This is a genomic window from Bradyrhizobium zhengyangense (assembly GCF_022012435.1).
In the GTDB taxonomy this organism is placed as follows: domain Bacteria; phylum Pseudomonadota; class Alphaproteobacteria; order Rhizobiales; family Xanthobacteraceae; genus Bradyrhizobium; species Bradyrhizobium zhengyangense.
In genome coordinates this window covers 1-57,449 of sequence record NZ_JAKLUA010000015.1, presented here as the reverse complement: position 1 = coordinate 57,449, position 57,449 = coordinate 1, and the positions used below count along the sequence as shown (strand labels likewise).

The 57,449-nt window shown below is 62.2% G+C and carries 56 protein-coding genes and 2 pseudogenes (1 of these 58 running past the window's edge); 39 read left to right on the top strand and 19 right to left on the bottom strand.

The features are described 5' to 3' along the window. The 7 genes from L6637_RS32225 to L6637_RS32195 form a co-directional block, all read left to right on the top strand. Positions 1–286, top strand: the end of a protein-coding gene (locus L6637_RS32225) for an MFS transporter (RefSeq protein ID WP_237873082.1). Its footprint begins 998 nt before the window's first position; only the last 286 of its 1,284 coding nucleotides appear in the window; its start codon lies beyond the left edge, outside the window; it ends in the stop codon at positions 284–286. Between the two features lie 115 nt (positions 287–401). Continuing rightward, positions 402–1,595 carry a pyridoxal-phosphate-dependent aminotransferase family protein gene (locus tag L6637_RS32220; RefSeq protein ID WP_237873080.1) on the top strand — a complete coding sequence of 398 codons (1,194 nt, stop codon included), beginning with the start codon at positions 402–404 and terminating at the stop codon, positions 1,593–1,595. Between the two features lie 32 nt (positions 1,596–1,627). Beyond that, positions 1,628–2,425: an enoyl-CoA hydratase/isomerase family protein gene (locus tag L6637_RS32215; RefSeq protein WP_237873078.1), complete on the top strand. Its 798-nt coding sequence runs from the start codon at positions 1,628–1,630 to the stop codon at positions 2,423–2,425. 165 nt (positions 2,426–2,590) lie between these two features. Then, positions 2,591–3,547 (top strand): Bug family tripartite tricarboxylate transporter substrate binding protein, encoded by a 957-nt coding sequence (locus L6637_RS32210; RefSeq protein WP_237873077.1) that lies wholly within the window; start codon positions 2,591–2,593, stop codon positions 3,545–3,547. A gap of 181 nt (positions 3,548–3,728) precedes the next feature. Then, positions 3,729–4,271: a tripartite tricarboxylate transporter TctB family protein gene (locus L6637_RS32205; protein ID WP_237873076.1), complete on the top strand. Its 543-nt coding sequence runs from the start codon at positions 3,729–3,731 to the stop codon at positions 4,269–4,271. 11 nt (positions 4,272–4,282) lie between these two features. Next, positions 4,283–5,800, top strand: a complete 1,518-nt coding sequence (locus L6637_RS32200) for a tripartite tricarboxylate transporter permease (protein WP_237873075.1) — start codon at positions 4,283–4,285, stop codon at positions 5,798–5,800. A gap of 618 nt (positions 5,801–6,418) precedes the next feature. Further along, the gene (locus L6637_RS32195; RefSeq protein ID WP_237873074.1) at positions 6,419–6,775 is read left to right on the top strand and encodes an outer membrane protein; all 357 of its coding nucleotides are present in this window, start codon (positions 6,419–6,421) and stop codon (positions 6,773–6,775) included. Between the two features lie 93 nt (positions 6,776–6,868). Here L6637_RS32195 and L6637_RS32190 read toward each other — a convergent pair whose 3' ends face one another. Beyond that, positions 6,869–8,062, bottom strand: a complete 1,194-nt coding sequence (locus L6637_RS32190) for a CaiB/BaiF CoA transferase family protein (protein WP_237873073.1) — start codon at positions 8,060–8,062, stop codon at positions 6,869–6,871. 285 nt (positions 8,063–8,347) lie between these two features. Here L6637_RS32190 and L6637_RS32185 point away from each other — a divergent pair, with 285 nt between their 5' ends. Continuing rightward, a complete protein-coding gene (locus L6637_RS32185; protein WP_237873071.1) occupies positions 8,348–8,806 on the top strand; it encodes a tetratricopeptide repeat protein in 459 nt (152 codons plus the stop codon). Between the two features lie 19 nt (positions 8,807–8,825). Here the strand turns inward: L6637_RS32185 and L6637_RS32180 are convergent, their stop codons facing one another. Continuing rightward, on the bottom strand, positions 8,826–9,422 hold the full coding sequence (locus tag L6637_RS32180; protein WP_237873070.1) for a prepilin peptidase: 597 nt from the start codon (positions 9,420–9,422) through the stop codon (positions 8,826–8,828). A 4-nt stretch (positions 9,423–9,426) separates the two neighbouring features. After that, complete coding sequence (gspD, locus tag L6637_RS32175; RefSeq protein WP_377803192.1) at positions 9,427–11,823, bottom strand: type II secretion system secretin GspD; 2,397 nt, start codon at positions 11,821–11,823, stop codon at positions 9,427–9,429. A gap of 136 nt (positions 11,824–11,959) precedes the next feature. Between gspD and L6637_RS32170 the strand changes: the two genes are divergently transcribed. The 9 genes from L6637_RS32170 to gspM are packed head-to-tail and all read left to right on the top strand — an operon-like array spanning position 11,960 to position 19,486. Further along, on the top strand, positions 11,960–13,645 hold the full coding sequence (locus tag L6637_RS32170; protein WP_249802151.1) for a GspE/PulE family protein: 1,686 nt from the start codon (positions 11,960–11,962) through the stop codon (positions 13,643–13,645). A 20-nt stretch (positions 13,646–13,665) separates the two neighbouring features. Next, positions 13,666–14,877, top strand: coding sequence for a type II secretion system F family protein (locus tag L6637_RS32165; protein ID WP_237873068.1), 1,212 nt, complete (start codon positions 13,666–13,668; stop codon positions 14,875–14,877). 22 nt (positions 14,878–14,899) lie between these two features. Further along, positions 14,900–15,355, top strand: coding sequence for a type II secretion system major pseudopilin GspG (gspG, locus tag L6637_RS32160; RefSeq protein WP_237873067.1), 456 nt, complete (start codon positions 14,900–14,902; stop codon positions 15,353–15,355). Next, positions 15,318–15,827 (top strand): prepilin-type N-terminal cleavage/methylation domain-containing protein, encoded by a 510-nt coding sequence (locus tag L6637_RS32155; RefSeq protein ID WP_237873066.1) that lies wholly within the window; start codon positions 15,318–15,320, stop codon positions 15,825–15,827. The genes gspG and L6637_RS32155 overlap by 38 nt, the downstream gene beginning before the upstream one ends. After that, positions 15,805–16,203 carry a type IV pilus modification PilV family protein gene (locus L6637_RS32150; protein ID WP_237873065.1) on the top strand — a complete coding sequence of 133 codons (399 nt, stop codon included), beginning with the start codon at positions 15,805–15,807 and terminating at the stop codon, positions 16,201–16,203. Before L6637_RS32155 ends, L6637_RS32150 begins: the two co-directional genes overlap by 23 nt. A gap of 29 nt (positions 16,204–16,232) precedes the next feature. Next, the gene (locus L6637_RS32145) at positions 16,233–16,937 is read left to right on the top strand and encodes a general secretion pathway protein GspJ (protein ID WP_237873064.1); all 705 of its coding nucleotides are present in this window, start codon (positions 16,233–16,235) and stop codon (positions 16,935–16,937) included. Continuing rightward, positions 16,934–17,848, top strand: coding sequence for a type II secretion system minor pseudopilin (locus tag L6637_RS32140; RefSeq protein ID WP_237873062.1), 915 nt, complete (start codon positions 16,934–16,936; stop codon positions 17,846–17,848). The genes L6637_RS32145 and L6637_RS32140 overlap by 4 nt, the downstream gene beginning before the upstream one ends. 1 nt (position 17,849) lies before the next feature. After that, entirely contained in the window at positions 17,850–18,887 is a 1,038-nt protein-coding gene (locus tag L6637_RS32135; RefSeq protein ID WP_237873061.1) for a PilN domain-containing protein, read from the top strand. Next, a complete protein-coding gene (gspM, locus tag L6637_RS32130; protein ID WP_237873060.1) occupies positions 18,884–19,486 on the top strand; it encodes a type II secretion system protein GspM in 603 nt (200 codons plus the stop codon). Before L6637_RS32135 ends, gspM begins: the two co-directional genes overlap by 4 nt. Here gspM and L6637_RS32125 read toward each other — a convergent pair. Together L6637_RS32125 and L6637_RS32120 are read right to left on the bottom strand one after the other, a co-directional pair. After that, on the bottom strand, positions 19,381–22,413 hold the full coding sequence (locus tag L6637_RS32125; RefSeq protein ID WP_237873059.1) for an autotransporter outer membrane beta-barrel domain-containing protein: 3,033 nt from the start codon (positions 22,411–22,413) through the stop codon (positions 19,381–19,383). The genes gspM and L6637_RS32125 overlap by 106 nt on opposite strands. Beyond that, entirely contained in the window at positions 22,368–22,805 is a 438-nt protein-coding gene (locus tag L6637_RS32120) for a hypothetical protein (RefSeq protein WP_237873058.1), read from the bottom strand. Before L6637_RS32120 ends, L6637_RS32125 begins: the two co-directional genes overlap by 46 nt. 282 nt (positions 22,806–23,087) lie before the next feature. Here L6637_RS32120 and L6637_RS32115 point away from each other — a divergent pair, with 282 nt between their 5' ends. Then, positions 23,088–23,789: a hypothetical protein gene (locus L6637_RS32115; protein ID WP_237873057.1), complete on the top strand. Its 702-nt coding sequence runs from the start codon at positions 23,088–23,090 to the stop codon at positions 23,787–23,789. A gap of 795 nt (positions 23,790–24,584) precedes the next feature. Beyond that, on the top strand, positions 24,585–27,254 hold the full coding sequence (locus tag L6637_RS32110) for an NF038122 family metalloprotease (RefSeq protein ID WP_237873056.1): 2,670 nt from the start codon (positions 24,585–24,587) through the stop codon (positions 27,252–27,254). Here the strand turns inward: L6637_RS32110 and L6637_RS32105 are convergent. The 5 genes and pseudogenes from L6637_RS32105 to L6637_RS32085 all read right to left on the bottom strand — a co-directional run. Beyond that, on the bottom strand, positions 27,244–27,486 hold the full coding sequence (locus tag L6637_RS32105) for a hypothetical protein (protein ID WP_237873055.1): 243 nt from the start codon (positions 27,484–27,486) through the stop codon (positions 27,244–27,246). The two genes, L6637_RS32110 and L6637_RS32105, sit on opposite strands and share 11 nt — an antisense overlap. A gap of 101 nt (positions 27,487–27,587) precedes the next feature. Then, complete coding sequence (locus tag L6637_RS32100; RefSeq protein ID WP_237873054.1) at positions 27,588–27,998, bottom strand: acyltransferase family protein; 411 nt, start codon at positions 27,996–27,998, stop codon at positions 27,588–27,590. Next, the gene (locus tag L6637_RS32095) at positions 27,995–28,882 is read right to left on the bottom strand and encodes a hypothetical protein (RefSeq protein ID WP_237873053.1); all 888 of its coding nucleotides are present in this window, start codon (positions 28,880–28,882) and stop codon (positions 27,995–27,997) included. Before L6637_RS32095 ends, L6637_RS32100 begins: the two co-directional genes overlap by 4 nt. Positions 28,883–29,251: 369 nt before the next feature. After that, the gene (locus L6637_RS32090) at positions 29,252–30,232 is read right to left on the bottom strand and encodes an MBOAT family O-acyltransferase (protein WP_237873052.1); all 981 of its coding nucleotides are present in this window, start codon (positions 30,230–30,232) and stop codon (positions 29,252–29,254) included. 217 nt (positions 30,233–30,449) lie between these two features. Continuing rightward, positions 30,450–30,572 (bottom strand): annotated as a pseudogene (locus tag L6637_RS32085) (glucose-1-phosphate cytidylyltransferase); the annotation flags it as partial. 10 nt (positions 30,573–30,582) lie between these two features. Between L6637_RS32085 and L6637_RS32080 the strand changes: the two are divergent. The 6 genes from L6637_RS32080 to L6637_RS32055 all read left to right on the top strand — a co-directional run bounded on the left by L6637_RS32080 (position 30,583) and on the right by L6637_RS32055 (position 35,640). Further along, entirely contained in the window at positions 30,583–31,200 is a 618-nt protein-coding gene (locus tag L6637_RS32080; protein WP_237873051.1) for a transketolase family protein, read from the top strand. A 37-nt stretch (positions 31,201–31,237) separates the two neighbouring features. Beyond that, entirely contained in the window at positions 31,238–31,990 is a 753-nt protein-coding gene (locus L6637_RS32075) for an AAC(3) family N-acetyltransferase (protein ID WP_237873050.1), read from the top strand. Between the two features lie 93 nt (positions 31,991–32,083). Next, a complete protein-coding gene (locus tag L6637_RS32070; protein WP_237873049.1) occupies positions 32,084–32,320 on the top strand; it encodes an acyl carrier protein in 237 nt (78 codons plus the stop codon). A gap of 145 nt (positions 32,321–32,465) precedes the next feature. Then, positions 32,466–34,238 (top strand): HAD-IIIC family phosphatase, encoded by a 1,773-nt coding sequence (locus tag L6637_RS32065; protein WP_237873047.1) that lies wholly within the window; start codon positions 32,466–32,468, stop codon positions 34,236–34,238. A gap of 11 nt (positions 34,239–34,249) precedes the next feature. Then, entirely contained in the window at positions 34,250–35,191 is a 942-nt protein-coding gene (locus tag L6637_RS32060; protein WP_237873045.1) for a class I SAM-dependent methyltransferase, read from the top strand. Then, positions 35,191–35,640 (top strand): VOC family protein, encoded by a 450-nt coding sequence (locus L6637_RS32055; RefSeq protein ID WP_237873044.1) that lies wholly within the window; start codon positions 35,191–35,193, stop codon positions 35,638–35,640. The genes L6637_RS32060 and L6637_RS32055 overlap by 1 nt, the downstream gene beginning before the upstream one ends. A gap of 11 nt (positions 35,641–35,651) precedes the next feature. Here the strand turns inward: L6637_RS32055 and L6637_RS32050 are convergent, their stop codons facing one another. Beyond that, positions 35,652–36,983 (bottom strand): hypothetical protein, encoded by a 1,332-nt coding sequence (locus tag L6637_RS32050; RefSeq protein ID WP_237873043.1) that lies wholly within the window; start codon positions 36,981–36,983, stop codon positions 35,652–35,654. A gap of 265 nt (positions 36,984–37,248) precedes the next feature. Here L6637_RS32050 and L6637_RS32045 point away from each other — a divergent pair, with 265 nt between their 5' ends. Then, entirely contained in the window at positions 37,249–38,712 is a 1,464-nt protein-coding gene (locus L6637_RS32045; protein ID WP_237873042.1) for an MATE family efflux transporter, read from the top strand. A 152-nt stretch (positions 38,713–38,864) separates the two neighbouring features. On the opposite strand, the gene L6637_RS32040 is transcribed toward L6637_RS32045, so the two are convergent. Next, a complete protein-coding gene (locus L6637_RS32040) occupies positions 38,865–39,062 on the bottom strand; it encodes a hypothetical protein (RefSeq protein WP_237873041.1) in 198 nt (65 codons plus the stop codon). Between the two features lie 170 nt (positions 39,063–39,232). Here L6637_RS32040 and L6637_RS32035 point away from each other — a divergent pair, with 170 nt between their 5' ends. The 8 genes from L6637_RS32035 (at position 39,233) to L6637_RS32000 (ending at position 46,637) form a co-directional block, all read left to right on the top strand. Then, the gene (locus tag L6637_RS32035) at positions 39,233–39,505 is read left to right on the top strand and encodes a hypothetical protein (RefSeq protein ID WP_237873040.1); all 273 of its coding nucleotides are present in this window, start codon (positions 39,233–39,235) and stop codon (positions 39,503–39,505) included. Between the two features lie 187 nt (positions 39,506–39,692). After that, positions 39,693–40,775, top strand: coding sequence for a glycosyltransferase family protein (locus tag L6637_RS32030; RefSeq protein WP_237873039.1), 1,083 nt, complete (start codon positions 39,693–39,695; stop codon positions 40,773–40,775). Then, positions 40,748–41,920, top strand: coding sequence for a DegT/DnrJ/EryC1/StrS family aminotransferase (locus L6637_RS32025; RefSeq protein ID WP_237873037.1), 1,173 nt, complete (start codon positions 40,748–40,750; stop codon positions 41,918–41,920). The genes L6637_RS32030 and L6637_RS32025 overlap by 28 nt, the downstream gene beginning before the upstream one ends. Continuing rightward, the gene (locus L6637_RS32020) at positions 41,917–42,705 is read left to right on the top strand and encodes a hypothetical protein (RefSeq protein ID WP_237873036.1); all 789 of its coding nucleotides are present in this window, start codon (positions 41,917–41,919) and stop codon (positions 42,703–42,705) included. Before L6637_RS32025 ends, L6637_RS32020 begins: the two co-directional genes overlap by 4 nt. Further along, positions 42,705–43,325: an acyltransferase gene (locus L6637_RS32015; protein WP_237873035.1), complete on the top strand. Its 621-nt coding sequence runs from the start codon at positions 42,705–42,707 to the stop codon at positions 43,323–43,325. Before L6637_RS32020 ends, L6637_RS32015 begins: the two co-directional genes overlap by 1 nt. 27 nt (positions 43,326–43,352) lie before the next feature. Continuing rightward, the gene (locus L6637_RS32010) at positions 43,353–44,204 is read left to right on the top strand and encodes a class I SAM-dependent methyltransferase (protein WP_237873034.1); all 852 of its coding nucleotides are present in this window, start codon (positions 43,353–43,355) and stop codon (positions 44,202–44,204) included. A gap of 10 nt (positions 44,205–44,214) precedes the next feature. After that, positions 44,215–45,501, top strand: coding sequence for a DegT/DnrJ/EryC1/StrS family aminotransferase (locus tag L6637_RS32005; protein WP_237873033.1), 1,287 nt, complete (start codon positions 44,215–44,217; stop codon positions 45,499–45,501). Beyond that, the gene (locus L6637_RS32000) at positions 45,498–46,637 is read left to right on the top strand and encodes a glycosyltransferase family 4 protein (RefSeq protein WP_237873032.1); all 1,140 of its coding nucleotides are present in this window, start codon (positions 45,498–45,500) and stop codon (positions 46,635–46,637) included. Before L6637_RS32005 ends, L6637_RS32000 begins: the two co-directional genes overlap by 4 nt. Before the next feature lie 299 nt (positions 46,638–46,936). Here the strand turns inward: L6637_RS32000 and L6637_RS42860 are convergent. The 5 genes and pseudogenes from L6637_RS42860 to L6637_RS31980 form a co-directional block, all read right to left on the bottom strand. Then, positions 46,937–47,274: pseudogene (locus L6637_RS42860) on the bottom strand (GDP-mannose 4,6-dehydratase). Next, the gene (locus tag L6637_RS31995; protein ID WP_237873030.1) at positions 47,177–47,581 is read right to left on the bottom strand and encodes a GDP-mannose 4,6-dehydratase; all 405 of its coding nucleotides are present in this window, start codon (positions 47,579–47,581) and stop codon (positions 47,177–47,179) included. Before L6637_RS31995 ends, L6637_RS42860 begins: the two are co-directional and overlap by 98 nt. Beyond that, positions 47,566–48,960, bottom strand: coding sequence for a hypothetical protein (locus L6637_RS31990; RefSeq protein WP_237873029.1), 1,395 nt, complete (start codon positions 48,958–48,960; stop codon positions 47,566–47,568). Before L6637_RS31990 ends, L6637_RS31995 begins: the two co-directional genes overlap by 16 nt. Next, on the bottom strand, positions 48,957–50,282 hold the full coding sequence (locus L6637_RS31985; RefSeq protein WP_237873028.1) for a hypothetical protein: 1,326 nt from the start codon (positions 50,280–50,282) through the stop codon (positions 48,957–48,959). The genes L6637_RS31990 and L6637_RS31985 overlap by 4 nt, the downstream gene beginning before the upstream one ends. 52 nt (positions 50,283–50,334) lie before the next feature. Beyond that, complete coding sequence (locus L6637_RS31980) at positions 50,335–51,297, bottom strand: hypothetical protein (RefSeq protein WP_237873027.1); 963 nt, start codon at positions 51,295–51,297, stop codon at positions 50,335–50,337. 315 nt (positions 51,298–51,612) lie between these two features. Here L6637_RS31980 and L6637_RS31975 point away from each other — a divergent pair, with 315 nt between their 5' ends. From L6637_RS31975 to L6637_RS31965, 3 genes are read left to right on the top strand one after another with little or no spacing between them, the layout of a single operon-like run. Beyond that, a complete protein-coding gene (locus L6637_RS31975; protein ID WP_237873026.1) occupies positions 51,613–52,674 on the top strand; it encodes a Gfo/Idh/MocA family protein in 1,062 nt (353 codons plus the stop codon). Then, positions 52,671–53,141, top strand: coding sequence for an acyltransferase (locus L6637_RS31970; protein ID WP_237873025.1), 471 nt, complete (start codon positions 52,671–52,673; stop codon positions 53,139–53,141). The genes L6637_RS31975 and L6637_RS31970 overlap by 4 nt, the downstream gene beginning before the upstream one ends. A 12-nt stretch (positions 53,142–53,153) precedes the next feature. Next, entirely contained in the window at positions 53,154–54,251 is a 1,098-nt protein-coding gene (locus L6637_RS31965) for a DegT/DnrJ/EryC1/StrS family aminotransferase (protein WP_237873023.1), read from the top strand. On the opposite strand, the gene L6637_RS31960 is transcribed toward L6637_RS31965, so the two are convergent. Next, positions 54,248–55,456, bottom strand: coding sequence for a glycosyltransferase family 4 protein (locus L6637_RS31960; protein ID WP_237873021.1), 1,209 nt, complete (start codon positions 55,454–55,456; stop codon positions 54,248–54,250). The genes L6637_RS31965 and L6637_RS31960 overlap by 4 nt on opposite strands. Before the next feature lie 4 nt (positions 55,457–55,460). After that, entirely contained in the window at positions 55,461–56,099 is a 639-nt protein-coding gene (locus tag L6637_RS31955; protein WP_338076879.1) for a D-glycero-alpha-D-manno-heptose-1,7-bisphosphate 7-phosphatase, read from the bottom strand. Positions 56,100–56,252: 153 nt separating this feature from the next. Between L6637_RS31955 and gmd the strand changes: the two genes are divergently transcribed. Together gmd and L6637_RS31945 are read left to right on the top strand one after the other, a co-directional pair. Continuing rightward, complete coding sequence (gene gmd / locus L6637_RS31950) at positions 56,253–57,323, top strand: GDP-mannose 4,6-dehydratase (protein WP_237873020.1); 1,071 nt, start codon at positions 56,253–56,255, stop codon at positions 57,321–57,323. Next, on the top strand, positions 57,304–57,449 hold a 146-nt coding region (locus tag L6637_RS31945; protein WP_237873156.1), incomplete at its 3' end, for an NAD-dependent epimerase/dehydratase family protein. The genes gmd and L6637_RS31945, both read left to right, overlap by 20 nt.

Below are 57,449 nucleotides of genomic sequence, written 5' to 3'. Positions count from 1 at the left end.
CGAACTCGTGATCGGCCCGATGTGGTCGATCCCGATGGACATTGCCCCGAAATACTCCGGCACCGCGTCGGGGCTCATGAACACCGGCTCGGCCTTTGCCGCGATCGTCTCGCCGCTGGTCGCGGGCTTCGTGATCGACGCGACCGGCAATTGGTACCTGCCGTTCCTGATGTCGATGGGGCTGCTGCTGCTCGGCGGCTTTTCCGCCTTCCTGATGCACCCGGAGCGCCCGTTCGCGGATGCGGAAGCCAGGTTGTCCACGGGCCAGGTGGTGGCGGCGGAATAGGAGCGGCGGAGGCCCGCCGCTTATGCATGGGAGGAGCCTTAAGGAGAGGGGACAAGCCGGTCAAATGGTGCTATTCGGCGGCCACCAAAACAAGGCTAGACCGGGAAGGACGCCTATGACCGTGCATACTGGAAGGCATTTTCTCCAGATTCCAGGACCGACCAACGTGCCCGACCGCGTGCTGCGGGCGATGGACATGCCGACGCTGGACCATCGCGGTCCGGAGTTCGCCGAGCTCGGTTTTGCGGTCCTCGCCTCGATGCAGCGGGTGTTCCGCACCAAGCAGCCCGTGATCATCTTCCCCTCGTCCGGAACCGGCGCCTGGGAAGCGGCCATGGTCAACGTGTTCGCCCCCGGCGACAAGGTGCTGATGTGCGAGACCGGCCAGTTCGCCGTGCTGTGGCGCGGCATCGCCGACAAGTTCAAGCTCGACGTCGATTTCATCCCGAGCGACTGGCGCCATGGCGCCGACCTCGCCGAGATCGAGAAGCGCCTTGCCGCCGACAAGCAGCACGCCATCAAGGCGGTCTGCGTCGTCCACAACGAAACCTCGACCGGCTGCGTCACGCCGCCGCTCGAAGTGCGCAAGCTGCTGGATCGCGTCAAGCATCCGGCGCTGCTGATGGTCGACACCATCTCCGGCCTCGGTTCGATGGAATATGAGCATGATGCCTGGGGCATCGACGTCTCGGTCGCGGGCTCGCAGAAGGGCCTGATGCTGCCGCCCGGCCTCGGCTTCAACGCCGTTTCGGAGAAGGCGCTTGATGTCGCCAAGGCCAATACCGGCATGCGCTCCTATTGGGATTGGCAGGAAGTCATCAGCTTCAACAAGCTCGGCACCTTCCCCTATACGCCGGCGACCAATCTGCTCTACGGCCTGCGCGAAGCGGTCAAGATGATCGAGGAGGAGGGCCTCGAGAATGTCTGGTCCCGCCACAAGCGCCACAGCGCGGCGACGCGCGCCGCGGCCAAGGTCTGGGGCCTGGAGACGCAGTGCGTCGATCCCGCAGCGCATTCGTCGGCGCTGACCGGCGTGCGCGTGCCCGACGGACACGACGCCGACGCCTTCCGCAAGGTGGTGCTCGAAAACTTCGACATGTCGCTCGGCACCGGCCTGAACAAGGTCAAGGGCAAGGTGTTCCGCATCGGCCATATCGGCCATTTCAACGACCTGATGCTGATGGGCACGCTCGCGGGCGTCGAGATGGGCCTGGATCTTGCAAAGATTCCGCACCGGAGTGGCGGCGTGCTGGCGGCCATGGACGTCCTGAAGGGACGTGACGCGGTGCCGATGACGCAGGTGGCCTGAACTATCTAACTGGAAGAAGAAGTGAGCGCGCGATGAACCTACCTGCGACCGCCAACGAAGACCTGCTCTACTCCGTCACGGACGGCATCGCGCGGATCACCTTCAACCGCCCCCAGGCGCGCAACGCCATGACTTTCGCCATGTATGACCGCATGGCGGAGATCTGCCTGGAAATCAACGCCGATCGTTCGATCAAGGCGCTGATCCTCACCGGCGCCGGCGACAAGGCATTTGCGTCCGGCACCGACATTTCCCAGTTCCGCGCCTTCAAGACGGCGCAGGATGCGCTCGACTACGAGGCGCGGATCGACCGCGTGCTCGGCACGCTCGAACAGTGCCGCGTGCCCGTGATCGCGGCCATTGCGGGCGCCTGCACCGGCGGCGGCGCCGGCATCGCCGCCTGCTGCGATCTTCGCATCGGCACCGAAACGACGCGCATGGGCTTTCCGATCGCACGCACGCTCGGCAACTGCCTGTCGATGTCGAACATCAGCCGTGTCGTCTCGCTGGTCGGTCCCGCCCGCACCAAGGACCTGATCTTCCGGGCGCGCCTGGTCGAGGCGCAGGAGGCATTGTCGCTCGGCCTGCTCACCGAAATCGTGCCTGATGTCGAGACGCTGCAGCGCCGCGCGGATGAGACCGCAAAGCTGGTCGCGAGCCATGCGCCGCTGACGCTGGAGACGACCAAGGAAGCGGTGCGCCGCATCCGACCCACGCTGTCGCGCGAACAGGGCGAGGACCTGATCCTCAAGGCCTATATGAGCGAAGATTTCCGCGAGGGCATGGACGCCTTCCTCAACAAGCGCACGCCGGTCTGGAAGGGCAAGTAGTGCGCACTTCGTCAGCCGAAAGTCATATGCGGCGGAATGTCCGCCTGCTTGAACTCGCGCTCCTTAGTCCGCACAATGCCTCGATAGATTTCCCGGCGCCACAAAGCCAATAAGAACCAGGGGACGAAACCCGTGCGAATTCCAGTGAAAGCCGTCGGAGTTGCGATGGCGGCCTTGTTGTTGAGCGCGCCAGCCGTTGCCGGCTGGGAACCCACCAAGCCGGTTGAGATCGTGGTGGCGGCAGGCGCGGGCGGCGCCTCCGACCAGATGGCACGGATGATGCAGGCCGCGATCCAGAAGAACAATCTGATGAAGCAGCCCATGGTGGTCTCGCTCAAGGGCGGTGCATCGGGCGCCGAAGCGCTGATGTACATGAAGTCCAGCGAGGGCGACCCGAACAAGGTGCTGATCGCCTATTCGCTGATCTACATGCTGCCGCTCTCGGCCAAGATCCCGTTCAACTGGCGTGAGCTGACCCCGGTCTCGGTGATCGCGCTCGACCAGTTCGTGCTGTGGGACAACAGCGCCGGCCCCAAGAAGGTGAAGGAGTTCGTCGAGGCCGCAAAGGCCGCGAGCTCGCCATTCAAGATGGGCGGCACCGGCTCCAAGCGCGAGGATCACGTGCTGACCGTCTTCCTCGAGCAGAAGACCGGCGCGAAGTTTTCCTATCTGCCCTACAAGTCCGGCGGTGAGGCCGCGACCCAGCTCGTCGGCAATCACACCGAGTCCAACGTCAACAATCCATCCGAAAATCTCGAAGTCTGGCGCGCCGGTCAGGTGCGGCCGCTCTGCGTGTTCGACAAGGAGCGCATCTCCTACACAGCCAAGGTGACGGACACGCAGTCCTGGGCCGATATCCCGACCTGCAAGGAGGAGGGCGTCGACATCCAGTACCTGATGCTGCGCGCGATGTTCCTGCCCGGCAAGGTCACGCCGGAGCAGCAGGCCTTCTATGTCGAGCTGTTCCACAAGGTGACACAGACCGCCGAATACAGGGAATACATGGAAAAGCAGGCGTTGAAGCCGATCTTCCTCACGGGCAAAGACATGGTGCAGTTCCTTGAAGAGGACGACGCCACCAACAAGGCGCTGATGACGGAAGCAGGTTTCGTCGCGAAGTAGCGGGTCTTCACCTCGCCCGCTTGCGGCGAGAGGTCGCTTCGCAGAAGCTCAGAAGCGATGCGGGTGAGGGCGACTCTCCCCGAGTCCCGCTGTCACCGTCCCCGTGGAGACTCCCCCTCACCCGAACCCTCTCCCCGTGAGCCGGTAGAGGGGAATTGGTCAGAGCGTTTGTTGAAATCCAATGTCCCGAACCGATCATGAAATCGTCGTCGACGATCCGACCGCACCTGAAGACGATTCGCCTTCGGTCGTCTCGTCCGACACGGTCGAAATTGTCGTGTGCCTGCTGCTGCTCGCGCTGGCCGCCATCCTCGGTTACGACAATTGGCGAACCGGCGCGTCCTGGGATTCGACCGGGCCCGAGCCCGGTTATTTCCCGTTCTATCTCTCAGTCATCCTGGGCGGCGGCAGCCTCTACGGCCTGATTGCCGCGCTCCTCGTGCGCCGCGCGGCCTCCGAAACTTTCGTCACGCGCGCGCAGGCACGCCGCGTGCTGGCGGTGTTCGTGCCGACGCTGCTGTTCTGCCTGGTGACGCAATTCCTCGGCCTCTATGTCGCGAGCTTCCTGCTGATCGCGGGCTTCATGCGGCTGATCGGCAAGATCGCGCTGTGGAAGTCGCTGCTCACCGCTTTCCTGTTCACGGCGATCATGTTCGTCACCTTCGACGTCGCCTTCGACGTCATCATGCCGAAAGGGCCGCTCGAAGCGGCCTTCGGCTACTAGGCGGCCCCCCGATGGAAGCTTTCGGTCTCCTGCTTCATGGCTTTGCCGTCCTGCTGACGTGGAAAACGCTCGTGCTGATGGTGGTCGGGCTCGTGCTCGGCATCTTCGTCGGCGTGTTGCCGGGCCTCGGCGGTCCCAACGGCGTTGCCATCCTGTTGCCGCTCACCTTCACGATGGATCCGACCTCGGCGATCGTGATGCTGTCCTGCATCTATTGGGGTGCCCTGTTCGGCGGTGCGATCACCTCGATCCTGTTCAACATCCCGGGCGAGGCCTGGTCGGTCGCGACCACTTTCGACGGCTATCCGATGGCGCAGCAGGGCAGGGCGGCCGAGGCACTGACGGCGGCGTTTACGTCGTCCTTCATCGGGTCGCTGGTCGCGGTGCTGCTAATTACCTTCCTCGCGCCGATGATCTCGTCCTTTGCGCTGAAGTTCGGCCCGCCTGAGTTCTTCGCGGTGTATCTGCTGACTTTCTGCTCCTTCGTGGGCCTCGGGCGCGAGGCCAAGCACAAGACCGTCATCTCGATGTCGCTCGGCCTGCTGCTGGCCGGCGTCGGCATGGACACGGTCTCGGGCCAACTGCGCATGACCTTCGGCTCGGCGGAGCTCTTGCGCGGCATCAACTTCCTGGTCGCCGTCATCGGCCTGTTCGGCATCAGCGAGATCCTGCTGACGATGGAGGAGCGTCTGGCGCTGCGCGGCCACGCGGCGAGCATCTCGCTGCGCGTGGTGCTGAGCGTGTGGAAGGACCTGCCGAAATACTGGGTGACGCTGCTGCGCTCGTCCTTCATCGGCTGCTGGCTAGGCATCACGCCGGGCGGCGCGATCGCGGCGTCCTTCATGGGCTACAATCTGGCAAAACGCTTCGCCAAGGATCCGGCGAGCTTTGGCAAAGGCCGTATCGAAGGCGTGTTCGCGCCGGAGACGGCAGCACACGCCTCCGGCACCTCGGCGCTGTTGCCGATGCTCGCGCTCGGCATTCCCGGCTCCGGTACAGCCGCGATCCTGCTCGGCGGGTTGATGGTATGGGGACTCAATCCGGGCCCCTTGCTGTTCGTCGAGCACAAGGACTTCGTCTGGGGCCTGATCGCCTCGATGTATCTCGGCAATGTCGTCGGCCTCGTGCTGGTGCTGACGACAGTGCCGATCTTCGCCTCGATCCTGCGCGTGCCGTTTGCGGCGGTGGCGCCGATGATCGTGGTGTCCTGCGCCATCGGAGCTTATGCGATCCAGAATGCGATGTTCGACATCTGGCTGATGCTCGGCTTCGGTGTCGTCGGCTACGTCTTCAAGAAGATCGGTATTCCCTTGGCGCCGTTCACGCTGGCGCTCGTCCTCGGCAACCGCGCCGAAGACGCCTTCCGTCTCTCGATGATCGGCTCAGGCGGCGACCTCAAGGTGTTCTGGTCGAACGGCCTGGTCGGTTCGATCACGACGCTGGCGATTCTGCTGCTGTTCTGGCCCGTCATCGACGGGCTGCTCGCCCGCGTCGGCTGGACGAGGCGGACCAGCGCGACATCACGCTGACGCGGCAAAACAATCTTCTTTGGAATCAAGGGTTTGGTGCTCCGGTGGGGAGGCCCTTTTGGCTCGATTGTTCCCGATTGTTGCAGGCGCGGCACAGTCATCAGGCGCTTGTGATAGGAATGGCGGCGGCGATGTCGCTGTTTGCAACCGGCGCAATGGCGGCCGACCTGGCGGCGAGGCCCTACGTCAAGGCGCCCCCGATGGTCGATCCCGCTTTCAATTGGAGCGGCTTCTATGTTGGCGGCAATGTCGGCTACAGCTGGGGCCGCGAGCGTGACGATGGCACGCTGACGGGTACGCAAAGTGTGCAGGTGTTCCGCACCGCTGGCCCCACTCCTGTCGGCGGCCCAGTCGTGACACCGCTGGCGGAGCAGACGATCTGGGGACGCTCTAACGTCAACGGCGTGCTCGGCGGCGGCCAGTTCGGTTACAACTGGCAGCAGAGCAATTGGTCGTGGGGTCTTGAAGCCGACTTCCAGGGCAGCGACGAGAAATCGACGAACAATATCTGCTCGGCGATCGGATGCCCCGCGGGCTCGGTGCTGTTTCCCGGCCAACTACAACCTCGATTGGTTCGGCACTCTGCGTGGTCGCGTCGGTTGGGTCGCAACTCCGCGCGTGCTTCTCTACGCGACCGGCGGTCTCGCCTACGGACATCTCGGCGCGAGCGCGCCTGCCATGGGTCTCAGCTGGGGCGGCACCAAGGCCGGCTGGACGGTCGGCGCTGGCGGCGAGTTCGCGATCGATCGCAATTGGTCCGTGAAGGTCGAGTATCTCTACATGGATCTCGGCTCGTTCAACGGGGCGTCGACGGCGACGACGACCGTAGCGAACGCGCTCAACACGCCGACACCCGGTTTCAATACCGTCACCACGACCACGACGACGGGCAGTTTCGGCACGCGCTTCACCGACAACATCGTCCGCGTAGGCGTGAACTACCGGTTCTCGGGGCCGGTTGTCGCCAAGTACTGACGCCAAGTACTGAGGGTCTTCGACAGACCATTTGGAGGCCCGGCGTCTGCGCCGGGCCGCTTTGCTTTCGGGCTCGGCGGACGACCTTGATCTCTAGACCACCTTGGCGGCCCTGAGCGCGGCGATCTCGTCGGCGCCGAAGCCGAATTCCTTGAGCACCTCGTCGGTCTGCTCGCCGAACTCCGGCGGGCGCGCCACCATCCTGCTCGGCGTGCGCGACAGCGTGACGGGCTGGCCGACCAGGCGGATGTGACGACCATCGTCGTTGGGCACGTCCTGCGCGATGCCGAGATGCTTGACCTGCGCGTCCTCGAACATCTGGTCGATGGCGTAGATCGGTCCGCAGGGCACTCCGGCTTCGTTGAGCTCGCGGACCCAGGTCTCGGTCGATTTCGTCACGGTGCGCCGCTCGATCGCAGCGTTGAGCGCGTCGCGGTTCTTCGAGCGTGCCGGCGCGGTGGCGTAGTCGGGATTGGAAACGAGCTCCGGGGCGCCGATCGCCAGCGCGCAGCGCTCCCAGATCCGTCCGCCTGTCGTGGCGATGTTGATGTAGCCGTCGGAGGTTTTGAATACGCCGGTCGGAATGCTGGTCGGATGATTGTTGCCGGCTTGCTTGGCGACTTCCTTTTCCATTAGCCAGCGGGCGGCCTGGAAGTCGAGCATGAAGATCTGGGCCTGGAGCAGCGAGGTCTGCACCCATTGCCCTTCGCCCGATACTTCTCGCTCGAGCAGCGCGGTGAGGATGCCCATGGCGCAGAACAGGCCGGCGGTGAGGTCGGCAACGGGGATGCCGACCCGCATCGGGCCTTCGCCCGGCGCACCCGTGATCGACATCAGCCCGCCCATGCCTTGCGCGATCTGATCGAAGCCTGGCCGCTTGTGATAGGGGCCGTCCTGGCCGAAGCCGGAGATGCTGCCATAGACGATGCGCGGGTTGCTGCTGGCGAGGCTCTCATAGTCGATGCCGAGCCTCTTCTTCACGTCGGGCCGGAAATTCTCGACCACCACGTCGGCCTTGGCGGCGAGGCGCTTGAACACGGCGAGCCCGCGCTCGTCCTTCAGGTTCAGCGTCATGGCGCGCTTGTTGCGGTGCAAATTCTGGAAGTCGGAGCCCCGCCGCGGCCCGCCCGGCTGCTCGCCGCCGGCATCTTCCGTGAGCGCGTCGATCTTGATCACGGTCGCGCCCCAATCGGCGAGCTGGCGCACGCAAGTCGGGCCGGAGCGGACGCGGGTCAGATCTAGCACGGTGAAGCGCGAGAGGGCTTCGGAAGCGTGAGGGAAGGGCATCTAGGGTGGCTCCGGCAACAAACTGCGGCCCCACCATAGGGCCGAAAGATCATGCGGCAAGTGTCGGCTGGCGCAGCCAGCCATGCGCCGACTTTGGGAATAGTGGAACGGACATCTGCGCGCGCCGCGCTGCTCCTCGATGACCAGCCGCTCTGGATTCCGTCACATCGCCGGACTAGTGTTGTCCGCATGTGGAAGGAACGCACGATATTTGTCAGCGGGTGCGATCGCGCGTCCCGGCGCCGCGACGGACTGCTGCGGTGGGCCGGATGCATTGCCGCGGTATTGCTGCTTCTGCCCGCGATCGCAGTCCAAGGCCAGTCGCTCGGCCAAGGCCTATCGGCCTACCAGCGCCAGGACTATGTGACGGCCTCCCGCATCTTCATCCCGCTTGCCGAGCGCGGCAACGCCGCTGCGCAGACCTATCTCGGCTTCCTGTTCGAGACCGGCCGCGGCGTGCCGCAGAACTACACGGAAGCGGCGATGTGGTATCGGCGGGCCGCGGAGCAGGGCGACAGCCGCGCCCAATATTCGCTCGGCCTGCTCTATGACCGCGGCTTTGGCGTGCCGCGGGACATCGTCGAAGCCTCCAAATGGCTGAACCTTTCGACCGCGGCATCGCCGCCGCGGGTGCGCGAGTCCCGGGCCCGGATCCGCGACGCCGTCACCACCAAGATGACGCGTGGACAGATCGCCCAGGCCCGCCTGCGGGCGCTGGAATGGGCGCCAAGCCGCGAGCACTGATGCCTGCGTGCCTCGGGCGTTAGCCGGGCCAGCCGCCGAGCCAGTTCAGATACCAGCTCTCGCACAACCAGCCGATCCAGATCGAGGGCGCGAGGAACAGCCCGAACGGCAGGAAGGCTGTCCCGCGCAGCGGTTTTCCTTGCAGCGCGGCATTGACGACATAGGCGCCGATCGCGAGCAGGGCGGCGAACTCGATCACTGCGGCTACCGTTGCAAGATCCAGCCAGGCGCCGCAGACGGCCGCGAGCTTGACGTCGCCGAGCCCGAGCCCGTCGCGGCCGCGCCAGCGCCGATAGGCCAGCATCAGGAGCAGGAGCGAAAGCGCCACGGCGAGGGCGCGCGCGACCGGCCAAAGCAGCGCCACGGCGCCCGCATCGGGCACCGCAGCGGCGCCGCGGAGCAATGCGAGCGCGAAGGCGGCTCCGCTCAGCTCGTTCGGGATCAGAAAGTGGCGGGCATCATGGGCGGCGATGGCGAGCATCAAGGCGGCGAGGAACGCACCATAGATGCCCTCCGCGGCGGGTGCCGTCACCAGGCTGGCCAACACGCCGACGAGCAGTGCGCAGCTGAGGACCAGCCGGGCGCGGATCCCGTCCTGCGCGTCGTCCGCGGCCACGCCGTCAGCGCGCCGCCCTGGGCGGGCTCACGGTGACGACGGGATTGCTGGTCCCGACCAGGTGGCCGTTCATCTTGCTGCGCATCTCCTCGGCGATGACATGCGCGTCGACGCCGTCCTTGATGACGGTCGGGCGGATGAACAGGATCAGCTCGGTACGGGCGCGCGCCTTGGTTTGATGCGAGAAGGCATCGCCGACGCCGGGAATGGAATCCAGGACGGGAATGCCCTGGCGCTGCTTGTTCTCGGTCTCGCTGATCAGGCCGGCGAGCAGCACCGTCTGCCCGCTGGTCACCGCGATCGAGCTCTTGACGCGACGCTGCGAAATCGTCGGCGTCAGCGAGTTGGCGCTGCCGGCGGCCACGCTCGAGATCTCCTGCTCGATGTCGAGCACGACATTGCCATTGGCGTTGGCGCGCGGCAGCACGCGCAGGATGATGCCAGTGTTCTTGTAGTCGATGGTGTTGACCACGGTGTTGTTGGCGGTCAGCACGGTCGCGGTGCCCGTGGAGAACGGCACCTGGTCGCCGACCTGCAACGTCGCGGCCTGGTTATCCAACACCACCAATGACGGGTTCGACAGCACCTTGACGTCGGTGACGCCGTGCAACGCGTCGAGAATGACGCGCGGCGAGTTCTCGGAGCCGACCAGGAAGTTGAAGCCCGGCAGGACACGTCCGAGCAGCGCGCCGCCCGCGGCGTTGACGGCGTTGGACGCCGCTTCGACCGCACCGCTGCCGACTGACGCGGCATTGCTGACACCGGAGATGGTGTTGGAGATCGAGCCCTTCTGGCTCGCCAGGAAGAACTGCACGCCGTAGTTCAACTGGTCGTTCAGCGTCACCTCGGCAATCGTCGCCTCGATCGCGATCTGGCGCTGCGGCCGGTCGATCTGGCGGATGGTCTGCTCGACGATGCGCTGCGCGTCCTGGTTGGCATAGACGAGGACGGCATTGTTGGTGACGTCGGCGGTGATCCGGACGTTCTGGAGGATGGTGGTGATGCCGGACTTCGAACTGCTTCCGCCCAGTCCACCGAGGCTGTTGTCCTGCGCCTGCGCAGGCGTTGCCGATGCAGCCGGAGCGGGGCGGGCCCCGAGCGCGGATCCCGCAGGTCCGGTCACCGGCGTCGCCGCACCGGATGCGGCCGTCGGCATTGCACTCAGCGAGGCGATCGGATTGCCGGAACTGGAGGACGACGTGGCGAGGCCCGCGCCGGGCGCGACCTGGCTCGATGCGCTGTCGAGCGAGGTGTTGCTCGCCGCGCTCTGGTTGAACAGCATGTCGTTCAGCATCGACACGACCAGCTTGGAATTGCCGTAGCGCAGCGGATAGGATTTCAGATTCACGCCGTCGGTATCGGAACGGTCGAGCCGCGCGATCCAGGTCTGGGCGCGCTTCAGATATTCAGGCTTCTGGCTCACCACGAGGATCGAATTGAGCCGCGCGATCGCCTGCATCTTGATGACGTTCTGGCCCATCCCGCCTTCGCCGGAATCCATGATCTTCTCGATCTCGGAGATCACGGGCTCGGGCGCGGAATTGCGAACGGGGAAGATGCCGACGGATTGTCCGCGCATCCAGTCGGCGTCGAATGACAGGATCGTGTCAACCGCCGTCGCGCGATCGGTCCCGCTGCCGCTGACGATCAGCGTATTGCGCGCATTGTCGGCGCGCATGGTCGACGCCTTCACGCCGAAGGCATCGAGCAGCTTGAAGATATTTTGCGCCGAGGTGTAGCGCAGCGGCACGACGGTGATGCCCTGGCCGGCTTCGGTGCTCGCCGAGCGGTCGATGCCGCCGGGGCCGGCCTCCGGCGCCGGCAGCAGCCGATAGCCGGTACGGTCGCGCACCAGCGCGACGCCGGACATGCGTAGCGCATTCTCCAGCACATAGACCGCGTCCGCCTTGGGGACCGGCCGCACCGAGGCGAGCGTCACGGTCCCCTGTACGCGGGGATCGATGGTGTAGCCGGCGTTGAGAACGTCACCAAGAATGACCTTTGCGACGGTCGCCACGGGTGCGTTTTCGAAATTGAGATCGTAGCCGCTGCCGCCGCCATCGTCGCGTTCGGCCAGCGCACCGCCTTGTGGCGTTGCACCATCACTCAGATAAATCGCGGGCTTGGACGATTTCGGCTGGGAGATGCCGCTGCTTGCCGTATCCGAAGGTTGGCGCGGCTGCAGATCGATGCCGCGGATCTTGTCGACAAGATCCTGGGCGCGCGGATCCTTAGGGTCGGCTTCGACCGACTGATCGGCGGTGACGATGCAGCCCGTGAGCAGGACCGCCGTCGACAGCAGCACGATCGTTCCAGTCAACGCTGCGCGGCGGCGCAAAAGCGGTTGGACCACTTCAAACAAGATACGCCTGCCAACTCTGGAAGTGACTGGAAACAGCATCCGATCCCCTCGGTTCGGACGCGCAATAATTTGCGCCACGATTATGTTTTTGCTAAGAAATAAGTCAAGGGCAAAGGACCGTCCGTGCCCCTAGAAGCTGTTGCATTCAAGTAACAAGGTCAACGTTGTGAATGCGATGCGAGACCGTTCCGCCGAAAGCTTCCGGCAGCTCCTTCTGGAAAAATACTCACTGCCGCCGCGCGCGCATGTCCGTGTGGAAAAGACGGCCAATCCGGCGCTGATACGTCCGTTACGCGAGTTTTGGGAGGCCACCGATCTGTCGGCGGCCGAATTCGCCGACGAGGTGTCGGATTATTTTGCCCTGCCGCGGCTAAGTCTTCCGCAACTGCTGACGACGACGCCTCGCCTCGAAGGTTTTTCGCGCCGATTCCTGCGAGAATCCACCATCTTCCCGTTTGGCGCACCGGATGGCGGATTTCGCCTGGCCGTCGCCGATCCCTCCGATACGGCCGCTATCAGGGCTGCGGAAATCGTGTTCGGAACGCCGGTCGATGTCGTCGTGGCGTCATATGAGGACATTACCACGGTCCTCGATCAGCGAGCCGATGCCGACGATGCGAATGCAGACCAGGGCACCGGCCGTGCGGTGCAGTCCGACGACGACATCGAGAGCCTGCGCGACCTCGCCAGCGGCGCGCCGGTGGTTCGCGCCCTCAACGATCTCCTGGAGCGCGCGGTCGACCTGCGTGCCAGCGACATTCACGTCGAGCCGTTCCGTGCCGGGCTGGTAGTGCGCATGCGCGTCGACGGTCTCCTGCGTGCGCTGCCATCGCCGCATGGCATTCCGCCACAGGCGCTGATCTCGCGCATCAAGATTCTGGCCAGCCTCAACATCGCAGAACGGCGCCTGCCGCAGGACGGCGCGGCGCGCGTGCGCGTCGGCCGCAGCGAACTCGACGTCCGCGTCGCCACCATGCCGACGCAGCATGGTGAGAGCGCGGTCATCCGCCTGTTGCCGCGCGACCGCGGACTGCTGGAGATGAGCAAGCTCGGGCTCGGCGCGCGCGACGAGAGTGTGATGACGCGGCTGCTCGCCATGCCGCACGGCATGATCGTGATCACCGGTCCGACCGGCAGCGGCAAGACCACGACGCTTGCCACCATGCTGTCGATCCTCAACGAGCCGACGCGGAAGATCCTCACCATCGAGGACCCGGTCGAGTACGAGATTCCCGGCATCAACCAGTCCCAGGTCAAGCCGTCGATCGGCCTGACCTTCGCCTCCGCCATGCGCGCCTTCGTGCGCCAGGACCCCGACGTCATCATGGTCGGCGAGGTCCGCGACGCCGAGACGGCGCATATCGCGATCCATGCCGCGCTCACCGGCCATCTCGTTCTGACGACGCTTCATACCGAGACGGCGGCTGCGGCCGTGCCGCGCCTGATCGATCTCGGCATCGAAGGGTTCCTGCTCAAATCGACGCTGCGCGCCGTCGTGGCGCAGCGGCTGGTGCGCATGCTGTGCGACCGTTGCAAGGTGCCGCACGCGCTGACCGAGGCCGATCTCGCCAGGGACCCGCGCTTTGCCGTGATCGGCTTCAAGTGCGGCGAGGTGGTGCACGAGGCCGGCGGCTGCGAACGCTGCGGCGGCACCGGTTATCGCGGCCGCAACGGCGTATTCGAGATCCTCGAAATGTCCGACGATGTGCGTGCACTGATCGGGCCACAGACCGACTCGCACTCCATCGACGCCGCCGCGATGCGCGGCGGCATGACGACGATGCTGGAGGATGCGGTCGCCAAATGCCGGGCCGGACTGACGACGGTGCCCGAAGTCTTCCGCGTCACGACGGTGCGCTAGGCCCAGGAGCGCTAGACATAATGCCGAACTATCGCTACCGCGCCCTCAATGCCAACGGCGAACTGGTCTCCGGAGCCATCGCCGCGCCGGCGCCGGGTGACGTGGCATCGCGGATCGAGCGGCTCGGCCTGGTGCTGGTCGACAATGTCACCCCCGAGGAGGGCGGCGCGGCGGGCAGCGTGCTCAGGCTCTTCAACAGGCCGAAGCCGGAAGACGTCACCATTCTCACGCGCGACCTCGCGTTGCTGCTGCGCGCGGGCGCCCGCATCAACGACGCGCTCGAGCTGCTCGCGGCCGATCCGGACTTCGGACGGTTGCTGCCTGTCGTCGCCGACATCCGTGCGCGTGTCGTCTCCGGCGAGAGCTTTGCAGAAGCGTTGGCACGGCATGAGGGATTGTTTCCGCCGATGTATATTGCGCTGGTGCGGGTCGGCGAGGCGTCGGGTTCGCTGGACCAGGTGCTGGAGGTGTTGTCAGGCGAACGCGCGCGCGCCGAAGCGCTGAGGCGGCGCCTGACCGATGCGATCCGTTATCCGCTCTTCGTGCTCGGCGCGGCCGGCTGCGTGCTGCTGTTCTTCCTGACATTCGTGCTGCCGCAATTTGCCAGCGTCCTGCAGGATTTCGGCGCCAAGGTCGATCCTGTTGTCGGCCTATTCCTCAACATCTCGACCTTCCTGCGCGGCAATTCGGAAATGGTGCTGGCCGGCCTTACGGTGATTATCGCAACGCTGTGGCTCGTGCTGAGGCAGGAGCGTGTCCGCCGCGGTTTGACCAATGCGTTTGTGCGGCTGCCGGCCATCCGCAACGTGATGGGCGCGTATCGTACAGCGCTGTTCTGCCGCAACCTCGGCCTGCTGCTCGGGAGCGGCGTCAATCTTACCACGACGCTGCGCATTCTCATCGACATGATGGCGACAACAGGGGCGTCCACGGTCTGGAGCGATGCCGCCGATCGCGTCCGCCACGGCTCGAAACTCTCCGATGCGCTTGCGGAGACGGAGGCGTTGCCGCCCATGGCTGTCCGCATGCTGCGATTGGGTGACGAAACCGGGCAGTTGCCGATGCTGTCAGGCCGTGTCGCCGAATTCTACGAATCGAAACTGCAACGCACGCTCGACCGCGCGGTCGGCATTGCCGGGCCCGCGGCGATCATTGCGATCTCGCTCGTCGTCGGCGGTCTGATCACATCGGTGATGACCGCACTGATGTCGGTGAGCCAGATCGTCGGTTAGAGAAGGGAATGGGAGGCATGAAGTGACCAGACATCCACCGTCGAGGCGTCGTCCGCGGCACGAGGCCCGCGGCGAGGCCGGCTTCACCCTGGTCGAGATGCTCGTCGTCATCACCATCATCGGCATGATCATGGCGCTGGTCGGCCCGCGCGTGCTGAACTATCTCAGCGAGTCCAAGGCCAAGGCCGCGAAGATCCAGATCGAAAGCTTCTCCAGTGCGCTCGATCTCTACTACCTCGATCTCGGCCGCTATCCGACCTCGAATGAAGGCCTCGCCGGGCTGACGCGGAGCAACAACCAGGCCGGCTGGAACGGGCCCTACCTGCGCGGTGGCGTGGTGCCCAACGATCCCTGGGGCCACGGCTACGTCTATCGGTCACCGGGCGCGAGCGCCCCCTACGACATTATCTCGCTCGGATCAGACGGGCAGGAAGGCGGCAGTGGAACAGCAGCCGACATCGTCAGCGGCGCGCGCTGAACCTGATGGTGATGTGCAAGGCTGCGATCAGCGGGGCTTCGCGCTGATCGAGATCCTGTGTGTGCTCGCGATCATCGGCCTGCTCGCAGCGATCATCCTGCCGGCGATCCCGCGCGCGACCACCCGCGCCAAGCTCGAAAGCTATGCGGTCGAGACCGCGGCGCTGCTCAAATCCGATCGCAACTCCGCGCTGCGTCGCCAGGTCAGGGTTGCAACTCTGGTCGATGCGGAGGCGCGCGCGATCCGCTCAGGCGTCACCGGACAGACCATCCGCCTGCCGCGCGACGTCGTCGTGCAGGCGACGCTGGCCTCGCGCTGCGCCGATCGCGCGACCGGGCGGTCGATCGACTTCTTTCCGTCGGGCATGTCGTGCGGCGGGACGATCGCGCTGGCGCGACCCGGCATGGGCTATGAGGTGCGGGTCAACTGGCTGACCGGAGGTGTCGAGATTGTCCCGCAGAAGCTGCTCTAGCGGCGCCGCCGGCTTCACGTTGATCGAGACGCTGGTCGCGCTCGCGATCATCGCCATCGTGCTCGGAACCATCGGCTCGGTGATCTCGGTCACGGTCAGGGGCACGCGCTCGATCGACCAGCGTCTGGCCCTGTCAGGCACAGCGGAGACATTGCTTGCAGACTTGCCCGCGCGCGGACTTCTCAAGCCCGGCCGTCTGAACGGCCGGCTGGCCGGGAGCCGCTGGCGCGTCGACATCACGCCGATGAACGTCGCCGGAGGCAATCCCGCCACCGACCGTTTCGTGCCGCTTGCGGTCAATCTGCGCCTCCAGGGCGCCGACGGCAGTGCGATGCAGGTGACGACGGTGAAGCTGGTGCCAAGGTCGACGCAATGACCCACGCAATGACCTGCGCAACGAAACGGATGACGCAACGTCTGCGCCGCGTGGTCGCCTCCGAGGCGGGTTTCACGCTGCTCGAAGTCCTGCTGGCGACATTGCTGATGACCGTGATCCTGGCCGCGCTCGCGACAGTCACGGCGCAGTGGCTGCCGAACTGGAATCGTGGCATCGCGCGGGTGCAGCGCGCGGAGCGTCTCGCCACAGGGCTCGACCGCATCGTTGCAGACGTCTCCGTTGCCGAGCAGATGACCATCAATGGCGACGCCAAGGTGCCGCTGTTCGATGGAGCCGAATTGTCGGTGACGTTTCTGCGTACCTCGCTCGGCCCGAGCGCCCGCCCGGGCCTGGAATTCATCCGCTTCATCGAGAAGGCCGACGCACAGGGGTTAGCGCTGGTCCGCGAGCGCGCGCCGTTCCAGCCGATGCCCAGCGACGGCCAGATCCGCTTCATCGACCAGGTGGTGCTGATCCGCGCGCCGTTCCGGGTCAGCTTCGGCTATGCCGGCCCTGATAGGACCTGGCAGCCGACTTGGCGCGGCCAGTCGCAATTGCCTGAACGCATCCGCATCACGGTGCGGGACGGCGCCTCCGGCCAGGTGCTGGCGGTGTCGGCGGCGACGGTGCCGCACATCAATGCGCCCGCCGAATGCGCGCGGGCCAAGAATCCGACGACCTGCGTGACGGGCCCAAGGCCGCAGCAGGCACAGAAGCAGGAGCCGCAGCTGTGAGCGGCAGGGCTCAGGATCGAGCTGCAATTGGCGACGATCGCGGCTTCATCGTCGTCGTGGTGCTCTGGATGCTGGCCGCGCTCGCCACGCTCGCGCTGATCTACCTGACCTATGTCACCAACACGGCGGTGACGGTGGCCGTGAACACCGACCGACTGCAGGCCGACGCGCTGATGAACGCGGGGCTCGAGCTTACGGCCTATCGGCTTACCGCGCAGAGCGAGGCGACGCGCTCGACCAGCGGCACCTTCAACGCCCGCGTCGGGGCAGGCCTGATAGCCGTGACGTTCCGCTCGGAGGCTGCGCGCATCGATCTCAACGCGGCGCCGAAAGCAATCTTCATTGGCCTGATGACCGGGCTCGGCGTGTCGGCGGCGGATGCGCCTGATTATGCCGACCGGATCCTGGCGTGGCGGACCTCGACGGAGCCCGGCCAGGACAATCCGGAGGACTCCTACTACCGCACGCTCGGCGCGTCTTATTTGCCGCGCCATGCACCGTTTCAGCACAGTGACGAGCTGTGGCTGGTGCGCGGCATTCCCCCCAACGTGATCGACCGCATGCTGCCCTTCGTCACGGTGTTCAGCAACATGCGCACCGTGAACGTGCTCGACGCCGCGCCGCAGGTGTTGGCGGCGTTGCCCGGCATGACCCCGGAGACCCTGCAACAGCTGCTGCGCGACCGCGCCGATCCCAGGGTCGACCCGCAATTGCTGGTCGGGCTCGCCGGCAGCGCGAGCGCGACGATCGAGGGCGCGAAGACCTACCGTGTGACTGTTACAGCTGAAGCGCCGTCGCACCGGCGGAGTTCGGCCGAGATCGTCATCCTGCTTCTCGAAAGCGGCGATGAGCCCTATCGTGTATTGTCGTGGCACAACGCCTTTGATGGTTCCGCCGGAAAGCCTCTGTGAGATGAGTTCGCTCAGTTCCCTTCGCAACATTTTCGATGCCTGGACCGGCACGGTGGCGGGTGCCGCGGTCTCCGGACTGGAGGGGATGGTGTCGCCGCGCCTGATACGGCTGGTCGAGAGCGAGAGCGGCGCGTTCGCGCTGGAGACCTCGAAGCCGGAGAATGCGCCCAAGGAGGTCGCGTTCGAGGACGGCAAGTTCACCGGCGCCAATCTCGCGCCAATTGTCCGCGGCTGCCGCGTCGAGATCGTGCTGCGGCCGGCCCGCTTCCTGTTCCGCCCGCTGGAGCTGCCGGCGCGCGCGGCCGATTTCCTCGACGGCATCGTGCGGGCGCAGATCGACCGGCTGACGCCGTGGAGCGCCGCGGAGGCGGTGTTCGGTTGCGGCGCGCCGGTGGCGCAGGGCAGCGAGAGCATCACCACGATGATTGCGGCGGCGCCGCGCCTGATGGCGATGGGCTATGTCGAGGCGCTGTCCGGCTTTCATCCGTCCGCGATCGCGGTCCTGACCGAGGCGGCTGAAGGCGGCCGCATCAAAGTGTTCGAGCAGAAATCGCGCGGCGCGATCGATCCGGTGCGGCTCGGCCGGACCCTGCAAGTGGTGCTGGCCGTCGCCGCGGTCACCGCCGTGCTCGGCTCGGTCGTCGCAGGCTATCTGGCCGACAGTCTGAGTGCGCAGGAGAGCGAGCTCGAGCAGCAGATCACCCAGCGCCGCGCCGCGATCCGTGGCGCCGACGGCGGCGAGCGCTCGCCGCTGGCGTTGCTGGAGCGGCGCAAATACGAGACACCGGCGAGCGTGGTCGTGCTGGAATCGCTGAGCCGGTTGTTGCCTGACCACACCTACGTCACCGAGATGCATCTGGCCGGTAACAAGCTCCAGATCGCCGGTATCACCCGCGATGCGCCCTCGCTGATCCCGCTGATCGAGCAGTCCCAGCACTTCACCCGCGCGACCTTCTACGCTCCGACGACGCGCAGCCCCTCCGATCCCGGCGAGCGTTTCCACATCGAAGCGCAGGTCGAGGCGAGGAACGCGCCATGACCAGCGCAACGAAGAGCGGCGTGAGCAGCAGCGGGATCGCTAGCGGAAACGCGCTGGTGCGGTGGCTGAGCTCGCCGCTGATCGCGGTCACGCTCTATCTCGCGGTGACGGGCGCGCTGCTCTTGATGGCTGGGCTGTCGATCGCCGACGTGATCGCCCATCGCCAGGCCCTGGCGCAGACCTCCGACCTGCTCGACCAACTGCGCGGTCGCAACGGCGCCGCCAAGAATGCCGCAGCCGCCCTGGCCGAGCATCCCGGCACGCCATTCCTGGAAGGGCCGACGGTGACGGTGGCGGGCGCCAATCTGTTGCAGCGGGTTGCGGCCGCCGTGGGCGATCAGGGCGGCTCGGTACAGTCCTCGCAGGTGGACGTGTCGGGCGCGCAGACCAAGGACGGCTTCGTCGGCCTTGTCGTCAGCTGCGAGCTCGAGCAACCCGCGCTGCAGAACGTGCTCTACGACCTCGAAGCCGGGATGCCGTTCCTGTTCGTCGATCAGCTCGATGTCCAGGTGCCGCAGACCACGGCGTTGAGCGATGCCCCGAGCGGCCGCGTCAGGGTGATTTTGGGTGTTTCCGGCCAGTGGCAGGCGGTGAAGTAGGAAGGCAGCTCACCACAAGTACTTGAACACGCCCTTGCCGGAGTAGCTAGTGACGTTGCCGGAGAACTCGCCGTCGAAGTGCCGGCGATCGAGAAGCCGTTCAGCCATTTCATCTCGGCGCTGGCGCTCACCAGCGCGGAATCGGCGTCGACCCTGGCGCCGTTGACGACGAAGCTGGTGCCGGGCAGCGTCTGGAACAGCGCGGTGACGGCGCGGCTCCGATTGTAGTCGTGCGCCCAGGCGGCGCGGCCGCGCAAGGTCAGCACACCGTTCTGCATCGCATAGGATTTGTCGGTGCGCAGTCCGAGCTCGGAGCGGGTATTGGTCAGCGATTGCGAGGCGTAGTTCAGCGCAAACAAGCCGCCGCCATTGAGGCTGACTTCGGAATAGTTGGGCAGGTTGAAGTTCGTGACCTGTGCGGCCGCGTAGGGCGTGAGGCCGAACAGCGGCGTGGTGAAGCGATAGCCGCCCTCGAAGCGCGCGGAGAACGTGTCGGCCTTGAATCGGGCCTGGAGCTGTTCCGCGCCGATCACGGTGCGGTTGGTGGTGACGTCGTGCCAGCCATAGGCGAGGGCGGCCGAGATATAAGCGGGTCCGAAATTGTGTCGGCCGTAGGCGCCAGCCTGGGACAGGTCGGCCGAGCCCGTACCCATCGCGTTGGCAAGCGAGTAGTTCAGCCCGCCGCCGCCGAGCGCAAAGCCGACCAGCGTGTCCATCGAAATCCTGTAGTCGGCGCCGGCCGCGCCGCCCCAGACCCGTGCCGTCAGATCCTGTGAGCCGACCGCGGCATTGCCGCCGACCTGCGCCGAGCCGCCATAGCCGGCCGTCCAGACGCTCCAGCGATTGATCGGCTGCGGCGACCACAACGGCGCCTTGGTCGCCATCGCAAAGGCCTCGCGCTCGCGCGCGGTGGCCGGGCGCATCGAGGCATATGCGGATTCGTCATCGCTCTCAGCGAATTGCGCGACGCTGCCCGCCTTGGTGAAGCCGCTCGAGCGACCCGCGATGGTCGGATCGAGCATCAGGTTGAGGAACTGGCCGTCGGCATTGATCGCGGACTGGATGATGCCGGTGCCGAGCTCGCCCGAGGCGGTGGTCAGCCCGGACGGCGTCAGCGCGACGAAGGCCGCCGGGATGCTGCCGGTGGAATTGAAGAAGCTCGCAAGCGCGTTCGCGACGTTTTGCTGATTGACGCTGAGGCTGCCGCCGCTCGGCGTGAAATCGACGCCGATGTTGAGGAAGACGTTGTTGCCGACGTAGCTCAGCGTCGCGTTGATCGTCGGCATGTTGGAGACGACGGCCGGATTGAAGGTGCTGCCGCCGAGGCCGCCGGCGGCGGTCAGGATCGTGTATTGCTTCTTGACGCTGCTGGAGCCGAAGATCGCGCTCACCGTCGCGCCGCCGAGCGTGGCCGCGCCTGTGACGTTGGTGAGGCTGGCAGTGCTGGAGGAAACCTGCACCAGATAGCTCGAGGCGGCGGTGAAGCTGAGGGATCCGTTGACCGCCAGCGTGCCGATCGCGCCGGCATGGCCCGGCGCGAGCGTGCCGCCCGTGACCGCGACGTTGCCGACGGTGCCGGTGCCTGCGAGTGTTCCGCCGGCATTGACGGTGCTGGCGCTGACGATCGAGCCGTCAACCTGCAGCCTGCCGCCGTTCACAATGGTCGCGCCGGTATAGGTGCTGGCGCCGGTCAGGGTTTCCGTGCCGCCGGCCATGGTGAGGCCGCCGCCGGTACCGCCGCCCGCGCCGCCGTCGGCGATGATGCCGGCGAAGGTGCTGTTGCCGCCCGTGATGGTCAGCGTGTTGGCGCCGAGATTGACGTTGCCCGAGCCCGACAGCGATTTGATTGAGGTGCCTGCGGCCAGGCTCGAGATGTCGAAGATGCCGTTGGCGATGACATTGCTCGAGGTCGCAATGCTGCCATCGCTGCCGCCATTGGTGAGATCGAGCTCGCCGCCCGCGGCGATGGTCGTGGTGCCGGTGTAGGTGTTGATGCCGGAGAGCTGCTGCAAGGCGCCGTTCGCGATGACGAGGTTGCCGCCGATGCCGCCCGCGATGCCGCCATCCTGGATCACGCCACCGTACAGGCTGCCGGTGGCGATCGTCAGCGTCTTCGATCCCAGCCAGACGAAGCTGCCGCCGGTGGCGGAGACCAGCGCGTTCGCGGTCGCGCCGGAAGTCGTCTGCGAAATGTCGAATGTTGCGCCTGCGCCGGGCGTGAACGTGACGCTCGCCGAGCTCGCGATCGATCCGCTGCCTTTCAAGGCCAGCGTCGCGCCCGCGTCGATCTGCGTGGTGTTGGTGTAGGTGTTCACGCCGGACAGCGTCTGCGTTCCGCCGAAGACCTCGAATCCGCCCGCGCCCTGGATCACGCCGGCGAACTCGGTCGAGCCGTTGGTGATGGTCAGGTTCGTGTTGCCCATGTTGACGACGCCGCTCGAATTGCCGGCGAGCGTGGTGATGATGGCGGGAATTCCCGGATTCATCCCGGAAATATCGAAAGTCGCGTTCACCGTCACGACGCTCGATGACGAGATGCTGCCGAAGCCCGACAGCGCCAGCGTCCCCGCCGAGACCGTCGTTGCGCCGGTGTAGCTGTTGCCGCCGGTCAGCGTCAGCGAGCCGGTGCCGACCTTGGTCAGGCTGCCGCCGGTGCCTGATATCACACCGTTGACCTGGGTCGAGGTGTTGAGGCTGCCGGTGGTCAGCGTGTTGGCGCCGAGCACGTAGTTGCCCGCGCCTTCGATCGAGCCTGCCGTCATGCCGCCATTGGTCAGGCCGGAAATGTCGACCGTGCCGCCGGCATTGGTGATGAAGCGCGCGTTGCCGCCGCTGCTCGTGCCGGTGAAGTTGGTGGTGCCGCCGCCGTTGGTGGTGATCGTCACTGCGCCGGTGCCGCCGCTCGCAGTGCTGCTTTGCTGAAACACCAGATTGTTGCCGGAGGTGACTGCGAAATTCTGGGTATTGCCTGAGTTGTTGATGATGCCTGTTCCGTTGACGATGAACGGCTTACCGACGGTGACCGAATAGGCCTGAGCGGCGCCGTTGAACAGGATCGTGCCGATGGTGACGGTGCCGTTGTTGTGTCGACGGCGGCGCTTCCGGTGTTGCTGAAGGTTGCGGTGCCGTCCGGCACGGTGAGGATCGACCAGTTGGTCGGAGCGGTCCAGTCGGTGGTGGCGCCGGTCCAGGTGCCATCGACCGCATGGGCTGCGACGACGCCGAGCGCCGTGGTCGCCAGCAGGGTCGCGAGCGAATGCTTGATGACGGCGCGCAGCCGGCCATCCATCCTTCCAGGCGCCATGATCGAGAAAGCCATCGGCTCTTCACAAATCGCTAAAGCAAAATCGGGAGCGACCGAGCCCCGGCGCGATGATCCCACGCCGTCGCGACGGGCTGCAATGAACCGGCATCCATTTGCCTGACGTTGCCGCCCATTTCCTTTGTAATTTCAGCCATCGTGGCCGTTGGGCAACAATCTGTTGCATCGCAACGCAGCGCGGGATTGAACCGGGCGGAACGGGTTGATGGCGGCGCCCATCAGAACTAGGTTGCTGCTTCAGAGGTTGCCGCGGCCGGTCGTGGCTGCAAGGGACTTTCGATGTCGGGATGGCTGAGATCGACCGGGATCGCCGCGCTGTGCGCGGGGCTCGGCGTTGCCGGGGCCATCGCTGCGACCTCCTCGCGCATGGACATCCTGCCCGACGATGCCGCCGGCAGCCCCGCCGAGAGCGTTGAGGTCGGCGCGGTCAGGCCGATCGCCCGGCCGGCGCCCAATGCGAGCAAGCCGGCCCCTCGCGGCAACCCGCTGTGGTCGGTTCCGCTGTCGGTGCTGTCAGTCACCCAGGAGCGGCCGATCTTCTCGGCCACGCGGCGGCCACCGTCGCGCGCGGTCGCAGCCGCTCCGGTCGACGAGGTTCGCGCGCCGCCGCCGCCAAAGCCGGTCGAGGCGCCGCCGCCGCTGGCGCTGGTCGGGGCCGTGGTGGGCGAGGGCGATGCCATCGCGATCCTGGTTAATCGCACCGACCAGAAGGTTGTCCGCCTGCGGCAAGGCGAATCGGTTGGTGGCTGGTCATTGACCTCGGTTCAGCCGCGCGAGGTGACGTTCAAGCAGGGCGATCGCAGCGAGGTGCTGGTGCTGCAGCGCCCGGATGGGACGACGGGCCCCGCGGGATCGCCCGCAACGGTGGCGACGCCTGCCGATGGTGGCGGCAAGCTGACGATGCCGACCACGGCCAGCACGTCGTTCGCACCCTTCCTTCCGCGCTCAACGCCGAAGAACGGCGAATCGGACGGGCTCTGAGTGCTGCATCGGCGGCGATGGCTTCGCGCACCGCGCACCGGCTGTTATGACGCATTCTTTCCGTTCACGACAGCGGGCGCTCAAGCCAAGACGGGAGCGAGTCAGCCAGCATCCGCTTGAGCGCCTCCAGCGAGTGCTCGTTGTCATAAGCCGCAAAACCAAAACTGTCCTTCGGCAGATCCGCCAGCCGGCAAAGCTGCTCCAGGATGTCCGCCGCGTCCCCTTCAGTCCAACCGCGCCGATGTTGGCGCGCTGCACGCGGTCTCCCTTCAGTGTGTTTCCGGACACCAGGATCGGGAGGCGAAGTCCGGCCGCCTTCCTCCAGGTGTTCCAGCCGAGGGAAACGGCAACCGGCCGATGTCCGGGTGCAAACAATGCGCCAGTGGGGTCTTCAGCAAGCGGCGCGATTGCGCGCTCGATCCGGTGGATGTGTTGTCGGATCGGAGGCGTGAGGAAAAGGCATTTCGAGGCTTCGGTGAACATAGGGAGGTAGTTGCTTGGATCGGTTAATTTTCGGGGTAATTCAATGCTTAGAGCAGGGCACAGGGTTCCCGCAGACGCCGAATTCGTGAGCTTTGCCCGTATGTTACCTTATTCTGAGCGGTAGTTGACCGGGTTGAATCGACACGGGCTTTGTGAAAATGGCTCTGTCAACGCTCGCATTTTCGGTTCCATGAAACCGCAAATTAATGGAGGGGGCGGAATCCTGACATCGAGCCCGGTCAGGGGCCCCCAACACGACCTTCTCAAGGCTGCAGGCGAACACGCGACTGAGGCTCACTTCGAGACGATAAGATGAGAACATCGACCGATGAACTGCTCTCCGACGATCCGTTCTACACGGTTGTCGGCAATAGCATTCAGGGAAGCTATTTCCCGGACACCGCCGGAAGCACTCCTACTGCGACCACCACGACCGGCTCGGTCATGTCGGTGAATGCGGGTGGCATCACCATCAACCTGATCCTCGATGCCGCGGCGCAGGCTGCGCCGGTCGGCTTCAAGAACGGACTGCAGCAGGCGGTTGCGATCTTGGCGGCCAACATAACCGACAAGATCACCGTTAATATCAATATCGACTACAGTGGCACAGGGGGCGGTGCAGCGGCCGGCCCCGACAGCGGACTTTACGAGAATTATTCATGGGTTCGCTCGGAGTTGGTGAACAACGCCCGTTCTGGCGACACGACGTTCAACAGCCTCCCGAGCGGGATAGCGATCCAGGGACAGTCGAACGTCGCTGTCTGGAACGCGCAACTGAAGCTTTGGGGTGTGATTGGCGCCAACGACACGACGACCGACGACGCCAGCGCGTATTTCTCGACTGATATCAATCCAAATCTACTGGTTGGTGTCGCGCTCCACGAGTTGACTCATGCGATGGGCCGCGTGCCCTATGGCTCAGCGCCGGATGTCTTCGATTTCTATCGGTTCACGAGTCCGGGCGCGCACCTGTTTTCCGGCGCTCAGACCGCGCCGGCCGCCTATTTCTCGCTCGACGGGGGCAACACCAAGCTGGCGGACTACGGCCAGTCTTCCGATCCGAGCGACTTTCTGAACAGCGGTGTGCAGGGGCCCGACGATCCCTTCAATGAGTATTATAGCGGCGGCACAATCCAGGGGCTGACGGCGATCGACCTGAAGCAGCTCGACGCGCTCGGGTTCCATGTTGCGGTCAGCGCGCCGACGACGATCGAGGCTTATGGCACGACCAGTCTCCTGCAGTTCGGCAACAGCTTCTTCATGAACCCTGTGAGCGGCGATACAGGACCTGAGCTGAAATATGGCGGCTCGCCGGTGACACTGGGTGAGTTCGGGGCCTGGACCCCGATTGGCGCCGAACAGACTTCAAGCGGGTACGAGATCGCCTGGCAGACGCCCGGCACCAGTCAGTTCATCATTTGGTACACCGACAGCAGCGGCAACTATCAAAGCAACAGCGGTGCGGTGTCCGGCACCAGCGGGACGCTGGAGCAGGCGGAAACCATCTTCCACCAGGACCTCAATGGCGATGGGATTATCGGCGTCCCCAAAGCCTCGCCAACGATCGAGGCTTATGGCTCGACCGGTCTCGTGCAGTCAGGCAGCAACTTCTACATGAATCCCGTGGCCGGGGGAACCGGACCGGAGCTGAAATATGGAGGCTCCCCCGTAACGGCCGGTCAGTTCGGCGCCTGGACGCCTGTCGGCGCCGAACATATTACGTCAGGCTATGAGGTTGCCTGGCAGATTTTCGGTACTGACCAATTCACCGTCTGGACAACCGACAGCAACGGCAACTTTACCAGCAACACGGGCGCGGTTTCCGGCACCAGCACGACGCTGGAGCAAGCCGAGACTGTTCTTCAACAGGATCTCAACGGCGACGGAACGATCGGCGTGCCGGTCAAGACGATCGAGGTCGCCGGTTCGACCAGCCTGGTTCAGAACGGCAGCAATTTCTACATGAACCCCATCGGAGGTGGCTCCGGTGTGGAGCTGAAATACGGCGGATCGCTAGTGGTGGCGGGACAGTTCGGAGCCTGGACTCCTGTTGGCTCGGAACACATCTCATCGGGCTATGAAGTTGCCTGGCAGACTCCGGGTACGGACCAGTTCACCGTCTGGACGACCGACAGCAATGGCAACTTTGCCAGCAACACGGGGGCGGTTTCCGGCACCGGCACGACGCTGGAGCAGGCCGAGACCGTTCTTCAACAGGATCTCAACGGCGACGGAACGATCGGCGTGCCGGTCAAGACGATCGAGGTCGCCGGTTCGACCAGCCTGGTTCAGAACGGCAGCAATTTCTACATGAACCCCATCGGAGGTGGCTCCGGTGTGGAGCTGAAATACGGCGGATCGCTAGTGGTGGCGGGACAGTTCGGAGCCTGGACTCCTGTTGGCTCGGAACACATCTCATCGGGCTATGAAGTTGCCTGGCAGACTCCGGGTACGGACCAGTTCACCGTCTGGACGACCGACAGCAATGGCAACTTTGCCAGCAACACGGGGGCGGTTTCCGGCACCGGCACGACGCTGGAGCAGGCCGAGACCGTTCTTCAACAGGATCTCAACGGCGACGGAACGATCGGCGTCTCGATGAAGACGATTGAGGCCGCCGGTTCGACCAGCCTGGTCGAACGCAGCAGCAACTTTTACTTTAACCCGGTCGCAGGCGGGACGGGACCCGAGCTGAAATATGGTGGATCGCCAGTTGTTGCGGGACAGTTCGGAGCGTGGGCTCCCGTCGGCGTGGAGCAGATCTCATCTGGCTACGAAGTTGCCTGGCAGATTCCGGGTACGGACCAGTTCACCGTCTGGACGACCGACAGCAATGGCAACTTCACCAGCAACACCGGAGCGGTCTCCGGCAACAGTGCGACGGTGCAGCAGGCCGAGATCGTTCTTCACCAGGATCTGAACGGCGACGGATTAGTCGGCGTTCATGCTGCGTCCGTGCCGAGCCACTTCATCATAGGTTGAGCGTCGGGGCTTCTCTCGCGGATTGGACTGAGAACTTTTGCTCGCGTCCGAATGTGAATCTGCGATGCGCACACTGGATCAGCGGCTTTTCCAGGAACCGATAGCTGATGGCGCAGAGCGTGAACGTTATCACGAACGCCAGCGCGGTCGCGGCGGTTCCCGACAGGGTCGTCATGGTTTTTGTCACGGCAAGTCCTGAGAAGACCAGATAAACGACCCAGTGATGGATCATCTAGGACGCGTAAGACCAACGCGCCGGTCTCGCTGCGCAGGGGTGCCAGATAGGGGTGCCTTGATTTTCGAGAACCATGAAGACGGCCGCGCCGAAGAAGATCAGAAGATCGCCGCGAGCGTGTGCTGCCAGGCCGCGGCATGGAACGTCGAGGTCCCGGAGATCATGATCAAGGGAACGAGGCAGGACGCTCCCAGAAGAGCGAGCCTGACCCGCCTTGTTACGACGGCGCTCCGCGACCCGCTCAGCCGATAGCAAGCGATCAGTGCTCCGATCGCGATAACGTCTGCTCTGAATTGCGGCAACACATAGTAGCCAAACTGGTCAAAGGTGAAGCTGTCGATGAAGCGACCGATCGGGCAGATGCAGATGACGACGATGAGCACCCTGGGAAGGATCGAGAGCGGAATCAGTCGCACCACAAGGGGAAAGATCAAATAGAATTGCTCTTCGATCGCGAGCGACCATGTGCCGCTCAGCCAGTAGACGCCGTAGGTTTGAAGTTTGGTCATCCAGAAGTTCTGGATCCCGAACAGGTACGTCCATCCGGGAATCTCACCATCGAAGAGCTCGGGGTTTGCGAGGCCCTAGGGGGCTCCACAACGGTCGCGTCGCAGGTTTGTCCCTCAGACTCATTGGCGATGATCTTCGCGAGAATTCGGCCGACAGCATTCGACAGGATTTGACGGCCCCGTCCGTCAAGGTGAACGTCGTCTATGAAATCCTTATCAGCCACCAACTTCGAGCAGTCGATCTGCGGCACATTGCTCTCTGACAGCACGCGTTGATAACTTGAACTTCCTCTTGCGTCGAATTCGCGAAGCGAACTCTTGGTGGGCATCGTCACGACGACGACCAAACTCGCTTCAGTGTGGAATAACGCGAGAGCTCGCTTGAGGCTGATCTCAGGCGCCGTGGAGTTGAAAGTGAATGTTTCATATCGCATACGGGTCGTTGCTGCCACGTCATCGGGAGAGCTGTGCGTGCCGTCGTAGTGGGCGTTTGCTCCGGGCGTAAACTCTTTGGCAAAATATTCGTAGGAAGTCCGTGGAAGCGGCTTGGTGCGGAACTGGTTCTGGGCTTCGAAAATCCAGATGCGGAGCAGCTTATTCAGTCGATCCGCGTGAGTCTTCAAAGGCAAGACGACCATTTGCAGAATTGGATTGGTCTCTTGCCAGACGGCTCGCTGGTCGCTTAGCGAAAGCACGTCCGAAATTCTCACATGTGGGAGATATCCGCTCTTGGCCAGGGGCGGAGGTGCCTGCTCCATCATCAGGAATGGATGGACACCCAGAATGATGCATTTGGAACGCACCCCGTAGCGATGCAGGATCTGAGCCTGTATTTCGGCGACCTCGATATTCCCGCCTGTTGTGGAGGCGTTGAAAAACGCCAAACCCGGCGCGAATTTCGCGAGCGTATCAGGATCGAATCCCTCTCTTGCGGTCGATGCGCCGACGACGAGGCAATTGTCCGGATGATCGACTGCCGGGAGGATGTGCTCGGCGAACCAAGAGCCCGGTTCGAACGCAACCTCCCTCTGTGGTAGAGGCGCAGGAAACTGATCTCGCCTAAACTCAGCGAGACCAGCACAAAGAGCAGAATGGCGCAGCCGGCGATCGAGGCTGCCTTTAGGACGCGCTTATGTGCAGGCATCAGAATCCGCCGTAGACGAATTTTTCGGAAGCTTGAGTCGCCATGATCACGATGGCGCTGATCTTGATCATGATGAACAGCAGTCTGACCAGCGTTCTTGCAGAAGAACTCATCTCGGCTGTCCCATCAATTCGGGAATGGCGACCCAAAGCGTTCCTACGATGACCACAAAGACGTAGATCGGCCCCAGGATGGCCAAGATCAGCCGCACTGTGCGCGTTGTGGAAAGCTGGGTGGTGATCCAGCGGTCGCGAACGACCTTTTCGAACGCGACGATGACCCCGACCGCCAACCCCCAGGCGGCAAACGTCAATGTAAAGCGATGCCAGAGCCCGACGAACACGAAGCAGGTGACGACTGCAACCATGTTCGTCGCGTAAGACCAGCGTCGGCCGAACCGGCGTACCATGGAGACCTGGAGCGGAATGAACAGATCACGACGGACGAAGTCGCCGAGCGAGATATGCCAGCGCGTCCAGAACTCCGTGACAGAACCGGACAGATACGGCGCCTTGAAGTTGACCGGAGTCGGAATCCCGAGAAGCCTGCCCGTTCCGAGCGCCACGAGTGAGTATCCGGAAAAGTCAAAATAGACGCAGACGAAAATGACCATGGCGTCAAAAAAGCTCGCTGTCGGCCATGAGGGTTGGACCCCGATGAACCAGAGCCTCCAGATCTCGGCGACGACGAACTTCAGGAACAAGCCGGTCGTGATCGTATCGGCGCACCCAACAACGCCCTCCCAGCTCGGAGGCGGGACTTCCTGGAGGTCCATCTTCGCATGGTCGGCATATACGTTCACTGGGCCGGCCGGCATCATGAAGAATGGAACCAGGTAGCCACTCAAAGCGATGGGATTGAGCAACTTGGATCCTGCTACAATGGAACGAATGGCGTCCAGGGTCCTGAGATAGAAATAAGAGAACGCCACGGTCTCGAGGAGATCGCCAACACTGTACGCAATTCTGAGCGGGGTGGATTCGCCGCCTGCGCCGATGGCGATCCAGTCAGGAAGTAGCTTGTGGAAGAGGAAAGCGAGCGTAACACTCAGCTGGTCGTGGATGGGCTCGCGCGGAAGCGCAAAGGCCATATTCTTTTATCCTGGCATGGATCGCTGACGGAAATTTGGGTCTCGGACGTTGCCCGGCTGGCCCTATAACACCCTTCTCCGCGGGGGGAAATCCGAGCAAGCTAGGGCCGGATATGGACTGGGTTTCCCCGTGCCCTAGTGTCGCTTGATCGACATCGGTGTGCTTCTAGTCTTGGCCGGTTCCGCTGGAGTAGCGCTGATCCTCCTGACGAGCAGGCGCGACGCCGTCACCATAAGTCAGCGCGAAGAAGGGCTCATTTGCGACGTAAGGAAGCACCCGCTTCAGCCGGCCACCGGTCTGCGTCTCCTCACCGGTGTCGACCAGCGTGACTCGCCAAGGAGGTCGGCGCATGAGAACGACGTTCATCGAGACCCTGTCGCAGGCGGCGAGCGAGAATCCCGATATCTGGCTGCTCTGCGGCGATCTCGGTTATTCCGCGCTGGAGCCGTTCGCAGCGAAGTTTCCCGAGCGGTATCTCGGCGTCGCCGAGCAGAACCTGGCCGGCATTGCCGCGGGCATCGCGCTGTCGGGCAAGACGGTGTTCATCTACTCGATCGGCAACTTCCCGACGCTGCGTTGTCTCGAGCAGCTCCGCTACGACGTCTGCTACCACGGCGCCGACGTCAAGGTCGTCGCGGTCGGCGCCGGCTATGCCTATGGCAGCCAAGGCTACACCCACCGCGCGCTGGAGGGTGCGGGGATCATGTCGATGCTGCCGGGCACCGAGGTGTTCGTGCCCTGCGATGTGGGTGAGACAAGCTTGCCGCCGATTATGGCAATCCGAAATTCAGGATATTGTCGACATAGCGGGGGCGGCCTGATAGCTGACGACCTGCACCAACGCCTCCAAGTTGCTACCGCCAGAGATGTCAGTCTCAGTTCGCCAATTCGTCATTTCCACCCTGCGGCGCGCTTTGGGCCGACAGGATCTGCGGTCTTACGTCCGGCTTCGCAGGCTTGCCCTTGAAAAGAGGTTCTTCAAGGACCCGATCTCGGTTCCCGAATTGCGGTCGGCCTTCGAGAGGCTGGGCATCAAGCCCGGCGCCACCGTGTGGGTGCAGTCGTCCTGGAATGAATTCTACAATTTCTCCGGCAAACCGTCGTCAGTGATCGATCTGCTTCTCGAACTGATCGGTCCAGAAGGAACGCTGGTGATGTCCGCAATTCCGCTCAAAATCGACGACCAAAAAATTCTGGAAATCCATAGAGAACCTGTGTCCACTGGCCTGATCGCTGAAACGTTCAGGCGGTACAGAGGAGTCAAGCGCAGCATTCACAATTCGTCCTCGGTTATCGCATTGGGGCCGCGCGCAGAGTTCCTCGTCAAGGATCATCAAATCACGGAGACCCCGTGGGATCCCGAATCTCCCTATCAAAAGCTGATGGAGGTCGACGCTCTCTGTGTCGGGCTGGGAGTAGGGAGGTTTCTGGCATCATTGACACCGCTGCACGCCGTCGAAAGCATCCTTCGCCACGAGAATCCGGACTTTGCAGCGATTTTTCATGGCTCAACCACATATCGGTGGCGTACGCGCGACGGGGATGAGGGAACGCATACCTATCTCAACCGTAACGGTGCGTTCGACGCAGCGTGGCTCGGCCGACATTATCCCGCCGATCAGTACATCGAATTCCGCCTATCGAACCTGTGGATGTGGTCGATTCCGGCGCGCGACGCGATCATGACGGGTGTTTCCCTCGGTCGGCGTGGTATCAGCATGTACCGCATGCCTTGGCACAGGCGCTTTCTGGCTTGATGCTATACTCTTGAAATCAAAAGAGAAAACTCCGGTTGAAGCGCCGCTCGCCGGAGTATATGAAGGCGTTTCTCAACTCGAAGGGCTTGATCAGTGGATAAGCAGGCAGATATCGTTGTCCGATTGCAGACCATTTTCCGGGAGGAACTTGATCTCCCGAATTTGCAGATTTCGTCGCACTCCACCCCCGACGACGTGGACGGATGGGATAGTCTCGCGACCATTCGCATCGTCGCTGCGGTCGAACGAGAATTTGATCGCGAGTTCGAGGCTGCGCAGATCGAGAGCATTCGCTCAGTGGGCGATTTGATCTCGATGATTGCCGTGTGACGCTGGCCCTACGAGCGAGTCTGCCGTGATCAAGCCGATGATGAGGTGGTTGCCACAGCCCACGGCAAGTGACATCGAGCGAACCCGCAATCTCGGCGGAGGCAATGTCGCAGATATAATTCGGCTGGCTCAATATGAATGGGATGTGAGTGGCCTGAGGCGACTCGCAATGGGCCTCTCCGGCATTCAGGACTCGACGGGACAGGCCGGCCTTCAGGCCGTCCGCGTGCTGTTGCTGTCGAATTCGACCGCGCGGCATCTGAAAGAGACGCTGATCGGCACCGGGCTCCGGCATGGTTTGCGCCTCGACGTCATGATCTCCGAATACGAAGATCCCGAGGTCTTGCTGGAGCGCGATCGTGACGGCATCGCTACGTTCGGTCCCGATATCGTCGTAGTTGCGATGGATGTGCATGCCTTCGGCCTGCGGCCTGCGCCCGGGAAGCCCGAGGGCGCTGCCGCGATCGCAGACCGGGCGCTCGAACGCCTGCGTGCCATCCGCGGGAGCATCGGTTCATCGCTCAAGAAGCCCGTCGTCTTTCACACTTTGACGCCGGATCCCGCGCACGTCAGGCTGCATGTCGATCGGTTGATACCGGGCTCGCACGTTGACCTCGTCGGCCGGGTCAACGCGGGTTTGTCTGAGTTCGCAAGATCCAGCGGCGACTTGTTGCTGGACGTTGCGATGCTGTCCGAGAGGATCGGCCAAGACAATTGGTACTCCGCACGACACTGGGCCCTGGCCAAATATCCGTTCGCGCCCGAAAATGCGCCGCTCTATGCGGAGCATCTGGTCAGGCTGGTCGCGCTAAAGTTCGGCAAGTCGCGCCGGGTTCTCGTGCTCGATCTCGACAACACCATGTGGGGTGGGATCGTGGGCGACGACGGCAAGGAGAACCTGCTGCTCGGCCCTGGAAGTCCGGTTGGGGAAGCGCACTGCGCCCTCCAGGCCATGGCTAAGGAGTTGCGCAACCGTGGCATCGTGCTCTGCGTCTCCTCAAAGAACGAGGAGAGTGTTGCCCTGGATGCGTTCCGCACCCATCCGGAGATGGTGCTGGTCGAGGAGGACATCGCCGTCTTCCAGATCAACTGGACCGACAAGGCAGCAAATCTGCAGGCACTGTCCGAGATTCTCAGCCTTGGTCTCGATAGCTTTGTCTTCCTGGACGACAATCCGGCGGAACGCGCCCAAATCCGCTTTGCGCTGCCTCAGGTCGCGGTGCCCGAAGTCCCCAAGGATGTTACGGAGTGGATCCCAGTCTTCCAGTCTGCCTGCTACTTCGAGGCCACTGGATTCACGGCAGAGGATCGTGACCGGGTCGCCTACTATCGGGCTGATGCCCGGCGCACGGCGCAACTGAAGTCGTTCGCGCGGCAGGAGGACTATCTCCAGTCGCTCGACATGGAGTTGCAGGTCAATCCGTTCGATGCGATCGGGCGCAAGCGGATCGCGCAATTGATCTCGAAGTCCAACCAGTTCAACCTGACGACCAAACGCTATTCGGAGGCTGACGTGGCGTCGGCCGAGGCCGACCCGCGCCGCATCACCATGCAGATGCGCCTCAGCGACACATTTGGCGACAATGGCATGATTGGCGTCGTCATCGCGGATATCGGCACGGATGCGATCGATATCGACACGTGGCTGATGTCGTGCCGCGTGCTTGGACGCGGCGTTCCCGAGGCGACATTGGATTTGCTCGTTGCTCGTGCGCGGGATCTTGGCAAGGAATTCGTGCGCGGCGTCTACGTTCCGACCAAGAAGAATATGATGGTCGCGGATCACTACCGCAATCTGGGATTCGAATTGATCGGTGAACGTCCCGGCGGCGAGACCGCCTGGGAGCTTTCCGTGAACGCCTATCAGGACAAGAAGCCGCCCATTCGCATCCGTGATGCCGTTGGCGCGCGCATTTAGGGAGACAGACTTTGAGCACGGCATCAAGCCTGATCGATGAACAGCGTTTTCCGCAGCTCGCTTCGTTGATGCGGACCCAGTATGAACGGACGCCAGCGCATCGTAACTATCTCGAGACGCGGTTTTCGCACGCCTCGGCTGAAGACTTCACGACGCTCGAGGAGCTCGCAAGCCAAATTCGCCAGATCGCGGGTCCGCGTCTCGGCGAAATCTGCGACGGCTACGATTTCATCTGCAAGATCGTGCGCGAGGAAGAGATCTTTTTCCGACGGAAAGGGCGATACAGGCTCCAGACTTTCGAGGAGGCCAATCGTCTGGTCTACAGCGATACCGAATATATGGGCCGGTACATGGACGGCCTGCTCCTGACCCAGATCTACTGGTCGAACCACACGGCTTGCTACCAGTTCTATCGCAACGTGTTCCTGAAGCAGGCGCCCGCCAGTTACGACTATCTGGAAATCGGTCCGGGGCACGGATTGCTGATCTATCAGGCTCTCAAGGATGAGAGATCGGGGAGCGTGAAGGGCTGGGACGTAAGCAAGGCGAGCATCGGCCAGACCTGGGATGCGCTGACGGTCATGGGCATGTCGGGCAAGAAGCCCGAGCTCGTTCTGCAGGATTTGTATGCCGTCCCGGACGACAGCGCGAAGTTCGATTGCCTTACCTTCTCGGAGGTTCTCGAGCATCTGGAGGATCCGAAGGGGGCGCTGGTCAAGCTGCGGTCGCTGCTCAAGCCGGCCGGCCGGCTGTTCGTTAACGTTCCGATCAACAGCCCTGCGCCGGATCATCTCTATCTGCTGCGCTCGCCGGAAGAAGCGGTCGACGCGGTGCGCGCGGCCGGCTTCGAGATTGAACGCGCGGAATTCTTCCCGATGACAAATCACACGATGGAGCAGGCGCGGAAGCACAAGCTGACGATTTCCGCCTGCATCATTGCAAGACCCAACTGATGTCGTCCCCAGCCCGCCCCGAGCTGATCTTCGACCATGTCGGCCTGGTCGTGCAGGACCTGACGTCCGGATTCGCCAATGTCTGCTCGCTGCTGCCGATCGTTGCGGCCACGCGGGTCTATGACGATCAGGTGCTGGGCGTCTCGGTGCAGTTTCTGCGCGATGCCGGCGGTGTGATGTTCGAACTGATCGCGCCGCTCGGGGACAATTCTCCGGTTGCGAAGATCGCCGCGTCTGGCAGGGGCGTGCTCAATCAGATTGCCTATCGGGTCGGGAATCTGGCAGCCGCCGCGGACTATTTCCGCGCGCGCGGTGCCACTCCGACGGGCGCGGCAAAGCCTGCCATCGCCTTCGACGGCGCTCCGGTGCAGTTTTTTCTGACCAAGGAGTTCGTCGTCGTCGAGCTCATCGAGAGCGAAGGCGCTTCGCGCGAATTTGTCCCTGTCTAAGGGCGCATCCGTCAGCCGGCGCGGCGAAGGCTGGTGCGGGCTGCTTCGAATGCGCGCTGCACGCAGGACAACACCGCGGGGCCGATCTGGCCGGCATCGAAATGGCCGGCAAATCCAAACAGGGATTGAAAGCCTTCGACCTCATATCCGCCTTCGGGGACCTGAGCCGTCGTCGGAAGGTATCCGCAAAGCGATCCCAGATAGCCTGCGTGGAGACGGATGCATCCCGGCGGCTTGGGCAGGGCATTCCCGATTTCAGCCTCCCATTCGACCGACGGTTCTGCCGAGATGGCGACAATCTCGAGCGCGTCATCGAAGCCGAGAACCTGCACGCAGAGAGGCTTTGCCGGCGCTTTGCCGTGAAAGAAGGTGCTCAGCGGCACGCTTGCCGAGCCGATCCTCAACTGCTGCGGATTGAACGTTCTTGCCGCGGGCTGCTGCGCGATCTCGTCCAGTTCGCTCGCGAGACTTTCGCTCCAGCGGCGCCAGTCGTCCGCCGACGGGGATGGAAACAGATTTCCGAAGAACGCAATTCGCGCCAATTGCTGCAATCGCTCGCGAAGAGGAATCGCGCGCGGTGCCGGCACGATATTTGGTCTGATATTGCCGCAAAATCCGGTCAGGAACAGGCACGGAATGGGGCCGAGCCGCTCGCGAAGCCGCTCGCGAACCTTGCCGGGAAAGTCGGCACTGATCGCATTGGTCGGGATCACGGCGGTCGGGTGGCAGGTGTAGTGCCAGAGCAGTGCGATCGGCTGATCGTCGCGGAGGTCTCGCATGAGAACGACAGTCGCCAACTCGTTCTTCGGTCCCTTCGGGTTCGGCGAGAAGGCGATGCTGGTCAGGTTGAATCCGTGCATCCTGCCGATCGTCGGGAACGGCCAGTAGCGTCGGCGGTTGATCGAATGCCGCAGCGGGCCTTCAATAATCTCGAAGGCGACCTGCGTGGGCTCTTGCCCCAGGATTTGTCGGACCAGGTCGTCGACGACATCGCCAAGCTCCGCCACATATTGCTCATCCGGAATGCCGAGCGGTGCGCAAGCCTTATCGGTCGCCGGAGCGCTGTGTGTGTGGGTTGCCTGCAATACGATCTCGTCGCGGCCAAATCCCCGCTTCGTGAGCTTGCCGATGATGAGATCCTGAAGCTCCGTGCCGACCTGCAGCAGATCGAAGGACAGAAGAAGGACTCGGCGGCCAGGCCCCTCGAACAAGATCGCTCCGACTTCGATGGCGTCGAGAATGTCGGCGATGGGGGCGGTCCTGGACGGATGGCCCGCAAGCCGGACGGGACGGTCGCGCGGTGTGATGTCCCGACGGCCTACTCGCGCAACGATCTTCGACAAAGTTCGGCCTCCGCCATGATGGTACGGATGTCACTACCCAATTCCGTACGTTTGTCCAAGCCGGAACCGGCATCTCATCGCTTGTCTGCGAACGAGCGGAATACTAAGGCTTACCGGCGATGGAACAGCGGCGTATTCGGAGCGGGACAGTGATCGGACAGATCTGCCATTTCCAGCAGATCGAACTGCCACGCTCGTGCACAACGTGATCGAGTCGGGCCCAAGCCGCTTTCGCCGCATCCTGGGTGGATGGTCGGCGAATTCGATGATCGTTCTGCTTGCGCTGACGCAGCAGATTGTTCTTATTCCGTTCTTCTTGCGGCATCTGGGGCACGAAACGCTCTCCGCGTGGCTCACGATCTTCGCCGCAGGAAGCCTGGTGCAGGCTGCCGATCCCGGTCTTCACGCGTGGAGCCTGAATCGCTTTCTTTCGTTAAAGTCGCGAGCCGACGCGGATCGCCGTACGCGCCGCTACTTCGCCGGCGTCCTCTTGCTTTTCATTGGTGTCGCCGCGGGCCTGATTGCCATCATCGGCATCCTGCTAATGCTGGTGAATCCCGCAAACGTTCTCGGGTTTCGCAATGAACCGGAGTTCGATCTGGCTTTCGCAGTGGTGACCCTCGGCCTTGCGACAACGCTGCCGGTGAACCTCGCGAGTGCGCTCTATCGCGCCCGCGGTTTGTACGGTCGTGTCGTCGCCGTGCAGGCATGGGGGACGGCAATTGGCCAGGTCGCGCAGGTGATCGCGGTGCTTCTGACGGGCGACCTGCTGATGGTCGCCTTGGCGTTTGTTGCCGGACAAGTCGGCGTCTCCGCGTTCATACTGCTATCGGATTTGAAGCGGCACTTTCCATTCCTGCGCGGCCTTCCGCAGCGCGTCTCGGGCGGATGGGTGAGGGCTCAATTCGCCGGCGCATTTCCGTTTGGCGTCATGAACTTTGCCGAAGTCGGAATGGCGTATCTCTCGGTTCTTCTCGTCGGCGCCTTGGTGTCCGATCGGGCCGCGATCGCCCAGTGGGTGCTTACCAGGACCGTTGCGAATTTCCTCCGCGGCCTGTGCTATCAATTCTCACTGCCGATTGCAGCGGAACTCGGGCACGATCATGCTTTGGGTGCGCGCGACAGCCTGCGGGCCCTGTATGCCAAAGGCCTGTTCGTGGTGACGTTCACGGTGAGCCTGATTGCGGGTGGCCTGTTGTCGTTTTGGCGTGAGTTCTTCGAGCTTTGGACCGCCGGGGCAATCCCATATGACGCAAAGCTGGCCTTGGTGCTCATTGGCGGCACGTGCCTCGTCACGCCGGCGACGTTCGCCATGAGCTACGCAAGCTACAGCAACAGGGGCACTCTGCTGCTTTGGACCAAGTCGTTGCAGATTATGATTTTCTTCAGCCTTTCCGCGTTCCTCATTCCGGCGCTTGGTCCGCTGGGGGCGGCAATCAGCCTGACGGCGGGAGATGTGCTGGCTCAGCTCGGTGTCCTGTTCTCAGTCTTGCTCGTCCAAACTGCGAAGAATCCCGTGCGGCTCACGGTTCTTCTCTTCGGAATGATGGTGGCAGTCGTCGCTTCCGGATCGATCATGGGAGAAGTAGCTCGGTACGTGATACCGGGAACGGGATTCATCGCCTTCACCCTGCAATGCATCTTCTGGCTCGCGGGCATGGCGCTGATCGGCGCGCCGTTGGCAAGAAGCCATGTGCGAAATCAACTCATCCAATGGATCCCACATTGAACGAGCGCAAACGCGGCCTGTTTGAGCCGATCCATCCACCGCATGAGGAGCTTGCAAAGGCGCTGTTTGCGGAACTATCTCGGTCAGCGCACCCGTGAAGCGGATCATTTTTGATCGATCGCGATGACCGATAGGTGCTAGCGGAGACCGGCCTAGCGGATGAGGTATTTGCCGTAGGCCGTATTCTTCAGCGGCTCGGCGAGCTTCGCGAGCTGTTCAGCGCCGATGAAGCTCTCGATGAAGGCGACTTCCTCCGGACAGGCGATCTTCAGTCCTTGCCGTTTCTCCGCGATGTAAATAAACTCGGAGGCTTTCAGCAGCGATTGCTCGCTGGAAAGAAAAATCGTCAATCTTTTCAATATGTTATATTGCGGGATCTGCTGGCATTGCTAGGCCTCAACCTGTGGGCTAGGAATGGAGCGGGGACGTCTCCGACACCACACTTCCAGGCGCTGCGCTCTTTCCGGCTGACCGACAAAGGCATCTTGACGAAGCGCGTCCTCATCGTTCGCAGGCCTCGATGTTTTTCGTGCTGGAGGGAGAGCAGGACGGGGAATGGGTGACTTATCTCAACGGCGATCTTTATTCCCAAGCATCGCCCGCGCCGGTCTATCAGGAGCTCGAAGGTTCGTTGGTCCCGATCGTTTCCCACCGATATGCCGCGGCGATCGAGCGGCTGAAGAGATTCCACACTTGCGATGTCTGGATTTGGCGTCTGCAACGGGCTGGACGTTCGTGCAGTCATCGAGCGGTGACGGATCAGGTGCGTCGGGTTGGTGCTATGACTACGTAGACAACGGGCGCTTTGTGGACCATGCCTATCTGGATGCGTTTCCCGGTCAATCGCCGCAGCGCGAAAAAACAACGTCGCAACAACATAGATCAAATCTTTCCTGATCCCGACAGGACTGTCGCGGCCGACCCCTTGCACGGTCGGCCCAGTTGCATTCCGGTCCGGACGACGTAGTACGAGCTTGAGAATGAGGGTCTTTCAGAATTCAGGCTACTATCCGTCGTACGCATCGCGCCTGCGACGGCTTGCCGCGAATGCTTTGACCTTCAAGCAGCAAATCCAGGTATTCCTCGATGATCGCTATGGGGCCTGTCACATGCTGCTTCCGATCAGCTGCGGCGATAGTGATGCATTCTTCACGAATTGGGACGACCAATCTTTACAGCGCGGATGGGCCCGAGAAGCGGGCCTTCCCAAGACGCTTCCGCTGGAAGATATCTTGCTCGCGCAAATTGAAGCGCACCGCACCGAGATATTCTACAACCTCGATCCGGTTCGCCTTGCCAATGGATTTCTTCGGCGGCTGCCGGGTTGCGTCAAAAAAAGCATCGCTTGGCGTAGCGCTCCGTCCGGGCCGGTTGATTTCTCGGATTATGATCTTGTCGTGGGAAATTTCCCCGGCATTCTCGCCGAGATGAGCAGTCGCGGTTACCGGACTGCTTATTTCGCGCCTAGCCACGATCCGGTTATGGATCGCTTTGCGGATAACAGGGATCGCCCGGTCGATGTGGTTTTCGTCGGTGGATATTCACGCCATCACACGCGGCGAGCCGAAGTCCTGAATGCTGTCGCTGGCCTGGCTGATCAATCACGTGTCGTGTTCCATTTGGATCCTTCGCGGCTCTCTCGCCTTGCCGATTCGCCTCTCGGAGTCTTACCGCCGTTGAACAGAAGCCGGCGTCCGTCAAAAGTGCGGTCGGTTTCGCAAGGACCCGTCTTCGGTCTGGAGCTCTACGATGTCTTGTCCAAGGCCAAGATCGTTCTGAACGGAGCCATCGACATGGCGGGAGAGGAGCGCGGGAATATGCGCTGCTTCGAGGGCATGGGCTGCGGAGCCCTTCTGTTGTCCGATGCGGGAAAATACCCAGTCGGAATGACCCCCGGAAGTACCCTCGTCACCTACACGACTGGGGTTGACGCTGTAGCGCAGATACGCCGTCTGTTGGCGGATGACGGGCATCGTGAGGCTATTGCGCGCGAAGGTCACAAAATGATATCCACGACTTATTCGAAGAGAGACCAATGGCAGGCGTTTCAGAAGCTGCTTTGACGGTCCAGAGCAGGATGTCGAGCGACCCCATGGTGAACAAATTCATTCCCATTTCACAGCCTTCCATCGGGATGCGAGAAAAGGAACTCGTGCTCGCCGCCGTGGAGTCCGGCTGGGTATCGTCCATCGGAAAATTCATCGACGAGTTTGAAAATTGTTTCGCCCGGTATTGCGGAACCGAGTTTGCAATCGCGGTGAGCAACGGGACGACCGGCCTTCATCTTGCTCTGGCCGCATTCGGAATCGGGCCCGGCGATGAGGTGATCATTCCGGATTTGACATTCGTCGCCACTGCGAATGCGGTAGCCTACACTGGTGCGACACCCGTTCTTGCTGACATCGATCCGGAGACGCTTTGCATTGATCCCGGTTCTGTCGAGGCTCTGATCACGCCGCGTACAAAGGCTGTGATGCCCGTCCATCTTTACGGTCATCCCGCGGACATGGATGCGATTGCTTCGATCGCGAAGTCCCGCGGCATCATCGTCATTGAAGATGCGGCTGAGGCGCACGGCGCCGAATACAAGGGACGGCGCGTTGGCGGACTCGCCGATTGCGGCGTCTTCAGCTTCTATGGAAACAAGATCGTGACCACCGGCGAAGGTGGCATGCTGACGACGAACGATCCCACATTCTACAACAGAGCGAAGCGACTTCGTGATCACGCGATGAGCTCAGACCGTCGCTATTTCCACGATGAGCGAGGGTTCAACTATCGTATGACCAATCTTCAGGCGGCCCTCGGGGTCGCGCAGATGGAGCGAATAGATGAATTTCTTGCTCGCCGCGCGGAAATCATGGCGTGGTATCGGTCCGTCGTTCGTACGAGTGATGTGGTCCGGCTCAATCGCGTGCAGAACTGGGCTCACAGCGCATTCTGGATGGTTTGCCTGGAGGTTGACCGCTTTGACGCCGGCACTCGCGCCGCGTTCATCCAATCACTGAAGCAGCGCGGCATTGATTCTCGACCGTATTTCTATCCTCTGTCGACGATGCCGATGTACCAGCAGGAGTCGTTGCCGGTGGCGGCACGCAAGTCCCGAGTCGGACTCAATCTGCCCTCGTTCTTTGATCTGACCAAGTCTGACGTTGAGCGAATTGGCCACGTCGTGAATGAGTTGATCGAGGATGCGTCTCTTCGATGAAGGATGCGCCGCCCCCATTGGCAAACAGGATTGCGAGGAAGGTAAGATCGCTGTTCATGCGGTCGGAACTTCAGGCCTACCTTTCGTCGATTTCGGCGGACAATCCGTTGCGCGGCTTGCCTGCGAAGATCGTTGGCGACGCATCTGCTGATCCCACCGAATTATTCAACCACTATGACGCGTTTGGCTTTTGGGTCGCCGCCAGGCTGGCGCGCGAAACACGTCCGCGCCGGATCCTCGATATCGGAAGCCCCAAAGCGCAAAATGCCATTCTTTCCGCCTATCACGACGTAACGGCTGTTGTACTCGCCGATTGTCATGATCGCTTTAGTGCCATTCGATACGTCCAGCACGATGTCACGCTACCTCTTCCTTTTCCTGCGGGCGCGTTCGACTGCTTTACCTCCACGGTAGCTTTGCCGTTGATCGGGCTTGGAAGGTACGGTGACCGGCTTGACGGCAATAGCCTTCCAAACCTCGTGTCCGAGCTCGGGCGGGTGATGTCCGATGACGCAATCCTTCTTATCAGTATGACCGTTGGCCCGAACCTGCTCGCGTTTAATAATGGATGGTACCTTGATCTAGCAACCATCCGCAGCTTGTTTGCCGGTTGGCGCCTTGTGGAGGTGGTTGTCGATAACTGGTCCTCGCCGAAAGGCCTTGATCGAGGGGACGTATCTCAGCGCTTCGCGAATGTGGAGCAACTACCGGTCATAGCCAGAGGCGACTATCGTGTGGCTTTCTGCGCGTTGGTCCGTCAAACCGAACCGGCAGATGGCTCATAATGAAAGCTCTCGCCCATAAGGTTTTGAATGCATGGCAACATCGGAAGATGCGGGCCTTTGGCTCGCGGGTTCTGATGCCACGTTCGGTGCGAATGCTGCGTGGATTTTCCGTGCGGTTTCTCGCAAGTGTCGATGAGAGAGCGTATCTGCGTGTCGGCGAAAATTGTCTGTTGAACGGGCCTATCGTCTTTGAGGCGCGTACTGGACAGGTCGACATCGGTGATCGCTGCTACATCGGTGCCAACAGCACAATTCTCAGTCGAAATCGGGTCACGATCGGGAACGACGTCACGATCGCTTGGGACGTCACCATCTATGACCACGATTCTCATTCAATGAACTGGCGTGATCGGGCGCTCGCAGTGAAGCTGTTCTACGAGCGATACGGCTATCCGGACTGCTTTGATCAGCTTGACTGGACTAACGTTGGATCGGCGCCTATCGTCATCGGGGACCGCGTCTGGATGGGTTTTGGTGTCACGGTTCTCAAGGGCGTGACGGTTGGAGAGGGGGCGATCATAGCGTCTCGAAGTGTTGTGACGCGGAGCGTCGAGCCCTATACGGTCGTTGCCGGGAACCCGGCGCAAATGGTTCGGAAGCTTGACCCAGTTCATACTTAATCATCGAAAGAGCGTATCGGTATTGTGATGCCCGAGCCGGACGGAAAGTTTTACCACACCTGGGAACAAGCGATCTCGATCCTCCGGTCTGACCCGCTTCATCAGACGCTGGTCTACGACGCTTATTTGACCGCCGATCTGACGGGGAACTGTCGCCGCTTCGCAGAAAGCCGAGAATTCGCCGAGGTGATCAGGTTGATCGAAGTATATCGCCCAGGAAGCCGGGATGTATTGGATGTCCCCGCAGGCAACGGTATCGCGACATTTGCTTTTGCGAAACTTGGGTTGAATGTTGTCGGCGTTGAGCCTGATCCTTCTTCGTCAGTCGGTCGCGGTGCGATCGCGACCGTTCTCAATTCGGAGGGGCTGAAGGCGCGCATTGTGGATGCCTTTGGCGAGAAGCTGCCATTCGAGGAGAACAGCTTCGACGTGGTGTACGTCCGGCAAGGTCTCCACCACGCTCAGGACCTCAAGGCGATGCTGTCGGAATATGCTCGCGTGCTTCGTCCGGGCGGGCTGCTCTTGGCATGCCGTGAACATGTCGTCGACGATTATGGACCCAGCCTCCAGGCGTTTCTGGATTCGCAAGTCGACCATCAATTGTACGGAGGGGAGAATGCCTTCACCCTGGCCGACTACCGTGAGGCTCTCTCCAGCGCCGGTTTGACGATCTTAGCTCAGTTCGGGCCGTACGATTCCATGATAAATCTGCACCCGAACACGGAGGAGAGCCTATTGGATAAGGTTCGGGACTCCCGTCCAGGCAGACTTCTTGGGCTCATCTTGCCGAGGTCGGTCGTAAACCGGATCGGGATGTGGTACCTGCGGCGCTCGAATCGACCAGGTCGCCTCTACTCCTTTGTCGCAGTGGCACCATAGAAGCGCCCACATGCTTCAACGTTTTCTTCCCCTCGCGGTAAAGATTCGCAAAAGGCATCCCGGAGTCTTTTATTTCCTGGCGCGCATCGCGAAGCGTTTCTTCGGCCAAACGCTAGGAGTTTTCCCGCGCATATTGGGCAACGAGGTTGAGGCGGTCACCGAGATATTGCGTAGCTCGCAATGGAACATGGCCTACGGGCGGGGTCTCGTGCATGAGCGCCTTGAGGCCGAATTTTCGGAGTTTGTAGGTACGAAGCATGCCGTCGCCGTAGGCAGCGGGGGCATGGCATTGCAAATGTCTTTGCGAGCGCTGGGCCTGAAGCCCGGCGACGAAGCGATCCATCAGGTCGACACCTGTTCGGCCACCGCGATGGCCGTCATGAACGCCGGTGTTACCCCGATATTTGCCGATATTTCCGAGCAGACTTTCATGTTGGATTGTGCCGATGTTCAAAGGAGGATCGGAGGCCAAACCAAGGCGCTCATCGCAACCCACATGTGGGGAAATCCGGAAGATGTGTCGAAGCTCCGGCAAATAGCGCACGATAATGGCCTCAGGTTTGTGGAAGATACCTGTCTCGCGCTAGGTGCCATAGCAGCGGGAAAGCCGGCCGGCTGTTGGGGTGACGTTGGAGTCTTTTCGTTCGGATGCTTAAAGCCGATTCAAACCGGTGAAGGAGGAATGATCGTCACCAATGATGAAGCGCTGGCAAAGGAACTGAGATCCCTGAGACATTGGGGCGATCGAACGATCGAGTTTGGCGTGCGGGACGTCACACAGCTGGCCTGGAACGGGCGGATGTCGGAGATCCTCGCCGGAATCGCCCGAGAACAATTGCGAGGCTATCCGGGTCATCTTGAGGAATTGCGCGCCAGAGTGGCCGACTTCCGGAGTGCTTACGCCGACTGTCCCGGATTTTCGATGGTGCTTGGTGCAACGGACTCCGTGCCGTCCTCTGCGTTTACCCAAGTGGTCCTGCGGCTCGAAGAGAGCGCATTCGGCCTTAGCAAGAGGGAGCTGATGGATTTCCTCGGCCAAAGCGGAGTTCCTCATTGGCACGCCAATTTTGAGCTGATCAACACCTTGTCGTTCTTCCGGGGTGATGCGTGGCGTGACTGGATCTTGCGAGGTGACATTGATCGTGTCGCGGCCAACAACTCCGGTTCGTTCCCGGCGGCCGAGCGCGTCTACGCCCAATCTGGATTGGGCCTCTCGAAGTCAAACTTCCTGTCGGATGGCAACAGAAGGCATCTGGACACCGTCATTCAATCGCTGAGCAGGAAGAGCGGGTCTTGATCAAGCTTGGTGTGATCCTATTGTCGAGGCCCGAATTTGGCGGGACTTATCAATACAGCCTGTCCACGCTTGAGGCGCTCCAGTACACGAAGCGATTTCAGGTCACGATCTACGGAGATCCCTCAAACCGCGATTGGCGACGATGGGGGCACCCGGTTAGACCTTACGTCGAAGGGCGTCTCAGCCAGGCTGCCTATCTGCTGTCTTACCAGCTAGGGCTGCCGCGGAACGATCCGTTCCGAGAAGAAGATATTCTTCTCGCTCCGATCTACTCGTTGGCCACGCTGCACACCGCGCGGCCGTTTGCGTATACGTTGCACGACCTGCAAGAGCATCATTTTCCGGAGCGCTTTTCCTGGCAGCAACGGGAATGGCGTCATCGGGTGCACAAAGCGCTGTCCAGCCGAGCAAGCGCAATCATATGTGAAGCAAATCACGTAAGAGAAGACATTGTGTCCAGCTTCGGAGTTCCGCAGGAGAGAGTGGCGAAGCTGATTGCGCCGCCTTTCGCGCGGGTGAGGGTCCCGGTGACTCGCGTTGAACTGGAGAAAGTGCGAAGCCGGCACAACTTGCCTGAGAAGTTCATCTTCTACCCGGCGCAGTTCTGGCCGCACAAGAACCATGCCCGATTGGTCGAGGCTTTCAAATTGATCGTCTCTCGACATCCGGACGTGCAGCTGGCTCTTACGGGCAACAAAGGAGACGAGTACCAATCGGTTGTCGGCCTCATCGGCACGCTCGGCTTGGAGCGAAACGTCCGGCATTTGGGCTACCTGGAACAGGCCGATCTGGAAGCAATTTATCAGCTCGCAACAGCTCTGGTCATGCCGTCACTGTACGAGAGCGTCAGCATTCCGATCTTTGAGGCGTTTCAGCTCGGTACGGCTGTGGCGGCATCAAATATCCTATCGTTGCCGGATCAGGTAGGAGACGCAGGCCTCCTGTTTGATCCGCATTCGGCTGGATCAATTGCGAGCAGCATTACAGCCATCCTGGAAAGTCCCGACCTTAGAGAAACGTTGCGTGCTCGGGGCCATTCGCGGATGCAAGCCCTGACACCGGAGTTATACGGCGCGAGCCTCGAAGGATTGCTGCAAGCGATGCGCGAGAGAGGTTCTCAACCGCACCGCCAGTGATTGCAACGTGATAGCTCGCGATCTGGAAGCTGTAGTTCCTGTCGAGCCAGGCCTTGTAGGCACCGCTGACGATCTCTTCCCACCAGCTCTGGTGCTCGAGGTACCAGTGGACGGTTTGATCGAGGCTCGCCTCGAACAGGACGTTGCAACGCTCGCCGACTTCCGTTGCGAGCTTGCGCGCATCGATCGCGTAGCGGTGGTCGTGGCCGGGCCGGTCCGTGACATGCCGGAATCAGCGAGCGGCACGATTGGCCGGTCGCCGCCAGGCATGACGGGAAATGCGCCGCCAGCGGCGGATCTTAGGCAAAGGCGCGGTCGATCAGGTCGCAGATCGTGCCGACGACCTCGCGATTGCTCGGATGCTGATAGGGACCGTAATTGTTCGAGCAATTGGTGATCGGGGCAGGCAGCCCGTAAGTCACCCCGAAGGAGGGGACGAGATGATCGCTGGCGGCCTTGCTGGCGGCGTAGGGCCAATTGGGCGGTAGGGCGTTGACTCCGAGAACGGCGGGTCCGTCGGTCCGAGCGATCCGTAGACCTCATCGGTCGAGATGTGGAGAAAGCGCGCATGCTGCATCACGTCTGATGCGCGCCAGGCATCGAGGGCAGCCTTGAGCAGGGTGAACGTGCCGAGCACGTTGGTCTGGAGGAATGCCCTCCAGATCAAGGATGGACCGATCCGCGCGGGATTCGGCGGCCAGATGCAGCACGCGATCGGACTTGTGCTCGTCGAACAGCGCACGCACCGAACCGGCATCCCTGATGTCGCCCTTGGCGAAGACGATGCTGCCGTTCGCGATCAGCGACTCGAGGCTGCGGATATTGGCCGCATATGTCATCGCATCCGCCACGACCAGCCGGTCGTCGGGACGAACGGCTCGCCACGCATGCGCCAGATTCTGGCCGATGAACCCGGCCCCTCCAATGATTAAAACGTTATGCATGCAGCACCATGACGATGGCATTGGCTTGCCTCAACAGGCCGGGACCCTTGGGCAGTGGCGGTGAGACGTGGCCTCGGCGTGACATACCAGAGAACGAAAATGAGCAGGGCACCGTTCGACAGCAGGGTCGTGGCCAGTGGTACGTTAAGGAGCACCTGGCTCAACAGTCCCCCCGACAGCATGATGAATCTCGGAGGCAGGCCGGCCGAGGCCCGGTTTCCGAGAGATATGATGAGCCCGCAGGCGGCCGCCGCCACCGGCGCCGCAAGGGGGCCGACGGATGCGATTCCCTCGGTGGCAAATAGTGATGCGTTCAGGTTCCCGAGCTCATAATTCTTGGACATCAGGACCGATAACGGGTCGTCATAGGAGCAGCCGAGGAACGTCTTAATCACAAGGATCTGGCAAAAGTGCGTTACCTGATGGGTCGAGAAGAAGTCGTTGTAGACGTCAAGTGCGATTGAGGGGAAGGCGATCATCCGGAAGTTCACCGCCGAAAAGTATTTGATGAAAAATTCGTACGGGATGGCTCCGAGGCTGTACGGAATGATCAGCAATAGTCCGAGCGAGATCGGCAGGAGCAGGGACAGCACAATGGCGGCTCTGGGTTCGAGCTCTCGGGCGACGACCGCGAGAAAGAGAAGCCAGAACGGGGCAAACAACGTCAGCTTGGTCAAGGTGATCGGATAGAACGCCAGCAGCAGCAGAAGAGCAATTGCGGCTTTCACTCGTTCGCCGCTCATGATGAAGCTGGCGAAGGCGAATGGCAGCAGCGCGTTCGACGTTATGCCGATCGCGTATCGGAGCGGGGCAGGAAAATCCAATGCATTGCGGAAGTCATAGATCGCGCTGATACCTGCCAGCCTGAAATTGTAGAATGCACCGGCCACGATCGTCGTGGCCGCGATGGTCAGGATGGCCAGCCGCAACTTCTTCGTCGCGTCATCGCTCAGCACGACATGTTGCTTGACGGGCCGCGTGATGAAAAGCACCGGGACCAGGAACGCGACGATCGAAGCAATGGCGGAAGCAAGGGGCAGCGCCCTGTCATAGGGAAACTTCGAGAACACGCCGAGCCACGTATATCCCGCAACCAAGGTGTACAGATAGAAGCCGACGAAATAGCCGAAACTGAACCGGGCACGCGCAAGGAGGATGGCGACAGCCGCGAGCAGCAGGACGAGCAGGGTCGCCGTCGGCAACTGCGCCTGCACGAAGGCGGCGGCCCCGGTGTAACCGTAGTACCGGGCGACATAGACCAGCGACAGGCAGCAGGCGGCGAGGTGAATCCAAAGCAGCAGCAGGCGTCCTTGCCACGACGAAGGTGTCACAAGGCCGAAGGCCCCGGTCGGTCCGAGGGCTCGTTCCGCAGCTTTCATGCCGGCTTGCCGAAGAGTGTCCGGGGGGTCACGTACCAGAGTATGAAGAGTAGTGCAGCGCCGTTGGTTACGAAAGTAATTGTGAGAGAGACGTTGAGGAATATCTGGAGCATCATGCCAGCCGACAGCAGGACAAATCGCCATGGCAGGCCGGAGGAGGCGGAGTTGCCGGCCGCGATGATCAGGCCGCAAACGAAGGCCGCCAGCGGCGCAAGCACGACACCGACCGAGGCGATGCCTTCGGTTGCGAACAGTGAGGCGTTGAAATTCCCTGCATTGTAGGCGTTCTGCATCACGATCGCCAATGGCTCGCGGTAGGGGCAGTCGATGAAGGATTTCAGGACGTTCACCTGACAAAACCAGGTCAGGTCATGATGGGCAAAGAAGTCGTTGTAGAAGTCGAGGGCGCTGGAGGTCAGCGCGATCATTCTGAAATTGACCAGGCTGAAATAGCCAATGAACTGTGGATAGGAGATGGCGTTCAGGTCGAACAGCCTCGCTAGCAATACGCCGAACAGGATTGGCGCCAGCAGTGACAGCGTCACGGCTGTTCTCGCCAAGAAGAGCTGCGAGGTGACCGCCAGGATGATCAGCCACACCGGCGCAAAGAGCGCGAGCTTGCTTAGGGTGATCGGGTAGAACATCAGCAGCAGCAGCAGGCATAACGCGGCCCGCCACCTGGCGCGTTGGACGACGAAGAACGCGAAGGCGAACGGCAGTAAGACGTTCGGGGTGACCCCCAGCCCGTACTGGAGCCAGGCCGGAAATTCGAGCTGATTGCGGAAGTTGTAGATCTCGGAGATTCCGACCACCCTCACATTGTGGAGGGCGCCGACCGCGAGCAGTACGACCGCGAGCGCCAGGATGGACGTCAGCAATCGTCGAAAACTCGTCTCGGACAAGGCGAACCTCTGCCCGGCAGGCAGCGTGATCAACATGGCGGGAAACAGAAACGCCAGTCCCGAAGCGAATGCCGACGCATAGGCCATGATGTGATCGTAGGAGAATGTCGACAGCGGCAGGAGCCAGAGGTATCCCATCAGCATGGTGAAGAAGTAGAAGCCGACGAAGTAGCCGAAGCTGAAACGGCACACCGCGAACAGGATGGACAACAGGGCGAACGGGGCGACGTTCAGCGCGGCAAGCCAGAGCCTGTCGCTGTCTGGGACGGTCAGGCGCATGAGTGGCGCGTAGTACTGCACCACATAGCACATTGAGACGAAGCAGACCGCCACGTGCAGGTAGAGCAGGAAGACGGGCCCGAGCCCCTCATTGCGGCGCGTTCCGGCCTCTACGGGGCTGCGGTTGAGGATGTCGTTCACTTTGCTGCTCATCTGCGCAGGGATGGTTGTCTGCGACACCGTGGTCGGCCGATCAGTCTCTCGTGACGGCGAAGTTGTGGAGAAATGCAATCGAACCGAACGCGATCAGGATCGACGCGACCGCGGCGATAAACAGCAGCGAGGACCGCTTGGCGCCGACCGGTATCGGCATCGCTTCGGGCGCGAGCGTGACGCGCGTGCCCTTGAACGCCCGCGCGGCGATCTGTGCCTCGATGAGGTTCGCTGCAAGGACATCGTGCCGGGCGCGCAACATCGTGACATCGCGCGTTGATTGGGCGCGCTCCTCGCTAAGGACCGCCAGCAGGTCCAGTTGGTTGGCGATTTCCTTTCGCAGCCCGTCGATGTCCGCCGTCGTCTTGTTGCCGTCTTCGGCCTGTGCTGCGGCGCGCTGCTGGAGTGCTGCGCCGCGCTCGAGCTGTCTGGCGCGAAGGAGGCTCTCGGCTTCGGGCAGCAGTCCGCTCAGGCGGTCCATGATCTTTCCATAGTCGGCGATCTGCCGATCTATCTCATCGCTCGTCTCTTTCCAAAGGACTGTCCGCAAAGCGGCGGCCTCGCGCAAGACATCGCTGCGGTTGCTCTCCTCGTCCATTATCTGGTCGATGATTTTCTGCTGGAGCTCCTTCGCTTCCGCAACCGCGGCCGGATTGACGATGCTCCGCATGCTCACTGTCTGGCCAATGCTTTCGGCGGACGAATTCTGCAGCGCGCCCAAGGTCGAGGCTTGCACGCCGCTCTTGGCAAGCGCCGTGATGGCTGCCGGCAGATAGACTGCGGGGATGCGCTTTGCGAGAAGTTCCGGCGGTTCGAGCGGCACCTCTCCATCGTTGGTGGCGAAGGTTCCAACTTCGATGGCGGAGCGGACGAGCGAACTAGGCTGGACGGAAATGATGATGGCGGCCGCCAGGACGACGAACGTGGCCCCCGCGACAGACAGGAACGTAACGCGAAAGGACCGAAGCGTCCCCAGAATCGCGACAGTGGCTTTATCGGTCATGCTCTTGAACTTGGAATGAAATCTTTCAGCCTTTTTAGCTGGTTCGCCGACTGTTAGGCGAAATGGAGGGCCAAGTCCATTTCAAGTCGATTCTTGCGTTATTCGTGCCCCACAATTCTCGATCGAAACGCTCGATCTCTCCGGGGAAAGCCGTCCGGAGCATGCGATTCCGCCCGAAATCGGGCTCGGTCGTCATCCCGGAAAGGTCCTAATTGGCTTGATCTAAAAGAACTTTTGCGTATAGACCACTAGACCGCGAGGGCGTCGATATAGAGGTGTCACGGCCTCGGCCCGGGTGATCAGGGGGGAGGTTTCATGCTCAGATTCGGCTTGCTCGGCTGCGGACGTATTTCCAAACGGCATTCGGATCTGCTTGGCTCCGGCCAGATCGAGAATGCCAAGCTGGTCGCTGTTTGCGATCCCGTTCGCGAGCGCGCCGACGCCGTGGCGACCAAATTTGCAGTACCGGCAGACTATGACATCGATACGTTCCTAGCGCGGAAGGATATAGACGTCGTTGCCGTGCTGACGCCTAGCGGCATGCATCCCCAGCATGCGATCGCCTGTGCGAAGGCGGGCAAGCATGTGGTCGTCGAAAAGCCAATGGCGCTCCGCCTGCAGGACGCCGACGACATGATCCGTGCTTGCGACCAGGCGGGCGTGAAGCTGTTCGTCGTCAAACAAAATCGTTTCAACGTCCCGGTCGTCAAGGCGCGCGAGGCGCTGGATGCCGGAAGGTTCGGCCGGCTCGTCCTTGGAACTGTGCGGGTGCGCTGGTGCCGAGATCAGTCCTATTACGATCAAGACGCTTGGCGCGGCACCTGGGCGTATGACGGCGGCGTGCTGACGAATCAGGCCAGTCACCACATCGATATGCTGGAATGGTTCTTCGGGGACGTGGTTAGCGTGCATGCAAGAGCGACGACGGCCCTGGTGAGGGTCGAGACCGAAGATACTGCGGTTGCGACGCTGAAATTCCGCAACGGCGCGCTCGGTATCATCGAGGCGACCACGGCGGTGCGGCCGAAGGATCTCGAGGGTTCCCTCTCGATCCTCGGCGAGAAGGGAACGGTGGAGATCGCCGGTTTCGCGGTCAACCAGATCAGGCACTGGAACTTTGTCGACGAGTTGCCGAGTGACAAGGTGGTCATCGAGAAATTCTCGGTCAATCCGCCGAACGTCTACGGCTTCGGCCACCAGGCCTATTATCAACATGTCGTCGACTGCCTGCTGCATCAGCGCGCTGCGCTCGTCGACGGTCTTCAGGGCCGCAAGAGCCTCGAGCTGATCTCCGCCCTCTACGAGTCGATCGAAACAGGGCAGGAAGTTGCGCTGCGCTTTGAGCCGCGGCGAAGCAAGCTCGGTGTCATCTCGTGAGCGGCATACCGCAAGTGCACCAGGTCGCCGTTCGCGACGTCAGGTTCGGCGAGCGCGTTAAGCTGGTCGAACCCTGCAATCTTTACGGTTGCGAGATTGCGGATGATTGCTTCGTCGGCCCATTTACCGAAATACAGGCCGGCGCTGTTGTTGGTGCACGCACTCGCGTGCAATCGCACGCGTTCATTTGCGAGCTGGTGTCGATCGGGGAGGACTGCTTCGTCGGACACGGCGTGATGTTCATCAACGATACGTTTTCGACTGGCGGGCCGGCGCGCGGACGTCGCGAATTGTGGCGCGCGACGAAAATCGGCAACCGGGTTTCGATCGGCTCTAACGCCACCATCATGCCGGTATCGATTGCCGACGACGTCGTGATCGGAGCCGGCTCGGTGGTCACTAAAGACATTGTCGAGCCGGGCAGCTACGCCGGAAACCCCGCCCGGCGCCTCAAGAGCAAGACCTAAGGAATAGCAATCATGCCGGTACCATACGCGGATCTCGGGCTCCAGTATCAGTCGATCAAGGATGAGATCGACGGTGCGATCGCCGCGGTCATTCGCGACAGCGCGTTCATCCGCGGGCCTTATGTCGACGCCTTCGAGCGGGAGTTCGCGGCAGCGGCGAGCGTCGAGCACTGCGTGTCCTGTGCGAATGGCACCGACGCGCTCTACCTCGCGATGGCCGCACTGAAGGTCAAGCCTGGTGACGAGGTCATCACGACCGCGCATTCCTGGATATCGACGTCCGCGATGATCACGCATGCAGGTGCTCAGGTCGTGTTCTGCGACACCGACGGCGAGACCTTCACGATCGACCCTGCGGCTATCGAGGCGGCGATCACGCCGCGCACCGTCGGCATCATCCCGGTGCACCTCTTTGGCCAGCCGGCCGATATGGACGCGATCATGGCGATCGCGCGCAAGCACGACCTCTGGGTGATCGAGGACTGTGCCCAGGCGCATTTGGCGCGGTACAAGGATCAGCCGGTCGGGACGTTCGGGGCGGCCGCGACCTATTCATTCTACCCGGGCAAGAATCTGGGTGCGTTCGGCGATGCCGGCGCGGTGGTGACCGGTGACGCTGCGCTCGCCGAGCACATGACCATGCTGGCTCGCCATGGTGGCCTCGTGAAGCACAAGCACCTGATCGAAGGCATCAACAGCCGGCTCGACGGAATGCAGGCGGCGATCCTGTCGGCCAAGCTCAGGCATTTGCAGGCCTGGACCAAGGCCCGACAGGATGCTGCGGCAGTCTATGATGCCGGTCTCAATCAACTCGACGGCGTGGAGGTGCCACGCGTTGCGCCTGACCGCAACCACGTCTACCATCTCTATACGATCAAGCACCGGAAGCGTGATGCGCTCGCGGCGTATCTGGCCGAGAACGGGGTGCAGACGGCGATCAATTACCCGACCGCCCTGCCATTGCTCCCCGCCTATTCGCGACTTGGACACAAGCCTGAGCAGTTTCCGCGGGCGTTTGACGACCAGAACAAGATGCTCTCGCTGCCGATGTTTGCGGAAATCACACGCGAGCAGCAGGATGAGGTCATCAGGCTGATCAAGGACTTCTAGTCGTTGCTCTCGCGCAGGCGCCGTATTATGTCGCGGTAGCGCTGCGTCGAAGTTTGCTCGCTATATTTCAGCGCAGCGACCGCCGCCTTGCGGCCTCGCTCGAGCGTCGCAGCGCGATCGGACGCGGCCGTGGAGATCGCTCGCGCCAAGCTCGTCGGATCCTCCGGGGGCACGACCCAACCAATGTCCTCTTCGGCGACGGCAAGTGCGGCTTCCGAATTCGGTTCTGTTCCGACGATAACCGCCCGCCCAACGGCGAGGAGGTTGTAGAGCCGGCTTGGGATAGAGACCCCGGCGACGTTGCACCGGTAGGGAATGACCCAAGCGTCGGCCATCGCGAGGAATTCGGCAAGCTGTTCCTCAGGCACCGGGTCCAGCAAGGTCACGTTCTCCAGCTTCTCCGCGGCCTGAAGGGTTTCCAACTCGTTCCAACCGATGCCCCAGCCGGACAGAACGAAATGTATATGCTTCTCATGTTGCAGAAGCCGTGCGGCTTCAAACACGGTGCGAGGTGCATGCGTGAAGCCGAGATTGCCGCAGAGTCCGACAACGAACGGCGCCGAATAGGGCTTCCTGAACCTGCCGCGGTCACCGGGCTCGCGGAAGCCGATCGGCAGCAATGTCCAGTTGGGCACGAAATGGATGCTGTCTGGGCGCACGCGCGGATAGCGCAGCAGCAGCGGGGGCACGTCACGGCCGATGACAAAGATGGCGTTCAGGGATCTGAACAGCCAGCCATTGGCAATACGCAAGAGGCGTGTGACGACCGATGTCTGACTTGCCATGCCGGCGGCCACCAGAGCTTCCGGATAGAGGTCGTAGATCAGAAGTGCCGTCCTGGCGCCCCGCAGCCTTGCGGCAAGCGTAATCGCGTAGGGCAGCGTGAAGGGGCTCGTGACCGACATGACGACATCGCCCGGCGCTGCGCATCTATAGACGCCCCAGAACAAGCGCATCGCCAGCGTGGAACTTGCGATGAGGCGTCTTACGAGCGCCTGCTTGGGAGGTCTCCAGTTTGCGATCTCGATGACCTCGGGCGTGTCGTCGCCGGATTTCGGCTTTGCGGAGCCCTGCGTTCCCGACAGGACGACTGCGTTCATGTCGAGGGCGATCGCATTGGCGATCGCACCGAGATAGATCGCCGTCGTGCTCGGGTCCGGCGGATAGAATTCCGTCGCGAGAATGAAACTGGTAGCTTTCGCCACGCCGCTATCCGTTCGCCAGAAGCGGCAGCACGAAATCCCGCAGGTTTCCGCCCGGAAAGGCGTGGCCCGGGAGGCCCGCCGCGTGCGCCGCCTCGATGTCCGATCGACTGTCACCGACTACGAAACTCCGGCTCGCGTCGACGGGAAACTTGTTCAGAAGGTCGATGATCATGCCGGGCTGCGGCTTGCGGCGTTCGCTGACGCGCCGGTAACGTTCGATGTATCCGTCGGGATGAAACGGGCAATATTCGAAAGCATCGATGCGTGCACCCTGGGCCTCCAGTTCACGCGCCATCCAGTCGTGCAGCCGATGTACGTCGGTCTCCCCATAGAGGCCCCTGGCCACGCCCGACTGGTTGGTGATCACGAAGGCGAAATAGCCGGCTTCGTTGACCGCTTTGACGGCATCAATCGCACCGTCGATCCAGACGAATTTGTCGATCTCGAACAGGTAATCGGTGTCGACGTTCAGAACGCCGTCGCGATCGAAGAAAACAGCCGGACGCAGCACCAGGTCGATCGCTAGGCTCTCTCTGTCCCGGGGCATTTCGGCTCGAGTTTGTCTCTCTATGAGGGGCGCGAAACCGCCGCCGCGGCCCAATCTCTCCAGGCGGTCAGTATCACGATTGTGTTCCAGGTCCAATCCGTCTTCGCGCTTCCGGGGGGGGGGCGGTTTCCGGCGGTTCCCTGGGGTTGACCCGCGCGGGGCGATATGGCCAAGAAGACGTGCGAAAAGCGCTTCGTTCGGCGCTCAGTTTGCATCCTCAATTCTAAAGTGGCGAGAACAAGGTCGGCCATGACTCAACGTGTCGCTCTCATCACCGGTGTGACCGGTCAGGACGGTGCCTATCTGGCCGAGCATCTGCTGTCGCTCGGCTATGTCGTGCACGGCATCAAGCGGCGGTCGTCCTCGTTCAATACCGCGCGCGTCGATCACCTCTATCAGGATCCGCATGTCGGCGACGTGCCGTTCCTGATGCATTACGGCGACATGACGGATTCGACCAACCTGATCCGCCTCGTGCAACAGATCCGGCCGACCGAGATCTACAATCTCGCGGCCCAGAGTCATGTCGCCGTGAGCTTCGAAAGCCCGGAATACACCGCCAACGCAGACGCCATCGGCGTGCTGCGCCTTTTGGAGGCAATCCGTATCCTCGGCATGGAGAAGGATACGCGGTTCTATCAGGCCTCGACCTCCGAGCTCTACGGCCTGGTGCAGGAGATCCCGCAGAAGGAGACGACGCCGTTCTATCCGCGTTCGCCTTACGGCGTTGCAAAGCTCTATGGCTACTGGATCACGGTGAACTACCGCGAAGCCTACGGCATGTTCGCGAGCAACGGCATCCTGTTCAACCACGAGAGCCCGATCCGCGGCGAGACCTTTGTCACACGCAAGATCACCCGCGGCGTGGCGCGGATCGAAGTCGGATTGGAACAGTCGCTCTATCTCGGCAATCTCGAGGCCAAGCGCGACTGGGGCCATGCCAAGGATTACGTCGAGGGCATGCACATGATCTTGCAGGCCGACAAGCCCGACGATTTCGTGCTCGCCACCGGCGAGACGCGCTCGGTGCGCGAGATGGTCGAGCTGTCCTTCGCGCAGGTCGGCCGCCGCGTCGAATGGCGCGGCGCAGGCGTCTTCGAGACCGGTGTCGATGCCAAGAGTGGCAGGGTTGTGGTGAAGATCGATCCGACCTATTTCCGTCCGACCGAGGTCGATCTGCTCATTGGCGATTCCAGCAAGGCGCGCCAGGTGCTCGGCTGGAAGCCGAAACGGACATTTGCGCAACTCGTCGAAGAGATGATGGCGAGCGATCTGGCCGAGGCCAAACGGGATGTCGTAAATGGCAAGCGTACCGTTTGAGCTGAGGGGCAAAAGCGTCTACGTCGCCGGCCATCGCGGCATGGCCGGCAGCGCGATCGTGCGCCGGCTGGTGCGGGAGGACGTGAATCTCGTCACCGTGGACCGTCGCGAGGTCGATCTCTGCAA

Excerpts from the sequence above, each read along its gene's own strand:
- L6637_RS32035 (WP_237873040.1), top strand. The coding sequence starts at position 39,233 with ATGTTTTTCGTGCTGGAGGGAGAGCAGGACGGGGAATGGGTGACTTAT.
- L6637_RS32145 (WP_237873064.1), top strand. The coding sequence starts at position 16,233 with ATGACGCAACGTCTGCGCCGCGTGGTCGCCTCCGAGGCGGGTTTCACG.
- L6637_RS32030 (WP_237873039.1), top strand. The coding sequence starts at position 39,693 with ATGAGGGTCTTTCAGAATTCAGGCTACTATCCGTCGTACGCATCGCGC.
- L6637_RS32020 (WP_237873036.1), top strand. The coding sequence starts at position 41,917 with ATGAAGGATGCGCCGCCCCCATTGGCAAACAGGATTGCGAGGAAGGTA.
- L6637_RS32055 (WP_237873044.1), top strand. The coding sequence starts at position 35,191 with ATGTCGTCCCCAGCCCGCCCCGAGCTGATCTTCGACCATGTCGGCCTG.
- L6637_RS32170 (WP_249802151.1), top strand. The coding sequence starts at position 11,960 with ATGCGAGACCGTTCCGCCGAAAGCTTCCGGCAGCTCCTTCTGGAAAAA.
- L6637_RS32200 (WP_237873075.1), top strand. The coding sequence starts at position 4,283 with ATGGAAGCTTTCGGTCTCCTGCTTCATGGCTTTGCCGTCCTGCTGACG.
- L6637_RS31980 (WP_237873027.1), bottom strand. The coding sequence starts at position 51,297 with ATGACCGATAAAGCCACTGTCGCGATTCTGGGGACGCTTCGGTCCTTT.
- L6637_RS32080 (WP_237873051.1), top strand. The coding sequence starts at position 30,583 with ATGAGAACGACGTTCATCGAGACCCTGTCGCAGGCGGCGAGCGAGAAT.
- L6637_RS32120 (WP_237873058.1), bottom strand. The coding sequence starts at position 22,805 with ATGGCTTTCTCGATCATGGCGCCTGGAAGGATGGATGGCCGGCTGCGC.
- L6637_RS32190 (WP_237873073.1), bottom strand. The coding sequence starts at position 8,062 with ATGCCCTTCCCTCACGCTTCCGAAGCCCTCTCGCGCTTCACCGTGCTA.
- L6637_RS31995 (WP_237873030.1), bottom strand. The coding sequence starts at position 47,581 with ATGCATAACGTTTTAATCATTGGAGGGGCCGGGTTCATCGGCCAGAAT.
- L6637_RS32210 (WP_237873077.1), top strand. The coding sequence starts at position 2,591 with ATGGCGGCCTTGTTGTTGAGCGCGCCAGCCGTTGCCGGCTGGGAACCC.
- gspM (WP_237873060.1), top strand. The coding sequence starts at position 18,884 with ATGACCAGCGCAACGAAGAGCGGCGTGAGCAGCAGCGGGATCGCTAGC.
- L6637_RS32045 (WP_237873042.1), top strand. The coding sequence starts at position 37,249 with ATGATCGTTCTGCTTGCGCTGACGCAGCAGATTGTTCTTATTCCGTTC.
- gspD (WP_377803192.1), bottom strand. The coding sequence starts at position 11,823 with ATGCTGTTTCCAGTCACTTCCAGAGTTGGCAGGCGTATCTTGTTTGAA.
- L6637_RS32115 (WP_237873057.1), top strand. The coding sequence starts at position 23,088 with ATGTCGGGATGGCTGAGATCGACCGGGATCGCCGCGCTGTGCGCGGGG.
- L6637_RS32110 (WP_237873056.1), top strand. The coding sequence starts at position 24,585 with ATGAGAACATCGACCGATGAACTGCTCTCCGACGATCCGTTCTACACG.
- L6637_RS32215 (WP_237873078.1), top strand. The coding sequence starts at position 1,628 with ATGAACCTACCTGCGACCGCCAACGAAGACCTGCTCTACTCCGTCACG.
- L6637_RS32015 (WP_237873035.1), top strand. The coding sequence starts at position 42,705 with ATGAAAGCTCTCGCCCATAAGGTTTTGAATGCATGGCAACATCGGAAG.
- L6637_RS32005 (WP_237873033.1), top strand. The coding sequence starts at position 44,215 with ATGCTTCAACGTTTTCTTCCCCTCGCGGTAAAGATTCGCAAAAGGCAT.
- L6637_RS31990 (WP_237873029.1), bottom strand. The coding sequence starts at position 48,960 with ATGAAAGCTGCGGAACGAGCCCTCGGACCGACCGGGGCCTTCGGCCTT.
- L6637_RS32135 (WP_237873061.1), top strand. The coding sequence starts at position 17,850 with ATGAGTTCGCTCAGTTCCCTTCGCAACATTTTCGATGCCTGGACCGGC.
- L6637_RS32025 (WP_237873037.1), top strand. The coding sequence starts at position 40,748 with ATGGCAGGCGTTTCAGAAGCTGCTTTGACGGTCCAGAGCAGGATGTCG.
- L6637_RS32090 (WP_237873052.1), bottom strand. The coding sequence starts at position 30,232 with ATGGCCTTTGCGCTTCCGCGCGAGCCCATCCACGACCAGCTGAGTGTT.
- L6637_RS32220 (WP_237873080.1), top strand. The coding sequence starts at position 402 with ATGACCGTGCATACTGGAAGGCATTTTCTCCAGATTCCAGGACCGACC.
- L6637_RS31975 (WP_237873026.1), top strand. The coding sequence starts at position 51,613 with ATGCTCAGATTCGGCTTGCTCGGCTGCGGACGTATTTCCAAACGGCAT.
- L6637_RS31965 (WP_237873023.1), top strand. The coding sequence starts at position 53,154 with ATGCCGGTACCATACGCGGATCTCGGGCTCCAGTATCAGTCGATCAAG.
- L6637_RS32165 (WP_237873068.1), top strand. The coding sequence starts at position 13,666 with ATGCCGAACTATCGCTACCGCGCCCTCAATGCCAACGGCGAACTGGTC.
- L6637_RS32105 (WP_237873055.1), bottom strand. The coding sequence starts at position 27,486 with ATGATCCATCACTGGGTCGTTTATCTGGTCTTCTCAGGACTTGCCGTG.
- L6637_RS32100 (WP_237873054.1), bottom strand. The coding sequence starts at position 27,998 with ATGACCAAACTTCAAACCTACGGCGTCTACTGGCTGAGCGGCACATGG.
- L6637_RS32010 (WP_237873034.1), top strand. The coding sequence starts at position 43,353 with ATGCCCGAGCCGGACGGAAAGTTTTACCACACCTGGGAACAAGCGATC.
- L6637_RS32205 (WP_237873076.1), top strand. The coding sequence starts at position 3,729 with ATGTCCCGAACCGATCATGAAATCGTCGTCGACGATCCGACCGCACCT.
- gmd (WP_237873020.1), top strand. The coding sequence starts at position 56,253 with ATGACTCAACGTGTCGCTCTCATCACCGGTGTGACCGGTCAGGACGGT.